The sequence below is a fragment of the Ignavibacteria bacterium genome, assembly GCA_017303675.1.
In the GTDB taxonomy this organism is placed as follows: domain Bacteria; phylum Bacteroidota; class Ignavibacteria; order Tepidaquicellales; family OLB5; genus OLB5.
In genome coordinates, this window is record JAFLBX010000001.1 from 1095760 (window position 1) to 1153430 (window position 57671).

The 57671-nt window shown below is 38.1% G+C and carries 45 protein-coding genes and 1 riboswitch (2 of these 46 only partly in view); of the genes, 31 read left to right on the top strand and 14 right to left on the bottom strand.

Going from position 1 to position 57671, the window contains the following annotated elements; translation table 11 throughout:
- The 7 genes from J0M37_05060 to J0M37_05090 form a co-directional block, all read left to right on the top strand.
- Window positions 1-1868: the 3' portion of a helix-hairpin-helix domain-containing protein gene (locus J0M37_05060; GenBank protein ID MBN8584444.1), read on the top strand. 259 nt of this gene lie to the left of the window's left edge; 1868 of the gene's 2127 nt are visible here — the last part of the coding sequence; its start codon lies off the left edge, out of view; its stop codon occupies window positions 1866-1868.
- 155 nt (window positions 1869-2023) lie between these two features.
- Window positions 2024-2737, top strand: a complete 714-nt coding sequence (locus tag J0M37_05065) for an endonuclease III (protein MBN8584445.1) — start codon at window positions 2024-2026, stop codon at window positions 2735-2737.
- 47 nt (window positions 2738-2784) lie between these two features.
- Complete coding sequence (locus J0M37_05070; protein ID MBN8584446.1) at window positions 2785-3846, top strand: glycosyltransferase family 9 protein; 1062 nt, start codon at window positions 2785-2787, stop codon at window positions 3844-3846.
- Between the two features lie 50 nt (window positions 3847-3896).
- Window positions 3897-4382 (top strand): thioredoxin family protein, encoded by a 486-nt coding sequence (locus tag J0M37_05075; GenBank protein MBN8584447.1) that lies wholly within the window; start codon window positions 3897-3899, stop codon window positions 4380-4382.
- A 248-nt stretch (window positions 4383-4630) separates the two neighbouring features.
- A complete protein-coding gene (locus tag J0M37_05080; protein ID MBN8584448.1) occupies window positions 4631-7414 on the top strand; it encodes a TonB-dependent receptor in 2784 nt (927 codons plus the stop codon).
- 205 nt (window positions 7415-7619) lie between these two features.
- Window positions 7620-9272, top strand: a complete 1653-nt coding sequence (locus J0M37_05085) for a T9SS type A sorting domain-containing protein (protein MBN8584449.1) — start codon at window positions 7620-7622, stop codon at window positions 9270-9272.
- Between the two features lie 153 nt (window positions 9273-9425).
- Window positions 9426-10283: a hypothetical protein gene (locus tag J0M37_05090; protein ID MBN8584450.1), complete on the top strand. Its 858-nt coding sequence runs from the start codon at window positions 9426-9428 to the stop codon at window positions 10281-10283.
- A gap of 22 nt (window positions 10284-10305) precedes the next feature.
- On the opposite strand, the gene J0M37_05095 is transcribed toward J0M37_05090, so the two are convergent.
- The 3 genes from J0M37_05095 to J0M37_05105 are packed head-to-tail and all read right to left on the bottom strand — an operon-like array spanning window position 10306 to window position 13141.
- On the bottom strand, window positions 10306-11550 hold the full coding sequence (locus tag J0M37_05095; protein MBN8584451.1) for an MFS transporter: 1245 nt from the start codon (window positions 11548-11550) through the stop codon (window positions 10306-10308).
- 34 nt (window positions 11551-11584) lie between these two features.
- Window positions 11585-12052, bottom strand: a complete 468-nt coding sequence (gene nusB / locus J0M37_05100; GenBank protein ID MBN8584452.1) for a transcription antitermination factor NusB — start codon at window positions 12050-12052, stop codon at window positions 11585-11587.
- 15 nt (window positions 12053-12067) lie between these two features.
- On the bottom strand, window positions 12068-13141 hold the full coding sequence (locus J0M37_05105) for a YdcF family protein (GenBank protein ID MBN8584453.1): 1074 nt from the start codon (window positions 13139-13141) through the stop codon (window positions 12068-12070).
- A gap of 275 nt (window positions 13142-13416) precedes the next feature.
- On the opposite strand from J0M37_05105, the gene J0M37_05110 reads away from it, so the two are divergent.
- Window positions 13417-14199, top strand: a complete 783-nt coding sequence (locus J0M37_05110; GenBank protein ID MBN8584454.1) for a hypothetical protein — start codon at window positions 13417-13419, stop codon at window positions 14197-14199.
- Window positions 14200-14208: 9 nt separating this feature from the next.
- Entirely contained in the window at window positions 14209-14556 is a 348-nt protein-coding gene (locus J0M37_05115; GenBank protein ID MBN8584455.1) for a hypothetical protein, read from the top strand.
- Window positions 14557-14559: 3 nt separating this feature from the next.
- On the opposite strand, the gene J0M37_05120 is transcribed toward J0M37_05115, so the two are convergent.
- Genes J0M37_05120 through J0M37_05130 form a run of 3 tightly spaced genes read right to left on the bottom strand, consistent with a single transcriptional unit; the run spans window position 14560 to window position 17637 of the window.
- Window positions 14560-15534 carry a deoxyhypusine synthase family protein gene (locus J0M37_05120; protein ID MBN8584456.1) on the bottom strand — a complete coding sequence of 325 codons (975 nt, stop codon included), beginning with the start codon at window positions 15532-15534 and terminating at the stop codon, window positions 14560-14562.
- 28 nt (window positions 15535-15562) lie between these two features.
- Window positions 15563-16300 (bottom strand): SDR family oxidoreductase, encoded by a 738-nt coding sequence (locus J0M37_05125; GenBank protein MBN8584457.1) that lies wholly within the window; start codon window positions 16298-16300, stop codon window positions 15563-15565.
- Window positions 16288-17637: an FAD-binding oxidoreductase gene (locus tag J0M37_05130; protein MBN8584458.1), complete on the bottom strand. Its 1350-nt coding sequence runs from the start codon at window positions 17635-17637 to the stop codon at window positions 16288-16290. Before J0M37_05130 ends, J0M37_05125 begins: the two co-directional genes overlap by 13 nt.
- Before the next feature lie 202 nt (window positions 17638-17839).
- A riboswitch (cobalamin riboswitch) is annotated at window positions 17840-18053 on the top strand.
- A 158-nt stretch (window positions 18054-18211) separates the two neighbouring features.
- Between J0M37_05130 and J0M37_05135 the strand changes: the two genes are divergently transcribed.
- The 9 genes from J0M37_05135 to J0M37_05175 all read left to right on the top strand — a co-directional run bounded on the left by J0M37_05135 (window position 18212) and on the right by J0M37_05175 (window position 28714).
- Window positions 18212-19291 carry a hypothetical protein gene (locus J0M37_05135; GenBank protein MBN8584459.1) on the top strand — a complete coding sequence of 360 codons (1080 nt, stop codon included), beginning with the start codon at window positions 18212-18214 and terminating at the stop codon, window positions 19289-19291.
- The gene (locus J0M37_05140) at window positions 19291-21279 is read left to right on the top strand and encodes a TonB-dependent receptor (GenBank protein MBN8584460.1); all 1989 of its coding nucleotides are present in this window, start codon (window positions 19291-19293) and stop codon (window positions 21277-21279) included. Before J0M37_05135 ends, J0M37_05140 begins: the two co-directional genes overlap by 1 nt.
- 16 nt (window positions 21280-21295) lie before the next feature.
- Window positions 21296-21853: a hypothetical protein gene (locus J0M37_05145; GenBank protein ID MBN8584461.1), complete on the top strand. Its 558-nt coding sequence runs from the start codon at window positions 21296-21298 to the stop codon at window positions 21851-21853.
- A gap of 10 nt (window positions 21854-21863) precedes the next feature.
- On the top strand, window positions 21864-25559 hold the full coding sequence (metH, locus tag J0M37_05150) for a methionine synthase (protein ID MBN8584462.1): 3696 nt from the start codon (window positions 21864-21866) through the stop codon (window positions 25557-25559).
- 47 nt (window positions 25560-25606) lie between these two features.
- On the top strand, window positions 25607-25756 hold the full coding sequence (locus J0M37_05155; protein ID MBN8584463.1) for a (2Fe-2S)-binding protein: 150 nt from the start codon (window positions 25607-25609) through the stop codon (window positions 25754-25756).
- 29 nt (window positions 25757-25785) lie between these two features.
- The gene (locus tag J0M37_05160) at window positions 25786-26319 is read left to right on the top strand and encodes an AAA family ATPase (GenBank protein ID MBN8584464.1); all 534 of its coding nucleotides are present in this window, start codon (window positions 25786-25788) and stop codon (window positions 26317-26319) included.
- Window positions 26320-26429: 110 nt separating this feature from the next.
- Window positions 26430-26918: a dCMP deaminase family protein gene (locus J0M37_05165; protein ID MBN8584465.1), complete on the top strand. Its 489-nt coding sequence runs from the start codon at window positions 26430-26432 to the stop codon at window positions 26916-26918.
- Window positions 26919-26928: 10 nt separating this feature from the next.
- Window positions 26929-27597, top strand: a complete 669-nt coding sequence (locus J0M37_05170; GenBank protein MBN8584466.1) for a cob(I)yrinic acid a,c-diamide adenosyltransferase — start codon at window positions 26929-26931, stop codon at window positions 27595-27597.
- Between the two features lie 64 nt (window positions 27598-27661).
- Complete coding sequence (locus J0M37_05175) at window positions 27662-28714, top strand: hypothetical protein (GenBank protein MBN8584467.1); 1053 nt, start codon at window positions 27662-27664, stop codon at window positions 28712-28714.
- Here J0M37_05175 and J0M37_05180 read toward each other — a convergent pair.
- The 3 genes from J0M37_05180 to tsaD all read right to left on the bottom strand — a co-directional run bounded on the left by J0M37_05180 (window position 28701) and on the right by tsaD (window position 32092).
- On the bottom strand, window positions 28701-29603 hold the full coding sequence (locus J0M37_05180; protein ID MBN8584468.1) for a phosphatase PAP2 family protein: 903 nt from the start codon (window positions 29601-29603) through the stop codon (window positions 28701-28703). The genes J0M37_05175 and J0M37_05180 overlap by 14 nt on opposite strands.
- A gap of 68 nt (window positions 29604-29671) precedes the next feature.
- A complete protein-coding gene (gene mgtE / locus J0M37_05185) occupies window positions 29672-31057 on the bottom strand; it encodes a magnesium transporter (protein MBN8584469.1) in 1386 nt (461 codons plus the stop codon).
- Between the two features lie 15 nt (window positions 31058-31072).
- Entirely contained in the window at window positions 31073-32092 is a 1020-nt protein-coding gene (gene tsaD / locus J0M37_05190) for a tRNA (adenosine(37)-N6)-threonylcarbamoyltransferase complex transferase subunit TsaD (protein ID MBN8584470.1), read from the bottom strand.
- A gap of 275 nt (window positions 32093-32367) precedes the next feature.
- On the opposite strand from tsaD, the gene J0M37_05195 reads away from it, so the two are divergent.
- From J0M37_05195 to J0M37_05220, 6 genes are all read left to right on the top strand, one after another.
- Window positions 32368-33345 (top strand): hypothetical protein, encoded by a 978-nt coding sequence (locus J0M37_05195; GenBank protein MBN8584471.1) that lies wholly within the window; start codon window positions 32368-32370, stop codon window positions 33343-33345.
- A 55-nt stretch (window positions 33346-33400) separates the two neighbouring features.
- Window positions 33401-34735: a phage adsorption protein NrfB gene (gene nrfB, locus J0M37_05200; GenBank protein MBN8584472.1), complete on the top strand. Its 1335-nt coding sequence runs from the start codon at window positions 33401-33403 to the stop codon at window positions 34733-34735.
- Between the two features lie 130 nt (window positions 34736-34865).
- Window positions 34866-36110 carry a T9SS type A sorting domain-containing protein gene (locus J0M37_05205; GenBank protein ID MBN8584473.1) on the top strand — a complete coding sequence of 415 codons (1245 nt, stop codon included), beginning with the start codon at window positions 34866-34868 and terminating at the stop codon, window positions 36108-36110.
- Window positions 36111-40159: 4049 nt separating this feature from the next.
- A complete protein-coding gene (locus J0M37_05210) occupies window positions 40160-40849 on the top strand; it encodes a T9SS type A sorting domain-containing protein (GenBank protein ID MBN8584474.1) in 690 nt (229 codons plus the stop codon).
- Window positions 40850-41028: 179 nt separating this feature from the next.
- The gene (gene wecB / locus J0M37_05215) at window positions 41029-42222 is read left to right on the top strand and encodes a UDP-N-acetylglucosamine 2-epimerase (non-hydrolyzing) (protein ID MBN8584475.1); all 1194 of its coding nucleotides are present in this window, start codon (window positions 41029-41031) and stop codon (window positions 42220-42222) included.
- A 172-nt stretch (window positions 42223-42394) separates the two neighbouring features.
- Window positions 42395-43030, top strand: a complete 636-nt coding sequence (locus J0M37_05220) for a hypothetical protein (GenBank protein ID MBN8584476.1) — start codon at window positions 42395-42397, stop codon at window positions 43028-43030.
- Window positions 43031-43091: 61 nt separating this feature from the next.
- Here the strand turns inward: J0M37_05220 and J0M37_05225 are convergent, their stop codons facing one another.
- Window positions 43092-45032, bottom strand: coding sequence for a T9SS type A sorting domain-containing protein (locus J0M37_05225; protein ID MBN8584477.1), 1941 nt, complete (start codon window positions 45030-45032; stop codon window positions 43092-43094).
- Between the two features lie 145 nt (window positions 45033-45177).
- Between J0M37_05225 and J0M37_05230 the strand changes: the two genes are divergently transcribed.
- From J0M37_05230 to J0M37_05240, 3 genes are read left to right on the top strand one after another with little or no spacing between them, the layout of a single operon-like run.
- Window positions 45178-46137, top strand: coding sequence for a N(4)-(beta-N-acetylglucosaminyl)-L-asparaginase (locus J0M37_05230; GenBank protein MBN8584478.1), 960 nt, complete (start codon window positions 45178-45180; stop codon window positions 46135-46137).
- Window positions 46134-47906 (top strand): hypothetical protein, encoded by a 1773-nt coding sequence (locus tag J0M37_05235; protein MBN8584479.1) that lies wholly within the window; start codon window positions 46134-46136, stop codon window positions 47904-47906. The genes J0M37_05230 and J0M37_05235 overlap by 4 nt, the downstream gene beginning before the upstream one ends.
- 32 nt (window positions 47907-47938) lie before the next feature.
- The gene (locus J0M37_05240) at window positions 47939-48331 is read left to right on the top strand and encodes a hypothetical protein (protein ID MBN8584480.1); all 393 of its coding nucleotides are present in this window, start codon (window positions 47939-47941) and stop codon (window positions 48329-48331) included.
- A gap of 1 nt (window position 48332) precedes the next feature.
- Here J0M37_05240 and J0M37_05245 read toward each other — a convergent pair whose 3' ends face one another.
- Both J0M37_05245 and J0M37_05250 read right to left on the bottom strand, forming a co-directional pair.
- The gene (locus tag J0M37_05245; protein MBN8584481.1) at window positions 48333-48626 is read right to left on the bottom strand and encodes a hypothetical protein; all 294 of its coding nucleotides are present in this window, start codon (window positions 48624-48626) and stop codon (window positions 48333-48335) included.
- Between the two features lie 2 nt (window positions 48627-48628).
- Window positions 48629-49984, bottom strand: coding sequence for an undecaprenyl-phosphate glucose phosphotransferase (locus tag J0M37_05250; GenBank protein ID MBN8584482.1), 1356 nt, complete (start codon window positions 49982-49984; stop codon window positions 48629-48631).
- Between the two features lie 320 nt (window positions 49985-50304).
- On the opposite strand from J0M37_05250, the gene J0M37_05255 reads away from it, so the two are divergent.
- On the top strand, window positions 50305-50709 hold the full coding sequence (locus J0M37_05255) for a hypothetical protein (GenBank protein MBN8584483.1): 405 nt from the start codon (window positions 50305-50307) through the stop codon (window positions 50707-50709).
- Window positions 50710-50765: 56 nt separating this feature from the next.
- Here J0M37_05255 and J0M37_05260 read toward each other — a convergent pair whose 3' ends face one another.
- Both J0M37_05260 and recG read right to left on the bottom strand, forming a co-directional pair.
- A complete protein-coding gene (locus tag J0M37_05260; GenBank protein ID MBN8584484.1) occupies window positions 50766-51398 on the bottom strand; it encodes a CPBP family intramembrane metalloprotease in 633 nt (210 codons plus the stop codon).
- A gap of 24 nt (window positions 51399-51422) precedes the next feature.
- Window positions 51423-53513 (bottom strand): ATP-dependent DNA helicase RecG, encoded by a 2091-nt coding sequence (recG, locus tag J0M37_05265; GenBank protein MBN8584485.1) that lies wholly within the window; start codon window positions 53511-53513, stop codon window positions 51423-51425.
- 151 nt (window positions 53514-53664) lie between these two features.
- Between recG and J0M37_05270 the strand changes: the two genes are divergently transcribed.
- The 3 genes from J0M37_05270 to J0M37_05280 all read left to right on the top strand — a co-directional run.
- Window positions 53665-54606, top strand: coding sequence for a Gfo/Idh/MocA family oxidoreductase (locus J0M37_05270; protein MBN8584486.1), 942 nt, complete (start codon window positions 53665-53667; stop codon window positions 54604-54606).
- Window positions 54607-54767: 161 nt separating this feature from the next.
- Window positions 54768-56609 carry a S9 family peptidase gene (locus tag J0M37_05275; protein MBN8584487.1) on the top strand — a complete coding sequence of 614 codons (1842 nt, stop codon included), beginning with the start codon at window positions 54768-54770 and terminating at the stop codon, window positions 56607-56609.
- A 72-nt stretch (window positions 56610-56681) separates the two neighbouring features.
- On the top strand, window positions 56682-57671 hold the 5' portion of the coding sequence (locus tag J0M37_05280) for a UvrD-helicase domain-containing protein (protein ID MBN8584488.1). The gene runs 2178 nt beyond the window's last position; only the first 990 of its 3168 coding nucleotides appear in the window; it begins with the start codon at window positions 56682-56684; its stop codon lies beyond the right edge, outside the window.

The following is a 57671-nucleotide window of genomic DNA, read 5'->3' on the forward strand; positions in this document are numbered from 1 at the left end:
ACCTGCAAAAAATACCTTATATTGACGCAATAATTGCTACTAAGATCCTGCAATACAGGATCAAGAACACCAAATTTTATACTATAGCTGAACTGAGATATGTAGAAGGAATAGATGATGATACTTATGAAAAAATAAAAAAATATGTTATTGTAAAAAGCTCACAGGTTGATTTTATTAAAGATGAATTCGGAATAGTTCAGAAGCTGAAGGATAATAAAAAAGGATTTTTCAGCCGTATAAATTTTGAAATGCGCACACGTTTCAGCAATGACCTTCAGCCAAGCAGGGGTTATCTTCCCCCGGCTAATTATTTAGGGCCAAGACCCAAATTCTACAACAGGCTTGTTGCAAGGTATGCAAACGCCGGCTACATTTTTACAGGAAGCATTCTTGCTGAAAAAGATCCGGGTGAGCTGAACTGGGCAGATCATGTAGGGGGATTCGCTGAAATGAAATCAGGCCTGATATTAAATCAATTACTTGTTGGTGACTACACTCTTGAGTTCGGGCAGGGTATTACTCTCTGGGGCTCATATTCATTTTCAAAAAGCAGCGATGCTGTTTCAGGCATGAAGAAAAAAGGCGATGATATCGATTCATATAATTCAGTCAATGAAGTCCAGTATTTCCGCGGTGTTGCAGGCAAGCTGAAGCTTCCGACATCACTGGGTGATATCAGCCTCTTCGGTTTTTATTCAAACAACAGCCTTGATGCATCGATCGATACTACACTTAACCAGTTATCAAGTGATTATATCGACGGGTATCACAGAACACAATCAGAAATTAACAGAAAAAATGCCGGTAAAGAAAAGCTTTACGGCGGCAGGCTGTTCTATGAATCAAAGATTTTCGGAACCACTAAAATAGGGTTAACTTACTACAACAGTAAATTTGATAAGCCGTTTGAATATAAGGGTCTCTATGAGTTTTCAGGCTCAAATTCAAATGCGCTGGGCGTTGATTTTGATATTGTACACAAAAATGTAAACGTTTTTGGGGAGTGGACAAGAAGCTATACTGATATTGTAGGCGGTGTAACCGGGGTTAAATTCCTTTTCTATAAGCTTGCTGATGTGGTCTTTATGATAAGAAATTATCCAAAGAATTTTATCAGCCTCCATTCATATGGCTTCGGTGAGCAAAGCGGTGTATCGCAAAATGAATTTGGTATTTATTCAGGCATCCGTTTCAAAATTGGCAAGCTTGCAATTATCAATGCTTATTATGACCAGTATAAGTTTCCGTATGCTACTTTCTTTAACCCCGTGCCTACCACCGGCAGGGATTTTATGACATATACCCAGTGGAATGTAAGCCGTAACCTTACTTTATATACCAAGTACAAAAATGAAATTAAAGAAGATGTAACCGATTTTATTACCCCGAACGGACTGGAAGAAGACAGGATATATGACCGCGCTCAAACTAACTACAGGCTGCAGTTTGATTACGATATATTCAAAACCTTCAGGGTACGCAGCCGGTTTGAATATGTTTTTGTTGATTACCAGGGATACAATCCCTCTGAAAAAGGGCTAATGTTCTTTTCTGATTTCCGTGTAGTGCCGGTAAAAGATATTGTTCTTGACGGAAGATTTATAATATTCCAGACGGATTCGTATGATTCCCGTATTTACGAATATGAAAATGAGCTTAACGGAGTTGTATCCAACCAGGGATTGTACGGAAAAGGCAGAAGGTGGTACCTGATGCTGAAATACCGTCCATATAAATTCCTGGAGCTTTCAGCAAAATACGCAGAAACAATTATCGATGGCGCTAAATCCACAGGTTCCGGCAACGATGAGATAATGGGCGACCTGAAAAACAGGTTCTCCCTTCAGCTTGATATTAAGTTCTGATTAATTTTACCGGTCTTAATACCTGACAGTTAAAGCCTATGTCGGTCTGAGCGGAGTCGAAGACCAAAAAGCAATGTCGGTCTGAGCAGTGAGTCGAAGACCAAATAACTATAAACAATTTTTTTATACCTTAACATTTTCAAATCACCTTCTTATTGGATAAAATTAACTCTATAATATCGCTGCTTCAGCAGGAGTTTCCGGGGCTTGAGCCAAAACCCTCCAAAGCTGATCCGCTGGATATACTTATAGCTACGATGCTTTCCCAAAATACCACAGATAAAACAAGTTATATAGCATTTAAAAATCTTAAAAATAATATTGGTAACTGGGATGATGTCCTTGAGGCACCGCTGATTAAGATAAAAAATGCAGTAAAGGTATGCGGGCTCACAAACCAGAAATCAGCCGCAATTAAAGGACTTCTTAAAGAGCTGAAAAAAAAACACGGTAAGCTTAGCCTTAATTACCTCAAAAAATTTTCGAATGAAGATATTTATGAAGATCTGCTGAAATATAAAGGCATTGGTATTAAAACCATCTCATGCGTACTTGCCTTCTCGCTCGGAAGAGATGTATTTCCTGTTGATACCCACGTTCACCGTGTTTTGAACCGGCTTGGGATTGTTAAAGCGTTAACACCTGTTAAAACTTTTGAGCAGGCAAACAGTAAGATACCTGAAGGTAAAAAATTCCTGCTTCACACACTGTTGATCAGGTTCGGCAGAAAGATATGCAGGGCTCAAAGGCCGCTTTGCGGCAAGTGCAGGCTTTACGATCTGTGTGAGTTCAGCGAAAAAGAAAAATATGCATTATTAAGCAACCCGGAACCTGCTGACAATAATTTCATTATTCTGGAACATGTATAAGCTGATTTTAAACTTAATTTTGCTGCAAACAGGCTAAAACAAAAAAATTGCATTTCGAAAAGCATAAAATAAATAAGATACTTATTATCAAGCAGGGCGCTATCGGTGATGTGCTTCTTTCAACACCGGTGATAGAAAACCTGCGTCATAACTTTCCCGATGCCGAAATTAATTATCTTACACAAAGCTATTGCCGTGAAGTCCTGATAGGTAATCCTTTTTTGAACAGGGTACTTACATACGATATCGGAAAAGGGGACAGTTCATACTGCCTGATAAGAAATATACATAAACAAAAGTATGACCTCATTATAGATCTGTTCGGAAATCCACGGACTGCGATAATTACTTTTAACAGCGATGCGAAGTACAGGGTCGGTTTCCGTTTCGGCTGGCGCTCACTTGCATATAATATAAAAGTAAAGCCGCGCGGGGGAGAAGTTCATAACGTTGAATTCAACATTGATGCCCTGCGGGCTTTAGGACTTGATATTATTACAAATACTCCGAAAATCTATCTTAATGGTGTGCATACTGAATTTGCTGATGATTTTTTCAAGGAAAACAATCTGGATGGTAAGCAGGTAATTGGTTTTAATCCAAGCGGCACATGGCCAACAAAAGTATGGTATCCTGAAAAGTGGGCAGAGCTTGGAAAAATGTTTTCTAAAGAAAGCCGCATACTGCTTTTCTGGGGTTACGGCGAAGAAAAAGAAACAGCACAAAAGATCAAAGATCAGATCGGTGAAAATGCGCTTTTGATCCCGGGTGTAAACCTTAAGTATATGGCGGCTTTAATAAAGAGGTGTGATCTGTTTGTAACAAACGATACAGGGCCGATGCATTTTTCATGGATAACCGGTACAAATACGGCTGCAATTTTTGGTCCAACAAATTCGCACCTGCAGGGTCCTTTAATTGAAAATTCAATTGTTCTTAAAAATGAAACTTTAAGCTGCCTTGGCTGTAATTTAACTCAGCTCTCAGAGTGCCCACATTCCCATAAATGCATGAAAGATCTTGATACAGAGTTTGTGTACAGCAAACTCATGGAATTTATGAAGATATATGGACCTATTGGAACCAAATCCAACAGTAACACCGTTTAATTATTGCATCGGTTTCATTATAAGTTGTTAAAATTAGAAGGAATAATAAATTGTATAAATTCAGGTTTTTTGCAGTTCTTTTGTTTTTAGTTCAAACCGCTGGTTTATTTGCACAAAATGATTTTGAAGATGCCCTGAAAAAAGCGGCAGCAGAAAATAAACGTGTTGTTGTTGATGTTTACACAGACTGGTGCGGCTGGTGCAAAAAAATGGATGCTGAGGCTTACAGTAACTCTGAAGTGAAAAAGCTGCTCGAAGATAACTTTGTCCTGGTTAAGCTAAACGCAGAAGGTAAAAATAAGCTTACATATAACGGCAAGCAGTATACAGAAGAAGAGCTATCATACTATTTTGAAGTGTTCAGCTTTCCTACCACAATTTTTCTTGAACCGGACGGAAAACTTATAACATTCAGCTATGACAGCTATCCAATGAAGAACGTTCCCGGTTATATAAAAACCGATGAGTTTAAAAAGCTGCTGATCTATTTCAGGGATGGTAAATACAAAGATGTTGATCTCAGCAAGATAATATAAAATCGTTTTTATTCCGCACCTTTAAAAAAAGTAAAGGCAGGTAATACCTGCCTTATGTTTTGTTAAGAAAGTTGCAGCAGGTTTATTAAGTTTAATTAAATTTTGTTAGCTTTAAGTTAGGCAAACCTTAAAATTGCGAAAATTTTCTGTTTTATCTTAATTTTATCCAAACATTACACTCATACAAGATTAATCCAATTTAACAATTTTTGTATAATTAAATTATTAAAAGGAATTATACAATTAAAATGAAGAGTAAATATATACTTTTATTCGCAGCAGTAATGATCTCGTTTTCATTGAATATTTTTGCTCAAAACGGAAAGATCACCGGCAAAGTCCTTGACGGAACGAACGGCAGCGTACTGCCTGATGCAGTAATTAAAATTGAAACAATAAATAAAGGGACTGCATCTGATCTTGACGGAAAATTTTCATTCGAAAATATTGCCTCAGGTGAGGTAAATGTTAAGGCTTCCTACGTAGGTTATGTATCGCAAAGTGTTAATGTAAAATTAAAAGAAGGTGAAGTGGTAAGCCTGGATTTTGTGCTTCAGCCTGAAGGTACTTTGACCGATACTGTTACTATAGAGGCAACCAGGATACAGAATAACGATGCTGCGCTGCTGCTGAAGCAGCAAAAAGCTGAAAATATCCAGGACGGTATATCAAGCCAGCAGATAAAAAGAACCGCTGATGCAACAAGCTCTGATGTATTAAAAAGAGTAGTAGGTGTATCGATTGTTGATAATAAATTCGTATTTGTAAGAGGTACTAATGAAAGGTACAGTTCAACTACGCTGAACGGCGTTATACTTCCCAGCACTGACCCGGATAAAAAAGCTTTTTCTTTTGATCTTTTTCCAAGCAACCTGCTTGATAATATTGTGATTTCAAAATCATATACACCTGATCTTGTAGGTAATTTTTCAGGCGGACTTGTACAGGTAACAACCAAAGATTTCCCTGACCAGCTTTCATTGAATTTTACAACTTCAAGCTCGTACAATACAATTTCTACAGGTGAAAACTTTTTAACATATAATGCCGGAGAAAAAAAGTTTTTATTCTTTAACTCAGGTATGGATAACGGCACAAGGCAGCTTCCCTCAATTTTCCCCGGGCAAACAGTACTTTCATCCAATTACAATGTACAGGAAGTTAAATCATTCAGCCGCGCTTTAACCAACAACTGGGCTCAGGAAAATTCAACAGCCCCGGTTAACGGCGGTTTTCAGCTTTCACTTGGCAATAACTTCCTAATAGGTAAATCAAATAACCTGGGAGTATTTGGAGCTTATACTTACAGCAATTCATTCAGTTCAAAAAGTATGGAAAGGCAAAGCTACCAGACCGATGGTTTGCTTGAGTCAAAATATACAGGCAGCCAGTCTGAGTACTCTGTTTTATGGGGCGGTTTATTCAATTTAAGCTTCAGGGCTGGAGAAAATAACAAGTTCAGCTTTAAAAACACCTATGTTTTCAACTCTGAAGATGAAACTGATTACCAGGAAGGTTTTAATAATCCCCAGACACAGGAAAGAAAGCTGTACTCCACCCGGTTTGTGGAAAGAAACATGCTTTCTTCCCAGCTTTCCGGCGAGCATTTTATCAGCAAGCTGGGCAAGCTCAGAATTTCATGGAAAGCAGCATATTCAGAAGCTGACAGGAATGAGCCTGATTACAAGACATTAAGGTACCAGAAGGAAATTGGTACAGAAGGCAGATTTTACGCTGCGCTTAGTACCGGCGAACCTAATTCCCTCGGCGGCGGAAGGTTCTTTTCATGGTTAAAAGATATTAACCGTTCTGCTGAATCGAATTTTGAGTTCAGCTTTAAACCCGCAAAAAAGATTGAAGTTAAAACAAAGCTCGGAGTTTTTTATAACAGAAGCTCAAGGGATTTTTCAGCGCGCCTGTTTGCGCCCAAGCTGATGGATGCGAATAATTTCGGGCTGTTTTATCTTTCACCTGATTCACTCTTCATGCCTGAAAATATAGATACAAACAAGATATTATATTATGAGCTGACAAGGAAGTCTGATGCGTACAATGCAACAGAGGATCTTGCAGCAGGATTTTTAATGTTTGATGTACCGGTTGGCAAGTTAAGAACGGTTATCGGCGCAAGGCTTGAATCAAATTTAAGCAGGCTTAATTCTTATGACCAGATCGGCGATCCGATCCAGAGGAATGTTAATAAGAATGATGTACTTCCTTCAATTAATTTAACATATGCGTTAAATTCTCAGATTAATTTGAGAGCAGGGTATTACCAGTCTATTTCAAGGCCTGAATTCAGGGAAATTGCACCCTTCAGCTTTTATGATTTTACCGAGCAGATCTTTACAATTGGTAACCCTGAGCTCGAAAGAAACCTAATAAGGAATTATGACCTCAGGTTTGAATATTTCCCGTATGCAGGAGAAATTATTTCTGTTAGTCTTTTCTATAAAAAATTCGATTCACCAATTGAAGAAGTTTTTGTTCCGAACTCCGGTGGTGATAACAGGATTAAAACCTACCAGAATGCAAAAGGCGGGGCTAACAATTACGGAATTGAGCTTGAAGCCAGAAAGAATTTAGGCTTTATTACCAAACACATGAAATATTTTTCACTTAATGCGAATATATCCGTTATTAATTCAAAAGTAGATCTTTCCGGTATTGGTTCAACAGTAACAAACCTCGAAAGAAGGCTTCAGGGACAGTCTCCTTATACAATTAACCTGGGTCTCTACTATGATAACGCTGATCTTGGAACAAGCGTGAATTTATCTTACAACAGGTTCGGCAAAAGAATATCTGAAGTGGGCCTGGAAGGTCTATCAGATATTGAAGAAAATGGCAGGGATGTTGTGGATATATCAGTGATTCAGAAATTATTCAAAAATTTTGAAATAAAGCTTTCTGTAAAAGATATATTAGCACAGGATTACCTGTTCACACAGCAGGTTAACGGTAAAGAAGAAATGTTTAAAAAATTCAATGCCGGGACCGGTTACTCACTTAGCCTTTCATTCAAGTATTAAGAAGACAATTTTTGATATGATTTGTTAAGAATAAATTAAGATGTATGCTGAAATCCCGCTAAATCAGCGGGATTTTTTATTTTCAGTTAAGATATATTCACGATACATTAACATTTTCTTATTGGCACCCTAACACTCAAATCTTAAATTTGTTATAAACAAAATCAAAATCAGAACTCAAGCAAACCCAGAGAAAGGATTAAAAATGCTTAGAAAATTTCTATTAGCTGCTATGTTTGTATTATTTACAGGGTCAGCTGTATTTGCCAGTAACTGGACAGATACTTTATCCGGCAGCATAACTTCAACTGTTACACTTCAAAGTTCAAAAAGGTACTTAATGCTTGGTACTGTGTTTGTGAAAGCCGGCGCAACACTTAACATTCCTGCCGGAACACAAATACTTGGCGATAAAAACTCCAAAGGAACCCTCGTTATTGAAAGAGGCGGAACTATAAATGCTACCGGTTCATCAACATCTCCAATTATATTCACAAGCGCTCAGCCGGTTGGCTCAAGATCAGCAGGTGACTGGGGCGGGATTGTAATATTAGGAAGAGCAAGAATAAACACCGCATCAGGTGCTGATACCGCTGCAATTGAAGGAATTTCACCTTCAGTTTATTACGGCGGTACAAATGATGCTGATAATTCAGGTACATTCAGATATGTGAGGATAGAGTATTCAGGTATTGCACTTTCCCCAAACAATGAGATCAATGGTTTAACAATGGGTGGTGTAGGCTCAGCGACTACAATTGAATATGTAATGGTGGCATATAATGGAGATGATTCGTTTGAATGGTTTGGCGGCACGGTGAATTGCAAATATTTAATATCATATTTCCCGGTAGATGATGAATTTGATACAGATTTCGGTTACCGGGGTAAGCTGCAGTTCCTGTTAAGCGTCAGAAAACCTTCTATTGCAGATGTAAGCGGCTCAACCTGCTTTGAATCAGATAATAATAACGGCCCGAATTATAACAATCCCAGAACCCAGCCGATTTTTTCAAATGTAACATCTATCGGCCCGAAACAGTATGATACATCTGTTGTTAACCCGAATTATACCAGGGCCGGGCATTTAAGAAGGAATTCACTGATAAGCGTTGTTAATTCAGTAATAATGGGATGGCCCACTGGAATGTATTATGACGGCTCAGGTACTACATGTGCTGTTCAAAATGATACATCCAGGGTAAAAGCAAATGTACTTGCAGGATTATACACACTCGCCGGCTCAACAAATGCAGGCTGTAGCTTTGATGCTTCAGGATATACCAATTCAAATAACACGGTATTTGCCGCTATCACAGGAGCTTTACTTTCAAGTCCGTATGCAGGTGTTGTAACAGGTAATTATTTACCAGGAAATTTCTTTCCTGCAGCAGGCTCACCTGCTTTAAATGGTGCGAACTTCACATTGCCGGGAATGAATGATCCGTTCTTCACAACAACAACATACCGCGGCGCATTTGACCAGAACAGCACATGGGCTAACGACTGGACAAACTTCAGACCTGATACAGTAAATTATAAAGGTCCTATCGGAATTTCACCGATAAGCAATGTTGTACCAAAATCATTCAACTTGCAGCAGAATTATCCTAACCCGTTCAACCCAACCACAAACATTAAGTTTGATGTTGCTTCTAACGGATTTGCAAAGCTGGTTGTATTTGATATACTTGGCAGAGAAGTAGCAACACTTGTAAGCGAAGAGCTTATAGCCGGCCAGTATGCAGTTAACTATAACGCAGCAAACTTACCTAGCGGTGTTTATCTTTATAGATTAACAGTTGATGGAAACAATTCAACATTTGTAGATACTAAAAAACTTGTTTTAGTTAAATAATACACAAATTTAGTATTTTATTCATAATATTTCCCCAAAACCCCGTGTAATCGGGGTTTTTTTATTTTTAAAATAAAAGTTTGTTTTTAAAATAAATTTCTGTTAAATTAGCATATTCAAAAGGGGAATCAAACAACAAAAAGGAGAAAAAAAATGAGATTAGCAAAATTTACTGTTTTGTTCTTGTTACTTTCATTTGTGGTAGTTAATACTGCAAATGCACAGGTGAAAACAAAATCCAAGAACTGGAAATCACCTACATTTACAATTGATATTGCTCCAAATTTTACATTACCACTTCAGGAATCAAAAGGAAACAATATTGGCGAATTCTTTTCATTTAAGAATTTCGGTACAAAAATCGGCTGGGGCGCTTCTTTTAATTTAAAATTCGGGTTAGGACCTCAGGGCCAGTACAGACCGTATGTATCTTTAGGGTTTACCCAGATGCAGGCTAAGGATGATAATACCGCTTATATTGGTAATAATTTAATTGAAGGCGGCTATCCATACAGAAATGATTCTATTCCAACATCTGCGCCGGGCAGCTCAAAGATGTATTTGAGGATCCCGTTCTTTGGCGCTGGTTTTGAATATGCTTTTACAAATGTCGATAAGAAAAAAAGAATGTGGTATCCCCACATCGGCGTTGAGTTTTTGATGAGCGTGATCACAGGTACATACAGACAGACCTCACCTAATGCACCTGCATCAAATACTCCGGGTGCTGAAACAGGATTCACAATAAAATCAGATGTAAGACTTGGATTTGGCGCAGGAGTTGGAGCTACGATAAGGTTTGGAAAATCTGCAGGTATAACATTTGGTGCTAAATATAAATTGTATAACCTGATAGGTAAGAAATCTGACTTTCTGAATGAACAGAATAAAATGAACCTGCTTGATAAAGCAGCTACCGATCTTAATTCAAATCTATCTAAAGACAGAAATATAGGCGCAATGGAATTTTATCTTGGAGCTACTATATTTTTAGGCAAAACCAAGAAATAAGTTAAAAATTAAATATATTTTTTTAAACCCCGCTTATTTCAGCGGGGTTTTCTTTTACCTTAAGGAATAATATCAATCCGGCAACGAAGAATATTATTATTGCTAGTACAGCAAATCTCTGGTTTCCTGTAAGCCATGATATAAGCCCGAAAGTTAACGGGCCGAGTATAGTTGAAGTTTTTTCAAACAGACTGTAAAAACCATACAGTTCTGTTTTCTTTTCATCAGGAATAAGCCTGCCGAAAAAGCTGCGCGAAAGCGCCTGAGATGAACCAAGAAATGTACCGGCAAACGCTCCGATAATCAGGAAAGTGGTTTTATCATTGGCAAAATAAACAGAAAGTGTCAATACAGCCCAGCTTATTATAATGAATATCAGTGTTTTTTTAGTGCCGGTTTTATCCGCTATCCAGCCAAATAAAAATGAACCCAGAAGGGCTGTTACCTGTACAATGATAAAAAATAAAATAAGATCGGCAATTGAAAAGTTAAGTGTTGTTTGCGCAAAATTTGCTGAAAAAAAGATAATGGTGTTCACACCATCAATGTAAAGGAAATAAGATAACAGGAATATCCTGATGTTTTTATAATTCTTAATATGTTTTAAAGTATCCAGTGTTCGTTTAAAGCCGATTTTCATAAAATTGGGATGCTCACCAATGATATCCTTCTTCTTTTCCTTAACAAAAAGAAAGATCGGCAGTGAAAAAATGAAAAACATTATTGCGCATGCAATAAATGTCAGTCTTGGGGTCTCCTGCAGAACTATTACGGCAGCCAGTGAAGCCAGTGAGCCTAAATAGCCAACAGCGTAGCCAAGTGAAGATACTTTGTTGTAATTTTTAAATTCTGAAATTTCTTTAATAAAGGCGTCATAGAATCCGAGTCCGGCCTGGAATCCGGTATTTGCCAGAATAAATAGTATCATACCCCAAAGTATCATACCTTCTGTTATGAAATACAGCAGCGCTGTTGAAATGATACAAAGGAAAGTGAAGAAAAAGAGGTATTTCTTTTTGCTGCTGTAATAGTCGCTTGCTGCCCCCAGAACCGGGCTTAAAACTGCAACAAGTATCATTGATATATTTATAGCAGTTGACCAATACAGATCTCCCACAGGCTGGTTAGAGGCAACTACCTTTTTGAAGTAAATTGCATAAACAAAGGCAACAATTATTGTTGCAAAAGTTGAATTGGCAAAATCGAAAAGGGACCAGTTAAAAACATCTTTGGTAAACCATTTTTTTGGGGATGAAGGTTCTGCCATTTATTAAAAGATTAAATTTTACGATTATTCTGCTTCAGCTGACAGGGTGTTTTTTACCGGTTATTAAACCTTTACCTTTTTTTGTGATTAGATTTTCTTTCTGAAGCTTATCAAGAATTGCGTCAAGAACACCATTAACAAACTTGCCCGAATTACGTGTGCTGAAATCCTTTGCTATATCGATCGATTCATTGATAGAAACTTTCGGCGGAATATCTTCAAAATGGAAAAATTCAGTAAGGCACATTTTTATAATAATAGAATCGATCAGGGCAATACGCTCCATATCCCAGTTATCAACTGTTTCTGTTATGATAGTTTCGTATTTTTCGTCGTTTTCAATTGTGTTCTTTATGAGTTCTTCACAGAACTTTCTGTCATCTTTTTTATCAAGCTCTTCCAGCTGCTGCTGTTTAACCTGGTCTATAGGGTCACCGGTAAGCTTGTAAGCATACAATACCTGCAGAGATTTTTCGCGTAAATGTCTTCTTGTTAATGCCATAAGTACAAAGATAATTTATCCTATACCAAATAACCAGAACAAAATTACTGCAAAACTTTCCTTAATACAGAAATTGAATGATGATTCTGTTGAAAGGGGAGTTTCTGAAGCGACTGTATAAGCGTTAATGCCGAAGAATTTACATATCTGTTTTGTACGCAGCAGGTGAAAGTTATCACTGATAATTACAATATCCTTCCAGTTGTTTTTTTTATACAGGTTATTGTTAAGGTACAGAATCTGCTCAAGGGTAGAGTTTGACTTATTTTCTATGAAAATATTTCTTTCAGGTACGCCTTTTTTAAGCAGCTCATTTTTTGAAACCTCAGCTTCTGTCATTTCTCCGGGCGCGCCGCCGCCTGTTAAAATAATATTTTTGATAGTACCTGCAGAATAAAGCTCATATCCCTTATTTATTCTTTCGCGTAATACTGGTGATGGCCTGTTGCCGCCCCAAACAGCTGCTCCCAGCACCGTTCCTGCATCAACTGTTTTTTTTGTGTTTTTCAGTGTTAAATAATCATCTGAATAGTTATAAGCGAACAGGAAAACTGTGCCGTAAGCTGTTGCCATAATTATCAAAGTAATCCATATACTTCTGAAAATATAAAATCTCATTAAAACCGAAAATGAGATCACACATGCGGATACTGCTATAAACAAATGTAATACCGCAAAGACCGATAATGAAATTGTCTGAATTCCTTTTTGCGACAGCGAAACAATATTTTCATAAAACGTTTCCCTGGGAATTCTGCCCTGAAAAAATGCAAATGCTATTAATGCAAGAGATATGAAAGAAAATACTGCGAGAGTCCTGAGCGCATTTTTGTTAACCTTTGCTGATTGCAGCGCAATATTGAATATTGCAATTATCGAGATAAGACAAATCGTTATCCAAAACAGATTCCCTGTATAAAGAATATTAAAGTTTGTGAAAAAATGTGAAATAAAGCTTCTTGAAGCCATAGTAGTGTAACCTGAATTCAGCCAGTATTTATAAGCTTCCATGAATGCCAAAATAAAGACCTCATAACATATCAGCCATATTATCAAAATTGTGTTGCCGGATCTTTTATTCTTTTCCAATCGTTTTTGTGAATTTTATCAAAATTATAATATAAATATACAAACTTAGCTTATAAATTACGTGTAATTTCCAATATATAAGACTAAATTAGTCTGAATTGAATATTTGATAATTTCAAGTCTTTTATATGTGAATTGATAAAAAAAATTAAAACAGCCAATATTGGACTAAATCAGTCTAATATTTAAAGGACAGGCTGATTTTTCGTCAAGTAGAAAACAAACCCAAAGGCATAGTGGTTTAATTCAGCCTGTCCAAAAAATTTAATTATTTTATGAAAAGAACAATACTAATTATCGTTTTATTTATTACTGCATTAAATATTTATTCAAATGAACGTAAGTTCGGATATATTTACCAAAGCGGCGTACTGGGCAAAGGCAACCGCGAGCTTGAAATATGGACAACAGCCAGGATAGGCAAAGATATCCCGTATTATGCAAGAACTGAACACCGTATGGAATTTGAATGGGGCATTACAAACAGGCTGCAAACAGCTTTTTATCTGAATTTCAGAAATACCAGCCAGGATAACGGTTCAGGTATGGTAAGTAAATTTGAATTTAAAGGAATTTCAAGCGAATGGAAATACCAGGTATCAAGTCCTTCTAAAGATGCAGTTGGATTTGCATTATACGGTGAGGTTGGACTGAACACAGATGAAGCAGAGCTTGAAGCAAAGCTTATATTTGATAAGAAGATAAAAAAGAATCTGTTTGCCCTTAATCTTGTTTTTGAAAATGAATGGGAGCTTGGCTCTCATACGCCGGAAACCGAAATGGTATTCGAAGGCGGACTTGGGTGGAGCTATGATATTTCAAGTTCATTTGCTGCAGGCATAGAAGTGCGCAGCCATAACCAGTTTGTAAAAGGTGAAATGGAGCACTCAGCACTGTTTGCCGGTCCGGTTATATCGTTTTCTCAGCCAGACTGGTGGTTAACCTTAACTGTACTTCCGCAGATAACAGCGCTTAAAGGAAAAACAGGTGAAACTAACCTTGTGCTCGGCGAACGCGAAAAGCTTGAAACCAGAATGCTGTTTTCCTTCAGACTGTAAATTATAATATTGAAGATATTTTATAAAATATTAACAGCATCATTGTTGTGCGGATTTTTTTATTTGCAGTATGACTTAAAAAGTGATACTGCAAACATCATTATTTCAGATTCATTGAAAACAACGGATTCAGTTAAGTTAACAGCGGATTCGCTTGAGCTTAAAAAAATAAAACTTGCCGAAGGCAGATCACTCTACGAAAAGAAATGCCAGAAATGCCATATGTTATATGAACCGAAGGATTACAAACTGAAGCAGTGGAAAGAGAATCTTGAAGAGATGAAAGAAAAAGCCGAGCTAAACAAAGATGAATACAGTTTAATACTCGGCTATTTATCAGCTAATTGTAAAAAATAAAACCTACCAGCCTAAGATCCATGCGAACATTAGCGGAGCGACAATTGTTGCATCGCTTTCCACAATGAATTTTGGAGTGTTTATATCAAGCTTGCCCCATGTAATTTTTTCATTTGGCACTGCGCCGGAATATGACCCGTAGCTTGTTGTTGAATCGGATATCTGGCAGAAATAGCTCCAGAACGGAACATCGTGCCATTCAAGATCCTGGTACATCATAGGTACAACGCATATCGGGAAATCACCCGCTATTCCTCCGCCTATCTGGAAGAAGCCAACACCCTTGCCGCCGGAATTTTTCCGGTACCACTCACTTAATGTTACCATGTATTCAATCCCTGATTTCATAGTTGAAGCCTTAAGCTCACCTTTAATGCAGTATGAAGCGAATATATTACCCATTGTGGAATCTTCCCAGCCGGGTACGATTATAGGCAGATTCTTTTCTGCTGCAGCTATCATCCATGAATTTTTAGGGTCAATTTCATAATACTGCTCAAGCACACCGCTTAATATCATTTTATACATATACTCATGCGGAAAGTAACGCTCACCTTTAGTATCGGCATCCTTCCATAATTCATAAATATGTTTCTGCAGCCTGCGGAACGCTTCTTCTTCGGGTATGCATGTATCAGTTACGCGGTTCAGGCCTTTTTCCAGCAGCTCCCATTCTTCCTTCGGTGTCAGGTCACGGTAGTTAGGCACGCGTTTGTAATGTGAATGTGCCACAAGGTTCATTAAGTCCTCTTCAAGGTTTGCGCCGGTGCATGAAATTATCTGTACTTTGTCATTTCTTATCATTTCTGCAAGAGATATGCCAAGCTCACCGGTGCTCATAGCGCCAGCAAGAGTTATCATCATCTTTCCGCCTTCTGCAAGATGAACTTCGTATGCTTTTGCAGCATCCATCATTGCAGCAGAATTGAAGTGAAGGTAATGCTTTTCCATGAATTGTGAAATAGGACCGCGTGTCATTTGTTTTTCCCCTTTGAAGATTATGATTTTATAGTTTTAATTTCTTAAATATGAATTCAGGAATTGAAGTTATGATCAGCATTATCCACCTCCAATAAAATGGAGTGTAGATCACACTTTTCCGCTTTATCATAGCCTTGTAAATATCCCTGCCTACTTTTTCAGGTGATGCTACAAGCGGTTTCGGCAGAGGCATTCCGTATGTCATCGGAGTGTTGACAAAACCCGGCTTAATAGTCAATACATTTACCCCGCTTTTAAATAAGCGGTTCCGTAGGCCTGAAAGATATACCGTTAACCCGCCTTTGGCTGAGCCGTACATATAATTGCTTTGCCTGCCTCTATCTCCGGCTACTGATGATATCACGGCGATATTGCCTTTTTTTACAGTTTCAAATTCCGCTGCCAGCAGCTCGCAAACAGAAACAACACCTGTGTAATTTGTATCAATTATCCTGTGCGCTTCGGTAAAATCTGATTGCGCTTTTTCCTGTGTGCCTAAATAACCGAATACAATTAAAACATATTCAAGATCCGGAGTTTTTGCAAGCACATCTTCTATGAATTTTTTATGAGAAGGATAATCAAGTGCGTCAATATATTCGGCGCGGCATTTTGTTTTATATCTTATACTGAAATCATTGGCGTATTTTTCAGGCTCATCCTGCTTTCTGCCTCCGAAAATTATTTCATGCCCTGCTTCAGCGAAATGAGATGCTGCAGCCTGCGCAATAAGTGAGTTAGCTCCAAGGACTAGGAGAGACATAAGCCTATTCTCCTTCCGAGGTTTGAAGTGAATTTGTTATCAGGATCATATTTCATTTTTATTTTCATCCATTTTTCCCAGTGGCCGCTGTACATTTGCTTAAAGGTTTTTTCATCAAGTATAGAATCCTTTGTCAGGTATGTTCTGCCGCCGTATTCCATCACTATCTTATCGAGCTGACTGCACATTTCAATTGTTCCTTTTTTTACAGGGAAATCCATGGAAAGAGTATAGCCTTCAAAGGGGAAGGATAAGATGCCTTCCTGGTTTCCCATTTTTTTTATTACTGCAAGAAATGAACCGCCGCCGTATGAAACTACGGTTTTGAGCACTTTATCAATTGCTTCCCTGCCTTTTTCAAGCGGTACATTCAGCTGGTACTGTATCAGTCCGTTTTTGCTGTAAATGTGGTTCCAGTCAAGAACAAAATCCAGCGGGTAAAAATATTTATCATAATGCTGGTAGTCTTCTGTATTGCGGGCAGTCATGTAGATACCTGCATTGAACAGGCTCACTGTCATTTTATTCAGCGCGTTGAAAGGAATTTCAAACGGCACTGCAATCTTTTTTTCTATATATTTTAAAAGAGATTTCTTTTTCAGCTTTTCAGGAAGCTCTTCCATTTCCGCGTTATTGCCAAGCAGCAGGATGCCCCTGCCGTAGCTGCTTCCTTTGGCAACTACATCTATCCATGCAACAGAATAATGGTAGTCATCACTGAATTCTTCGATCTTATCAAATAAAGCGTCCAGGTTACCGAGCTTTATTGCCTTATTAAAAATATACGGCGATGTAATTTTCTTAAGCTGAATTTCGCACTCAAGAATAAAGCCTGTTAAACCCATACCGCCAACTGTTGCCCAATACAGGTCGCTGTGCTCGCTTCGCGAGCATTCAAGTATTTCTCCTGAAGCAAGAAGTATTTTAAAGCTTAATACATAACTTGAAAATGAACCGACCTTATGGTGGTTCTTACCATGAACATCGCTTGCAATTGCTCCGCCCATTGTTACATATTTGGTTCCCGGTGTAACACCTGGAAACCAGCCTCTTATCACGAAAGTTTCAAGCAGGTCTTTATAAGTTACACCGGCTTCACATCTCAAAATGCCCTTATTTTCATCAAACGATATAAATCGGTTCATAAGGAGTGATTCTGAAACTACGCCTTTATCATTCAGCGAGGCATCGCCGTAGCTGCGGCCAAGGCCGCGGGGAATTACTGAATTATTTTTGAGCAGTTCGCTTAAATCAAATATCCCGGGAGGGCGCGTTACCCTGCATTTAGCCTTGGGGTACTTTCCGAAGCCCGAGAGCTCAATTTCTTCAAATTTCATAAGTTTCTGCGTATTGAAAGCAAAATCTCCTGTATATTAAGCTGTAAATATCGTAAAATATAAAATGATAAGAAATTTAGAAATTGGGTAGTATGATGACAAAAAGCAGCAGGACAGAAAAATTGAGAAATTTCATTAACTTTAATATTAAGACATATATCATTATTATTGTATAACAGTTCTTTGTAATACTCCGTTTTTAAAGACGGATATTGTTTTCGGTTCACTTATTTAAACAGTGAATAATAGGGAATCAGGTGAATTATACTATAGTTAATGAATAATCCTGAGCTGTCCCCGCAACTGTAATAAAGAAGACCGGTTATGTTTTTGTCACTGTCAAATAAAACTGACGGGAAGACTTTACCGGAAATTGCTTTTAAGCCAGGAGACCTGCCGGAAATACTTTTTAATGATCTTCGAGGGTAAAGATTACATGTTATTAAAATAAACGGGACTCCCTGTTTCTATATGACAATGTATATTTTTTATTCGTTTGGTCATTTAGGTACAGGGAGTTGTTATTTATAATCAACCAATTTTAATAACAAAACTTTTTTCATCGGGAGAAAATATGAAAAAGTTAACTTCTGCTTTACTTCTGTTTATCACTTCGTTTTTTATTTTAACATCACTCAACGGCTGCGGCGATGAGGATATTGTAAACAATAATCCTGTTACTTCAACAAAAGGCGTATTTGTTCTCTATGAAGGTGCATTCGGCCAGCCGCAATCCTATGATTATGCGTTTATTGATATTTCAAGTGATTCTGTATATTCTAATGTTTATCAAAATTCAAACGGGGGCTCAGCTTTAAATTCATTCCCGAACGGTATGGTTCTTTCAGGTAATGAATTATTTATCGCAGCTCAGGGTACTTTCGGCCAGCCGGGCTCTATGTACAAAATAAACTCTTCAAATAACCAGCTTATTACATCTGCGCCAAGTATAGGCAACAACCCCTATAATTTTGCTTTCGCAAACGGTAATATTTATATCACAAATACAGGAAGTGATTATGTTAAAGTAACTGATATGAACTTTGGCACAGTTATTGATTCACTCTCTGTAGGCTTTAATCCCGGGGATATACTGTTTGCAGGCGGAAATGTTTTTGTGGGCAAGCAATCTTTTACTTTTGAAAATTCACTAGCAGTAATCAATTCATCCAACCAGGTTAGCAAATTATTTTTTCAGGGACCGCCCGTATCTATAGCTTTAAATACAGGCAAAATATTCGTTTCGACTTTTGGATACAAAAAACTGTTTGTTGTTGATGCCGCTTCAGCACAGATTGTTGATTCAATCAGTATGCCTGTAACACAGGCAGGTATAGGCTACCTTGCATCAGGAAGCGCAAATACCATGTATGTACTTGGGACTGATACTGCATTTCAGTACATGGAAGGAAAAAGTATATATAAAGTTGATCTTGTGAATAAAACCATAGACCCCGGTTTTAATGTTTCAGTTACAGGCACAGATGTAATTTACGGTATAGATTATGATGCCGTTGAAAACAAGATTTACATTGCAATTTCAAAAGGCAATAATAACGGTGAAGTAAGAGTATATGATACTTCAGGCACATTATATAAATCATATCCTGATATAGGGGGCAAGTATCCAAGGAGATTTGCATTCAAGCATTAATGATTAAAAATATAGTAATACTATTTATATTAATCATCGTTATTCATGCCCGGGAGATAATTGCTTCGGGGCAGGATAGCGTTGTGACTGATGAAATTGTGGTTGAATCAAACCGCCTGAAGATGAAAAATTCAGAAGCGCCGAATAAGATACAGGTCATTGATAATGAATTACTTAAAAGGCTAAACGGCTCCCGCCTGCCCGATGCATTAAGCTTAAGTGATGCGGTGTTTATCAAGGATTACGGGTTTAATTCAGGTACTAAAACAATTTCACTCAACGCAACGCAAAGCGAGCATACTTTGGTGCTGATAGACGGCATCAGGCTTAACAGCCGGCAGAATGCGCAGTATGACCTTTCTTTGTTCGATCTTGAAGATATTGAACGCATTGAAATATCCAAGGGCGGTTCATCAGCTCTCTACGGCAGCGATGCAATTGGCGGTGTGATAAATATAATAACTTCCCGAGGTTCTAAAAAACCGTTCAGTTTGAATTTTAAAGGTCAGTTGGGTTCATACGGCTACAGGAAGTTTTATGTTAACATTACTCAAAGCTCTGATCTGGGTTCAGGGCAAAGACTTTCATATAATGCTTCTGTAACTGATGAAAGGGCTGCCAATGAGTTTAAGTTCAATTTTAAAAACGGACTCAACATTACTGAATATGAAAGAGAGAACTCTGATTTTAATTCACAATCAGTGAAATGCGATGTTAAGTATACTAATAGTGATAAAATGACTCTGAAGTATTTCGCGAAGTATTCATCGTTTGAGCGCGGAGTGCCCGGAGTGTTTTTGGGTTACTCAACCGGAACCGCAAGGCAGGAAGATAATATTGCTATGACAGGCTTTTTGTTTGATAGAAAAATATCAAAAAAAATATATTCCAAAAGCGGAATAAATTACCAGTACCAGCTGCAGAAGTATTATGATCCGGCAACATATAATCTAACTGCTGTAATTAACAGTTTTTACAAACTACACAGGCTGAGCTCGTTCAGCAATTTTAGCTTAGTGTTTAATCCAAAGCTCAGCCTGGAGTCCGGTATCGAGCTGAACCTTGATAATATGTCAAGCAATGAAACTGAAGAAGGAAAAGCCGCGCAGCTTGCAGTGTTTGCTGTATCAAAGTATGTTCTTAATTTATCAAACGGCGCAGTAATGACGATTTACCCCAGCCTGAGATATGATTATTATTCAAATATTTCTGATCATAATGTATTAACAGGTAAATTCGGTATTAATATTAAACTGTTCGGAGAAACTGAATTTCATATTAAATCTTCATTAGGAAATAATTTCAGTGCGCCTACTTTTAATGAGCTGTACTGGAAGGATGTTGGCAATAAAGAGCTTAGACCAGAAAGATCACTTAGTTTTGATGCCGGCTTGTATTATAAATTCAATTTTGCAGGTGTAAATGAGCTGGAAGTTTCATACTATAATATTTTAACAAAAGACAGAATAGTATGGACCCCGGTTTCAGGTACGATCTGGCGGCCTGTAAATATACAGAAAGTACTTTCCGAAGGGTTAGATGCAGGCATTAGAAGTGAATTTAAGCTTAACAAATTTTTGCTGGCAAACATAGGTTTCAATTACAGTTTTGGAAGAACCATTAAAAAAAGTGAGGATTTTCCGGGAGATCCAACATACGGCAAACAATTGATTTATCTGCCTAAAGAGATGGTAAAAGCATCTTTTATGATGAATTATTTGACTACAAGTAAATTATTAAAATATGTATCTTTTAGCCTGTTTTATAATTTTTCTACCAGAAGGTATACAAATTTTGAAAATACGCAGTTTATCCCAAGGTATGACGTTTTGGACGGAAATATAGGGGCTGGATTTAAATTTTCAGGGTTTGAAACAGGTGTAAGATTTATAGTAAATAATATTCTGAATGAAGATTATTCTGTGCTGCCGGGATACCCGATGCCGCTCAGGAATTATAAAATAGAAATAAATATAAAATATCAATAACAGGAGAAATTTTAAAATGAATAACTCTAAAATGACAAACTTTATTATTGCTGCAGTATTAATTCTCTTCGCGGCCTTTTCAAGGCTTATCCCGCATCCTATGAACTTTGCACCTGTTGCGGCTATTGCGCTTTTTGCCGCCGTATACATGGATAAAAAATACGCTTTCATATTACCAATAGCTGCAATGCTCTTAAGCGATATCTTCATCGGTTTTTATGCCGGTATTGAATGGGTTTACGGTGCATTTGCTTTAGTTGCCTTTATAGGACTTTGGCTTAAGAAAAGGGTTGAAACAAAACAGGGACTTTCAAAAGCGGGATACATTGCAGGTACAACGCTTGTATCTTCAATAGTGTTTTTTATTGTAACCAATTTCGGGGTATGGCTCAGCGGAATGTTCTATGAAATGAATTTAAAAGGTTTAATAGAGTGCTATACAATGGCAATTCCGTTCTTCCGCAATTCACTTGGCGGAGACCTTTTTTATGTAACAGCAATGTTCGGTATATATGAATTGGTGACAAGATTTGCCGGCACCGCGGAATTAAAAGAAGCAAAGATCAGGAAATAAATCTCAATATATGATATCGCGCTTATTTGAAGAATTAAAGAAACGAATAGTATTCCTTGACGGTCCACGCGGAACGATGATACAGAAACGTATGCTCAGCGAAGCTGATTTCAGGGGAGAAAGATTCAAAAACCATCCTTACGACCTGAAAGGAAACAACGATATTTTAAATATCACACAGCAGAAGGTAATTTCTGAAATTTACGAAGAATATCTTGATGCAGGTAGTGATATCGTCGGGACAAATACGTTCAATTCCACTTCAATATCACAGGGCGACTATCATACAGAAGATTATGTTTATGAAATAAATTTTGAATCAGCAAAGCTGGCAAGAATTGCCGCTGATAAATTTACAGCTAAAACACCGGATAAACCCCGCTTTGTTGCGGGCGCTATCGGTCCAATGAATAAAACCCTTTCACTCTCACCGGATGTAAACGATCCCGGCTTCAGAGCAGTAACGTTTGACCAGATCAGGGAATCATACCTTGAGCAGGTAAGAGGATTAATTGATGGCGGCGTAGATATTCTGCTGGTTGAAACAGTGTTTGATACCCTTAACTGCAAAGCGGCGCTGTTTGCAATAAATGAGTATTTCGATAAGATAGGCAGGAAACTGCCTGTTATGGTATCAGGTACCATTACAGATCTTAGCGGCAGAACACTTTCGGGTCAAACCGTTGAAGCGTTCTGGAATTCTATTAGTCATGCGGGCTTAATGAGTGTGGGCCTAAACTGCTCGCTTGGGGCAAAGGAAATGCGTCCTTATATAGAGGAGCTATCTGAGAAGGCAAATGTTTACTTAAGCGCATATCCCAATGCAGGATTGCCAAATGAATTTGGCGAGTACGATGAGCTTCCCAAAGAAACAGCGGAGCTTTTGCTGGATTTTGCGAAAAGCGGATTTTTGAATCTCGTTGGCGGCTGCTGCGGAACAACACCTGATCATATCAGACAAATCACCACTTTATTAAAAGATATTCCTCCCAGGAAAATTCCTGAGATACATCCATATTTAAGGCTTAGCGGACTTGAAGCGCTGAACGTTACACCGCAGACAAATTTTGTAAATATAGGTGAGCGTACCAACATAACAGGCTCGGCTAAATTCGCAAAGCTTATACGCGAAGAAAATTACGAGGAAGCTTTAAGTGTAGCCCTGCAGCAGGTTGAAAGCGGCGCGCAGGTCATAGATATCAACATGGATGAAGGTATGATAGACGGCGTAGCAGCAATGGAAAAATTCCTGAAGCTTGTTGCCGTGGAGCCTGATATAGCAAAAGTACCTGTAATGCTTGATTCATCCAAATGGGAGATCATCGAAGCAGGCTTAAAATGCCTGCAGGGCAAAGGTATAGTAAACTCGATAAGCTTAAAAGAAGGCGAAGCAAAGTTCATAGAGCATGCCCGTAAAGTAAAGCTCTACGGCGCTGCTGTAATAATAATGGCTTTTGATGAGAACGGGCAGGCAGATAGCTACGAAAGAAGAATTGCCATCTGCAAAAGATGTTATGATATATTGACCAAACAGGTTGGATTTCCGCCGCAGGATATTATTTTTGATCCAAACATACTCACTGTTGCAACGGGAATTGACGAGCATAATAATTACGCTGTTGATTACATCAACGCGACGCGATGGATAAAGGAAAACCTTCCTCTTGCGAAGGTTAGCGGGGGAGTAAGCAATATTTCGTTTTCATTCCGCGGCAACAATGTTGTAAGAGAAGCGATGCACTCGGCTTTTCTTTATCATGCTATTAAAGCGGGAATGGATATGGGAATTGTAAACGCCGGTATGATAGAAGTGTATGATGAAATTCCCAAAGACCTGCTTGAAAAAGTTGAAGATGTTCTGCTTAACCGAAAAGCAGATGCTACTGAAAGGCTTGTTGAATTTGCTGAATCAGTAAAGGCAAAAGGGAAAGTAATTGAACAGGATAACAATTGGCGGGAGCAGCCTGTTGAAGAACGGTTAAAACATGCGTTAATTAAAGGTATCACAGAATATATTGAAGCAGATACCGAAGAAGCGCGCCAAAAATACCCTGCACCTCTTGATGTTATTGAAGGTCCGCTGATGGATGGTATGAATGTTGTCGGCGATCTTTTCGGTTCGGGCAAGATGTTCCTTCCGCAGGTTGTTAAAAGCGCGAGGGTAATGAAAAAATCTGTGGCATACTTAACTCCGTATATCGAAGCGGCTAAAGCCGCAGGCGCATCAAGCATCAATGGCAGGATACTGCTTGCCACTGTAAAAGGCGATGTGCATGATATAGGTAAAAATATTGTAGGCGTTGTGCTTGGATGCAATAACTATGAAGTGATAGACCTGGGTGTGATGGTTCCCGCAGAAAAAATTCTGCAGACGGCAAAAGAAAAGAATGTTGATATTATAGGGCTGAGCGGATTAATTACGCCATCACTTGATGAAATGGTGCATGTTGCCAAAGAAATGGAGCGCCAGGGATTTTCAGTTCCGCTGTTGATTGGCGGCGCAACTACTTCCAAGATACACGCTGCTGTTAAGATAGCGCCCAATTATTCCAATCCAACCGTTCACGTGCTTGATGCATCAAGGAGTGTAACTGTAGCCGGAAGCCTGATGAACAAAGATAACCGCGATGGTTTTATAGGCTCAGTTAAGCAGGAATATGAGCGCATGAGGATGTCACACAAAGGCAGAAAAGATAATAAAAAATTCCTGAAAATTAATGAAGCCCGTGAAAAAGGATTAAAGATCAACTGGGCTGAAACAAAGATCACTAAGCCGGCATTTACAGGCAATAAAGTATTTGAAGATTTTCCATTGGATAAGATCCGCGAAAAAATTGACTGGACCCCGTTCTTTTTAACATGGGAGCTGAAAGGCAAATACCCTACAATTTTTGATGATAAAAATTACGGTAGTGAAGCGAAGAAAATCTATGATGATGCAAACAAGCTTCTTGATGATATCATAGCAAACAAATGGCTGAAAGCTAAAGCAGTGATAGGGCTATATCCCGCTAATTCAGTTGGGGATGATATTGAGCTTTATTTAAACGATAAGAGAAAAGAAATTGCGGCTACTCTGCACACCCTGAGACAGCAGGCGGAAAAAACGAATAACGATCCGTATTATGCTTTAAGTGACCTTGTAGCGCCTAAAGAATCCGGCGCAAATGATTACATTGGCTGCTTTGCGGTAACAACGGGCATTGGAATTGAAGCAGTGCTCGAAAAATTCGCGAAAGAGCACGATGATTACAACAGCATTATGACCAAGGCTATTGCCGACAGGCTAGCCGAAGCATTCGCTGAGCTGATGCATGAGCTGGTGCGAAAGGAATTCTGGGGTTATGCCAAGAATGAAAACCTGAGCATTGAAGATATTATTGCCGAAAAGTATCACGGCATCAGGCCTGCACCGGGTTACCCCGCACAGCCTGACCACACAGAAAAACAATTGATATTTGACCTGCTTGAAGCCGAAGAGAAAACGGGTATTAAACTCACCGAAAGCTTCGCTATGTATCCGGCATCATCAGTCAGCGGGTTGTATTTTTCGCATCCGGAGTCAAAATACTTTAATGTGGGCAAAATATCCCGTGACCAGATCGAAGAATACGCCCAAAGGAAAAATATGCCTGTAGAAGAAATTGAAAGATGGCTGGCTCCGATATTGGGGTATGAGAGAACTGAAAAAGAATCAGTTGGATAAGCTTTATGGTCACCAAATGTGTATGTTCCGATGTATTGTTTTCTGATATGAAAAAGACTGCAGATAAGTATGGTCTAAAGAGTATCAATGAACTTAAAGAATATATAGAATTCGGCAATAATTGCCAGTTTTGCCACCCCTACATTGAATTAATGTTTAAAACAGGTGAAACTGAGTTTGAACCTGTAATTGAATAAATTTTCCTTCCTTCAAAAGAGGTGATTAATTGAATAAAATTATTGCGGTTGTTGGTATGTGCGGCTCAGGCAAAAGCGAAGCGGTGAAATTCTTTGTTGATAGCGGCTACAAGCGTGTTTACTTTGGCGAAGTAGTTATGAATGAAATGAAAAGGCTGGGACTTGAAGTGAACGAAGCCAATGAACGCGCAACAAGGGAAAATCTGCGAAAGGAATTCGGAATGGGCGCAATGGCAGTGAAGTCACTGCCTGTAATTGAAGAGTTTATGAAGCACAGTAATGTTGTCATCGAAAGCCTTTATTCATGGGAAGAGTTTAAGATATTAAAAGATAAGTTCGGTGAAGCATTTAAGCTGATCACAATTTATACTACTAAGGATCTGCGTTATGAAAGGCTGCTTAAAAGACCCTTCAGACCGCTGACTTATGAGGAGTCAAAAAGCCGTGATATAAGTGAGATAGAGAAGCTTGATAAAGGCGGTCCGATTGCATACACTGATTACCTTATAATTAATGACGGCTCGCTGGAAGAGATGAATGAAGAATTGAAGAAATATGTTTGACTCAAGTTTAAAATTTCAATTAATAAAGATTCCTGCTTTCGCAGGAATGACAATGTAGAAGTATAGATTCCCGCTTTCTCCCAGAAGGGTGAACAGGGAATGACAGAAGAATGAAAAGAAAAGATTACATTTCGTGGGATGAGTATTTTATGGGAATTGCATTGCTTTCAGCAAAGCGGAGCAAGGATCCCAGCACACAGGTCGGCGCATGTATTGTGAACCAGTACAACAAAATTGTGGGTATCGGTTACAATGGGTTCCCCATAGGCTGTGATGATGACCAGCTACCATGGGGCAAAACTGCGGAAGATAACAATGAAACCAAATATCCATACGTTGTGCATGCCGAAGCCAATGCGATACTTAATTCTACCAAAGACCTGCATGGCTCAAGAGTTTATGTTGCGTTATTCCCATGCAATGAATGTACAAAACTTATAATTCAATCAGGCATAAAAGAAATTATATACCTTTCAGATAAATATAAAGATACCGATAGTGTAAAGGCATCAAAGAAAATGCTGGATATGGCTAAGGTTACATACAGGCAGTTAGACCTGGGTGACCATAAGATCGAAATTGATTTTAAGATAGGTTAGCATTCCGGTTATGGATAAGAAGAAAGTCACACTGGAAGAAGCAAAAAAGGCAGGGGGCAAAAGGTACCGCGAAAAGGTACAGAAAGTGCTTGCTGAATACGAACAATTACCCGACGAAGAAAAACACCAGTCGCATTTATATTACGGATACGGCAAAGGCAAAACCACGGCAGCTATGGGGCTCGCTTTCCGCGCCCTTGGCGCAGGTATGAGAGTTGCAATTGTTGAGTTCGATAAAGGCCACGACCAGGCCAAAGAGCATTACTTTGAGCGCAGGATATTCTTTAAGCTCAAAGAGCTGGGCTATCCCGTTGAGCTCCACTCAAGCGGCTGCGAAAGAATGAATGAGGACGGTACTTTCCGTTTTAAGAATGCCGAAGAGGATTTTGAGGAGGCAAAGAGGGCATTAGCCATTGTTCGTGACCTGATAGTAAACGGTAAACAAAATGTACTTGTGCTTGATGAGTTTGTAGCTGCGGCAAATTATCATTTAATAGAAGAAAAGGATGTATTTGATATACTTGAGCTGTATGATAAAAACCGAAGGTTTGAGCTTGTTATGACCGGGCACAAGTTATTTGAGGGGCTTGAAGAAAGGGTTGATCTTATCACAGAAAACAGGAAAGTAAAACATTATTTTGATAAAGGAATACAGGCGAGAAAAGGAATAGAATACTAAAAGCAGAAGGCAGAAATAAAAAGGCAAAAAAATAAATCAAGTGAATAACATAAATCTTATCATTATGAAAATACATAAATTCACACTCATTTTAACAATTTTAATCCTTTCGATAATATTTAATGCATGTAATGATTCAAACGGTCCTACTGTAAATAATAATGGAGGAAACTCCTTAGCAGGGGCGTATATACTTTATTACACTCCTGCCACAAGTACAGATTATGCATATTATGATGCCGTTAAGGATTCAGTAACGGATTTTGTGTTTACTTCAAATAATCCGGGAGTGAAGCTTAATGTAAATCCGGGTGAAATGAAGATGAATTCAGACAGGAAGCTTTATTTCACAACGCTTGGCATACCGGGAAACAACGGTACGATATATAAGATAGATCCATTCAGCAATAATATTGAAGATTCGTTAAGATTTGGTAATTCTCCTGATGGATTTGCTATCAATAACAACAGGATAGTCGTAGGTAATTCCGGAAGTACAAATGTTACTGTGCTTGATCTGGATTTTAATATTATAAAAGATACAATTGAAGTAGGCAGCAATCCCGCAAATGTTATATACGGCTTCAATAAATACATTGTTACCCGGAATACATTAAATAATGAAAGATCTGCAGCATTTGTAGATGAAATAAATTACTCAGTAACTAAATTATTCTATCCGGCAGTGCCTTCAAACGCAATATACAATGTAAACGGAATTTTCATTTCAACAAATAATAACAGGAATATTTACAGAGTAGATCCAGGTTCACTTACCACCACAGATTCTTTTCCTTTACCCACAATGTTTGCCGGAATCAGTGAACTTATATTAAAAACCCAAAACAGCTTTTATTCAATTGCCGATAACAGGGAAATTTGGCTTGTAAAGGCAGAATCAGGAACGCTGACTTTTACAAGGATCATGGAAGCGGTATCGGATCTATTTATCAGAACTGCCGCTTTTGAATCTGCTGCAAATGAGTTATATTTTACCAGTGAATCATTTACAGGAGGTAACACTCTTTATATTTTAAACGGAGAAAGCGGTATTGTAAAGCGGATAAAATCTTTCGCAGGCAATAACACCAAAAGTATTATCTTCAGGTATTTTTAGAGGTTAGTATATCCTTATTGCGGTATACGATCATTCCGGTGATTATTGTAATAACGCACATTATCAATCCGCCCGCTATATCTACCACATAATGATACCTTAAATATATTGTAGCCGCTACCATACATAAAAAATACGGCAGGTAGAAGTAAAATGACTTCGATTTAAATTTCCACGAAAGATACATTATAAGAAACGCCGTGATAGTATGCAGGCTTGGCATTGCATCACGCTGAACAAAATCCTGCGGATTCGGAACACCGGGTGGAATAGACTCTCCCATATTAAGAAATGCCCTTATTGGTTCAGTTAATAATATACCCGGCATTTCAGTACTTATGGCGTAAAAATCATGCAGATGAAATCTGGGACCGTTTGCCGGAAACAGCAAATAAAGTATATAGCTTGTAAAAAAACTGAAGAATAAAATAAATATTGTATACTTGAATTCCTTAAACCTGTTCCATAAGTATAGCTCAAGCCCGAATACAACTATCATTGGATAGTAGTAAACATAAACTATCTGAAGGAATTCGGTCAAATAGGGATTTTCAAATCGGTACGCCCACTGGGTTGGATTTACCCCAAATAGCGAGAAATCAAGCCTCATGAACACCGGGTCCCAATCCATTGGCTTAAGCGCATATCCAATAATATACACCTGCTTAAAAATGAAGAGAATTGCCGCGACACCGTACCAGTATCTTAACAGCTTTAATGGTGAAGAGTTGCTTAATCTGCTCTCACCGTATTTTTCTGCAAGGAGCTCATACTTTGTTACAATTTTGTAAATGCCCCAAACCAAAAATAAATTCACAGAAGCAAGAACCAGCCAGTAACCTATCTTAAAATTGAAATAAAAATAGATAAGGCTAAGCACTAACAGCATTGCCTGTGTTACTATATCAGCGGGTGAAAGATATTTTGTATATTTTTTAATAAGCTGTTACCGGTTAATTAAAGCAGCCATTTTAGTGAAAGTGTTGCAAGAGTAAGAAAGACTGTTATTCCCACAACATCCTGGAACGCGGTTTCAAATGGTCCCACAGTAATTGCCGGATCAAAACCCAGCCTTTTAGAAAGCAGGGGAGTAGTAGTGCCTACAAAGGCTGAGATATTTATGGATATACACATTGAAATACCCACAACAAGCCCGAAAATTACCTTGCCAAACCAGAATGCGCCGATCAATCCGATAATAACACCGCAAATTGTGCCTATAATTAAGCTTATCTGCAGCGAGCGTTTTACCGGTTCAGTCCACCGGGTGAGCGATATTCCGCCCGTAGAAAGCGCTCTTACTGTCATAGCCGAAGCCTGAAGTCCGGTATTGCCGGAAATAGCCGAAATAATAGGCATAAATGATGTGAGCAGCAAAACTTTAGCAAGTGTTTCATCATAATAATTTATTACAACACCTGCCAAAAACTGAATTCCCAGTGTAATAAGCACCCACGGAAGGCGGAGCCATGCTATCTGGAACGGTGATTTGCTGGCAAGCTCTTCAGCATCAGAACCTACGATCTTAGCAACATCTTCTGTGAATTCTTCTTCCATGATCTCGGCAATATCATCAAATGAAATTTTGCCGACTACTCTGTGAGATTTATCTATAACAGGAACTGATACAAGATCATATTTTCTCATTACAGCAGCTACTTCTTCCCTGTCGGTATCAACATCAACTGAGATCACTTCGTCAGACATTATATCAGCCATTATAACAGAAGGGGTGTTTAAAGCAACAATTATCTTTTTTAATGATACTATTCCCTGGAGCTTTCCGTCTGAATCAGTTACCCACACATGATACAGGTGTTCATTATCGGGCGCTTCTTCACGGATTATTTCAACAGCGCGGTTAATGGAATCAGCGGCATTAACAGTCACAAACTCCTTCTGCATAATACCGCCTGCGGTATGCTCATGGTAATTTAAGAGCTCTTTTACTTCGCTGGAATCTTCAGCTTCCATTTGACCCAGCACATCTTCGGCTTTTTCATCTTCAAGATCGCCGATAATATCTGTTGCGTCATCGGAATCCATCTCGCCGACAATTTCACTGATCTCTCCGCTGGAAAGATGCTCCAATATAAATTCCCTGATATGGTCGCCAAGCTCCAGTATAACTTCTGCCTGGATCTCATCACTTAAGAGCTTGAACAGCCTTAAGCCTTCATTTTCTTCCAGGTTATCAATTATCAGTGCAATATCTGCCGGATAAATATCTGCAAGAATATTCCTGAGCAGAACATCTGAGCCGCTTTCAATAAGCTCAGAAATATCACTTAGAAGCTGCTCGTCAACTTCTATTACTGCTCTGTGTTGTTTTTTATCAGGCATTTTTATGCTTAATTGTTAAAATTGGAATCTTGCGTATGCGCTTTCCAGGATCTGGTTTTCTGCGGATGAATACACACCTGAACGGAACTTCAGGTATGCATTATATCCTATCATTGCTGCATTATCAGTTGAATAAATCTTTTCAGGAAAGTATATACTGTAACCCTCAGCTTCATATTTTTCAAAGCCTTTTCTCAAGGCGCTGTTGGCTGATACACCGCCGGATACTGCAATAATCTTTACATTATGGTCCCTGGCAGCGCGGATGGTTTTTTCGATGAGTGAGCCTGTTACCGCTGCCTGGAAGGAAGCGGCAATATCATTCACATTCATTTCCAATGAAGCTTTCTGAGAGCCGAAATTATTTTTTAGATAATATAACACTGATGTTTTAATTCCGCTGAATGAAAAATCATACGGCCTGCCTTTAATGCTTGATCTTGGAAATTTATGGAAATCAGGGTTTCCTGTCTGTGCAAGGTTATCTATAACAGGTCCTCCGGGATATTCCAATCCAAGCATTTTTGCAACTTTATCAAATGCTTCGCCTGCGGCATCATCATGTGTGCTGCCAAGTATTTTGTAAGATGAATAATTTTCAACAAGAAATAATATTGTATGCCCACCTGAAACAACCAGAGCAATAAACGGAAATTCTATTTCTTCTTTTCCTATAAAACAGGAATAGAGGTGAGATTCAATATGATCAATTCCCATAAACGGGAGCTTTGCTGCAAGCGCAAAACCTTTTGCGTAATTATATCCAACCAGGATAGAACCTATCAAACCGGGACCCCGTGTGGCGGCAACCAATGAAATATCGGATCTTTTTAATCCTGATCTTTCAAAGCAGCAATTAACAATTTCATCTATATGCTCTACATGAGCTCTTGATGCAAGTTCCGGTACAATTCCACCGTATTCTTTATGGAAATATTGAGATGATATAATATTGGATATGACTTTGCCGTTGGTTAAAATGGCTGCTGATGTTTCATCACAAGAGGATTCTATGGCAAATGTTATTATATCCATTTACAAAAATAGGATTTTAATTGAATTTTAGCAATTCTTACTGAAAACACACGATAATAATTAACCTGTTTTCGGCATATATACCGTAAGTATGGTATTGAGAACACTAACCATATATCCTAATTTAGTATCCCCAAATGAAAATGTTGTTTGATTTTATGAAAAAATTGATTATTATTGTAACCGGGGGTATGCGCAAGTAATATTATGCATTAATGGCTTAGTTATAAAGTAACACTTTAAAGAAGCTATTTTTCAATCATTTAAAAAAATTTATGTTGAAGAGATTACTCCCAATTTTCTTGATTTTCGCTGTAAATTACTATGTTTTATACTCTCAGGAATTTGTTAACTCCGGCAGCTATGCGGATAGGACAAACTCAGTATCTGATATTGGAAATTTAGATTTTTCTTTAAAATTAAAGAATAACGGCGAAAATAAATATTCCACATCTTCTTCATCTTTCAGTGAAAGAAAGGCCGGTTTAAATCCCTTCAAAAAAACTTCAACCCAGGAGATCGGTTCATTCAAGTTAAAGGAAAAAGTTACCAAAGCCGGTAAAAAATACATAGATGTTTATTTCCATAACTTTTATGATTCTTACCAGGAAAATTACATAGCGAATTTTATAGGACACCTTCATTTTGGAGTGGGTCCCGGATTTTTTGTTGGACCGTATCTTGATGTTTATGCAGATTCAAGATCAAGCAAAGCTCTTATTTATAATGATAGGTTTGTTGAAATTGGGTTTTTCTTAAGATATTATTTCTTTAAGAATCTTTATTTTGAAGGCAGGATAGGCTATACAAGGCAGATAGACCTTGATTCAAACAAAATAAACTTTAAGCCTATGCTGGTTTATTTTTACAGGTTCGGAGAGCCGGTATTTAAACGCACAAAATCCAGCGATCCAAAGACAAGTCTTTACCTCGATATATATTACGCCGCAATGTATGATTACAAATACAAAAATGCGTTCTTACAGGGGATACTTACCCAGGCTTTGAGGTTCAGCATGAAGGGTTATTCATACTTCGAAAATTACCTGTTCCAGTCAGGGCAGTTTGACGGCAGGAAGGTTGATTACAATAACTATTTTGAAATTGGTACAGGCGTAAGGTTCAAGCCGAATATGCTTGTGGGTCCGGTAATTTTTGTTGAGCCCACATATAAAATATATTTCTTCGGTGATAAGAAAAATTCGTTCCAGCTAAAGGCAGGGTTTATACTGAACTTCTTCCTGGAAATGTAATTATACACAAATTTTATTTTTGAAAGAAAAAATTATAAAAGTTAATTAAAACTATATGCAAGAAGTTTTCACAGTATTACTCTGGATCTGTTCAATTCTGCTGATAATAAGCGGAATAGACGATGTGCTGGTTGACCTGCTTTACTGGTTCAACCGCTGGAAATATAACAGGAGCCTGCCTAATATGGATGATGTGCTGGCAGCCGGTGAGAACAATATTGCTCTTGTTATCTGCGCATGGCGCGAATATAAAGTTATAGGCAGAACGCTTACTTACGCGCTCAGCAAAATGAGGTATTCCAATTTTACTATTTTTGTGGGGATATACCCCAATGATACAAAAACCCTTGAAGTTGTTAAGCGTATCGCGCAGAAGAACAACAAAGTTGTTATCTGCGTGAACTCTCATGACGGGCCGACTACAAAAGCCGATAACCTTAACAATGTTTATGAATCAATTAAACGCTTCGAAAAGGATAACGGAAAGAACTTTGATGTTATTTCAATTCACGACAGCGAAGATTTTATACACCCGTTAACGCTTAAAATTGATAACTACCTTATAATGCACCAGGGCATTGATGCCGTGCAGATACCTGTTGTGCCTATTAAAGATGACAGGGGAAAGTTCATTCACAGAACTTACTGCGATGCTTTTGCGGAAGTACACTCAAAGGATCTTATTGTAAGACAGGCGCTAAAGGTATTTATACCTTTTGCGGGAACCGGGATGTCATTTCGCCGCGAAATTTTTATGAACTTAGACGCGCATTACCCGCAGGTGTTCAATGAAGCGAATTTAACAGAAGATTACGAGCTTGGCTTAAGGTTATTTAAGATGGGCTATAAAACAGCTTATATTAACCTTTTAATTGATAAAAACAATCCCAACAGCCGTGTTGCGACCGGTGAATACTTCCCGAATACTTTCTGGGCTGCTGTTAAGCAGCGCTCAAGATGGACAGCCGGCATTTGCTTCCAGAACTGGAAGATGCACAAGTGGGCAGGTAACCTGAAAACAAAATATTTCCTGATGCGTGACAGGAAAACCATCTTCAGCAACTTTATGGTGCTCTTAAGCAATCTGGTTTTCGCGCTCTTCCTTCTTTACCTGCTTGGCTTTGGATTGGGTATAAGAGTGTTTGAGTCAGCGGTTGAGCAGAACACAGCATTGTGGTTCTTCCTGTGGGCATGTTTTTTCTTTATGGTGTGGCGTCTGGTTCACAGGTTCATATTCACTTACAGCTGGTACGGCCTCAAGTACGCCTTCTTCAGCTTAATAAGGCTTAACTTTGATAACCTGATAAACTTCTTCGCGACCTTCAGGGCTATGAAGGTATTTATGAACATGAAGAACAAAGTTGTATGGGAATCAACTGATCATTATTGATCAAAAAGAAATTTTAAAATTACCATGGTACACTAAGGGGGCGGTCTGAACATAGGTCGCCCTTTTTATTTATCTTGAAAAACCCTTAAAGATACATTAGATTAGAATAATAAATTATAACCACACCGCAATGAAAAGACTTATACTTTTCGAGCTTATCGTACTATTTTTAGCCACAACCTTTGAAAGTGACTCTCCTCCCGGCTGGTTCCAGCAGACATTGCCCAGAACAGATATTACGGTGCAGGATATTTATTTTATTGATAGTTTAATGGGTTTTTGTGTTGTCAGAAAAAATACAAATGACAGTGCTTTCATTTATAAAACAAGTGATGGAGGGAACAACTGGGCTACAGCATTTGGTGAAAACATATATCTGACAACCATTCAATTTGTTGATAATAATACAGGCTATAGCGTTGGTTCAGGGGGTGGGGGAGGCATAGTCAAAAAAACAATAAATGGTGGTGTAAACTGGTATACTTCTGCTTTGGTTTCAGGTTTTCCGCTTTCAGATGTTTTTTTTGTAAACGAAAATACCGGTTGGACATGCAGTGAAGATATTTTTGGTGCAGGGTTACTAAAAACGACCAACGGCGGAGTAAACTGGCAGAGCCAGCTAGGCGCAAGCTTTAAGCCAACAAAACTTTTTTTCCTGAATGAAGATACAGGCTGGGTTAATTGCAATGGTGTTGTGAACAGCGGAACATACAGAACTACAGATGCTGGAGTAAGTTGGGTTAAAATGGATAATATTGGTTTTGGTGATATATATTTTTTTAATAAATTAGTAGGTATAAGAGCCAGCGGTGAATTTTATAAAACTACAAATGGTGGTATAAACTGGTTCGTAACTTCAAGTCTTGCCGGTGGCAAGCTTTCTTTTGTAACTGATTCAATTGGCTGGGCTGGGAATAATTTTAATAATATTACAAAAACCACCACAGGTGGTAATACATGGTTTTATCAGTCATCACCAATCTTCAATAATCTGAGTATCAGTGCTGTTGAAACATTAAAAGCATGGGCGGGTGGAAATGGCTTAGTACATACAACAGATGGTGGCGGACCGCCAGTAGGAATTGAACCAGTCGGAACAGAAATTCCATCAGAATATAAATTATTCCAGAATTACCCAAATCCTTTTAATCCGGTTACAAATATCGGATTTCGGATTGCCGGTTTCGGATTGGTTACACTCAAAATATTTGATATAACTGGAAAAGAAATTACCACTCTTATTAATGAAGAATTAAGGGCAGGAGAATATAAAACTGACTGGAATGCTTCAGGTTTTTCATCAGGGGTGTATTTTTATTCATTAACTGTTGAGGGACAAATTATAGATACCAAAAAAATGTTGATGATTAAGTAAGAATTACTTAATCAGAAATCCCTATTTATCGGGAATTCTTATCAAAAATATTATCTAAAAAAACGCTTTAAATAATTAACTGAAATTTTAAACCCTAAAAATTAAAAGTTATGAAAACTTTACTCAGGATCACAGTTACACTTGCATTACCGGTTATATACTTTATCATTGCTTCGGCATTTAAGCCCACTGAACCTTTAAAAGTAACAGATGCCTCAAAAGTGAACTTAATACAACCACCAACAGCCCAAATACCTAAGGACTTTACACATTTTATACTTAACTATGGTATTCAGGATGGAGATAACGAGTGGGATAATTTTACAGCGTTCTGGCCATATTATAAAGATACCCTGCATTATAACGGAATACAGTTATATGATTACGGGGCGGATACTACTGGACAGTTTGGAGTACCATTAAGAACAGACCAGATAGCTACTGTAAACTCGCTAATAACCGGAACGCAGAACCGTGGATTAAGAAGTAATTTTCAGCGTATAAATATATCCAAGCTTTGCCAGGATGGTCAAAGAATGGTATTTGAATCAGAAGGCGGCAATGAAGGATACTCATACAGTTCCAGAATGTCCGGCTCAGGGCCGGTTTCCGATAGCGGACGAAGTGTGATAAAGGGTTGCGCATCGTGTCCGCCAAGTATGCCGGCAGGTATGCTTTGTGAAAGCGTAACAGAAAATCTGCAATTTGCGCTATCATATACATATGACTGGGCGCCCCAGCAGAATTGGCATCTGAAGCCGGTTATGAGAATTAAACAAAGTGACTTCAGCGCAAATGATACAAGACCTGTGGTTGCAATTTATACAAGGAACTTTGATGGTGTTTACATTGATACTGTAATTCTGAGAGTAAGAAATTTTGCAAATGGAAGTGGTCAGTATTTTGGACAATATACGGACAAATACACTTTTCAGGGTTCAGATGATTCAATGTTAGTTAACGGCAGGAAAGATACAGCTACAGGCTTAATGTATGGCTATACACGCGAGAACGTTAACGCAAGCCAGATTGATTTTAAGATATACTGGTTCGGGCAGGTTGATGTATGGTTTGATAAACTGGTTGTGGATAATGATATTGCTAACAGACTTTTTCTAACAGATACACTGGCAAATTTTAACCAATATTTAAATGCTGAAGTTAATAACTTCGGGAATAATCTTGACATGTTTTTTGTAGATGAGTGTGTAACAACTAACCTGCCATGCATTAAATACGTAAACGATTATATCAAAAACTCAGGTTTACCTTCGCCGCCCTTAAGTTATGCGGTTTCATATAATATGAATTTCCACTATACAAGAAATGATGCAAACACTTTTAAGATGTATCTTGATACAGTTAAACCGGATATAATTCAGGTAGATGCCCACGCGTTGCAGTTTCATGACCAGGGTGAACCCGGCTGCATACCGATTAATTCATTTGACTCATTGCTTGTTGATCCTAAAGTCCCCGCAGACTGGAAAGTAAATAATCAAACTTATAATACATATCTGCAGGAGTGTTTAGGTCAAAAAGATAGCTATGTTTGGCCTATGGAAGGTTCGTTTATTTACCAGATACATAAGACCCGGGAAAATATTACGTCAGCTTCAAATAATACACGCATATCAATTCAGCCTCAGATACAGGGCTGGCTAATACACAACAACATTAACGGCAAATTCAGGTATGGCTGCCGCGAGCCGTTAAATGAAGAAATAAGCGCTCAGGCATGGATAGCACTTTCATACGGCGCAGATTACCTGAACTGGTTCTGGCTGCCAACAATGACACCGCTTACCGCCGATGTATCTCAGCGGAACGGTCCGATGGATATGAGTGTAGATCCTGGTGACGAGACATACACTTTTGGCGTGTTTGATACACCATCTCAACCCAGAAGACAAAACCTATATGGACAGAACAAATTTGATTACCTCTGTACCCTAAACTCAAAGATCCTGAATTTAAAACCAACCCTTGACGCAATTACCTGGAACTCAGCATACAGTGTGCACAGTGAAGGTGCGAATCATGGATACATACAAGATATTATGAGCATATTGCCCGGTATAAACGGGCAAAACCCATGTGTAGAAGATCATCCCAACGGACCTTACATGGATTGTACTGACGATAGATATTGGGAAATGGGATTTTATAACGATATTGGAACAGCAAAATATTTTGTTATGGTTAACCGCAGATGTATTCCTTCAGGCGGCGGATATGCAGGTGATAACAGGGTATTAAGGATAAAATTCAACTTGACCGGACCTGTTAATTGGCAAATAAGTGAAGTTGGAAGTTCTGTAAGACTAAAAGTATTTGACAGAACTAAATACGCTTCATTCGGTGAAAATCCCGGTGAAATGGGCTGGTTCAATCCCGGTGAAGGTAAGTTGTTTAAAATTGAACCGGCATTCCCTAAAGGTGGCATACTTGTAGCTGATGAAGTTATCTCCGGCGGTGAATTTACCTGCGAAGCACCCGTTTACAATAATGGCTATAACATAACGATCGGCGCAAACACAACTATACATTTTAATGATAGCTCTAAGTTCGTAATGGATGGTGGTGTGTTTACAGTGGGCGACCAGAACACATCCGCTCCGCAGAATATAACAAGCGATGCAGCAACAGGAACCTCCTGGAGTGGTCACAGATTCACTAATTGCGAAGTTAAAATTTACGGCGCAACATTTACCGGACTCGCAAACGATACAACTTATGCTGTAAATATAATAGATTGCCCCGTTGTTGATATACGGAACTGTACATTTAACATTAACAGTTCACTCAAAGGCGGAGTTAATGCTGTTTTCTTTAGTGACCCCAACAATGAAATAAGCTTAAGCAATATTTATATTGGAGCAAATACTTTTAATTCATCAGGTTCAACAATACCGACTGTTAATATTTCATCGTATGCAGGTGAAACAACTCCATTAATCATAGAAAACAATACATTCAATGAAGGAAACACAGCAATATTTCTAAGCGGCATAACTGGCGGAGCAATAAAAGGTAATTCTATCACAGATAATTTCATCGGTATAAACGCTTTAACATCTTCCATTGATATAAAATCAAATACAATATCATCTACTGTAAACAACGCACTAGGTATATTTGCCGCAGGCGGCAGTGAGCTTAAAATGAATAATGCCGGCAGTAAAACGCTCGGCGGTTTGAATGATATCTCTAATTCAGGCACAGCGGCAAACAATATTGTTGTTGATGGTTCTGTTTTCCTGCTCGATGGCGGTCAGAATATATTCAATATAACCGATGACCAGACTTCAAAGCATTTATACGGTTACTTCCCGCTGTTCACAGCAGTAAGTTATGATGAGACAAATAACTGCTTTAAACTGAACTCCTCGCCTGTTGACCCGCCGTATAATGTGGTAACATCAGGATTTCAGGGTTCACAAATAACATTTAACTTCACTCCATATCTATCAGGCTGTGAAGCAAATGAAGGCGGAGACGGCTTTGCAATAAACCTTGGTGATGGCATTTACGATACAATTTACAACGAAGGCTCCGGTTCAGGCGGAAGCAGTCATTCATCACGTCTCCTCCTTGCCAAGGGGGAGTACCCGCAGGGGGAGGGGGTCTATTATAAACAGGCTCAGATCCCGCCAAGGCGGGACTTCGAAATGACTTCGTCATTTCTTGAATACGATTCCATCAGCGTACTCATGCGTTACCGTAACTACACACAGGCAAAAACAAAATGCCTTGACCTAATCAACACATACCCTGATAGCATTCAGAGCTTGAATGCTGTATCAAAGCTGTTCTTATCCACTGTTGCCAGTGATACATCTTACAATGCAGTAAATGAGCTGAAGATATATTACGAAGATCTTATTCTTAATCACGGGTATAATACTTCTCTTGTAAAACGCGCAAATTATTACATTCTGAAGTGTAAAGTAAGAATGCGTGAATACACACAGGCTTTGGCAGGCTTCCAGCAGATAATTAATCAAAATCCATACAGCTACGAAGGACTTATAGCAAGGTGGGATTATATGGCAACTTCATTGCTTATTCAGGGACAAGGCGGCGCTTTCAGCAACTTAAATATAGAAGTATCAAGCAGCATTGACATAGTCAATGCACTCCAAAGAGAAGCCAATGATGACGACCGCTCACCGTTTACCAAGGAACAACGGCAGGATATCAGGAAATCGATTAATACAGCTATAGAAATATCAAAAGATGAAGATGACAGGAAAATAAAAACACTGGAAGTAAAGTCAGAGCAGGGTGATGTTAATGCTTCCAAAGAGCTTGAACAGATCAGATCATTAAAACAGGTAGTAAAAACTGAAAAGCCAAAAAGCATAATTGAACATGTACGGATAGTATCAGAAGATATAAGGAAAGTATTTGGCTCAAATACCAGCGGTAAAGGCAATGAACCGAAGAATATTCCAATGGTATTCAGGCTATCACAGAATTATCCAAACCCGTTTAATCCAGTAACCAAGATAAATTACGACTTGCCGAAAGATTCAAAGGTAAGGATCGTAATCTATGATATACTTGGCAGGGAAGTTAAACGGCTTGTGAACAGTGAACTCAAAACCGCAGGTTCATACATTGTTGACTTCAATGCATCAAACTATGCAAGCGGTGTTTACTTCTACCGCATAGAAGCCGAAGAGCCTAACGGCAATAAATTTGTGGATAGCAAGAAGATGGTGCTATTGAAGTAGGAATTTTTAGATTTGTCGATTAAGAAAAATCATTAAGTAATGTAATCGCAGAATTTTAGGAGCCTTAAGGGCTCCTTTTTTATCTTTATTTTTTACATTTTCTCACGGTAAAACGGTATAAATCTTCGTTTTATCTTAATTTACGGTTAGTTATCTTTGTTATCTGAAAAAGAAAAATTATGTCTGAAAATACAAATATTGGCGGTTTTAATGTAGGTTTAAATCCCGAAGAAATGAAAGGGAAGAAGGTAATTGTAATAATTTTCGGTACCAGGCCTGAAATTATTAAGCTCTTTGTTTTATACAGGATACTTAAGAAATCCGATGAATTTTACCCGCTGCTTTATAACACAGCGCAGCAGAAGATATCCGGGGATATTTTAACCAAAATCGGTATCCACCCTGATATTACCGCTGCTGAAAAACCAAACCGCTCAAGCGACTTAAATGAGCTTATTGCTCACCTGCTTACTGATTTTAACGAAAAGTTCGGTGAAAGATCACCGATAAAAAAATCAGACCTGCACGGCATCATTGTTCAGGGCGATACAGCTTCAGCCTTTACGGGCGCGCTGTGGGGCTTCCTGAACCAGATACCGGTATTCCACGCTGAAGCAGGACTGCGCACATACGATAAATTAAATCCCTTCCCTGAAGAGTTTATGCGCGAAGCGGTTGCAAGAATGACAACACTTCACTTTGCGCCAAAAGGAATCAACCGCGATAACCTGATAAGAGAAGGCATTAAGCCTGAAAATGTGTTTGTTATTGGAAATACAATCAATGATGCTATCTTCACACTTATAAAAGAAAAGAAGATAAAGGAACCGAAGGAAAAAAATTATATACTCAGTACATTTCACCGCAGAGAGAACTGGGGCTATGTTTCAGATTACGCAAGGATACTTAATTCAGTAATGAATGATGTATCAGGTTACAGCGAGATACTGCATTTAATGCATCCCAACCCGCTTATTCAGCGCAGCTTTGATGAGGTTATGAACGGTAATGCCCATGCAAAGCTTAAAATTATGAACCCCATTCACGACTATTTTGAAATGCTGGGGTATGTTAAAAATGCTGAATGTATTTTAACAGATTCAGGCGGCCTGCAGGAAGAATCACTGTTCTTTAACGTTCCCTGCGGAGTGTTAAGGAAAACCACAGAGCGCCCGGAAGTATTGAAAAAGAACGCAAAGCTGCTCCCCATTGAAAAGCCTGATATTACCAGCTTTTTAACGGAAGCTATCGATTACCGAAAGGTACACCAGTCAAAATATAACTATACATACGGCTTTGGTGACTCAAGCTACCTGATATACGAATTACTCAAGAAGTTTTACGGTATACAAACCGAATTTTCGTTCATATAAAATTTATCAAGATTCCTGCTTTCGCAGGAATGACAAAGTACTTTTGAGAAAGCCGGTTTTGACCGGCTTTTTTGTTTAATATATACGACTCACTAACAAATTAACCCTTGTTTTAAACATCCGTTTTTCTCATTTTATATAAATTCACTGAAGCATTTAACAGTATAACCAAATGACAAAACATGTTATTAAAATACTGTTGGTATCTTACTGTATATTGCCGCACACATTATCCCAGGATAAAGTTCAGGTATTGAATGAAAGTGATAATGTTAAACTGAACAGTACGAAAAGTATAATTAGTGTTGAGCCGTCCGTGAATGAATCCTTACACGAAACTCAAATTAAATCCAAAAGCGAAGAGCTTTACCGTTACTCATTTGATCTTCTTCAAAAAAGTAAAGTATTAAAGGAAGAACGTACTTTTAATATTGTATCATCATTCAGGCAGAATATCAGGTTCGGGGGATTCTGGGACCGCTACGCAATTGTTAACTTTACTCCTGATATGTATATCAAGCCGTTTGATTTCCTAAGTGTTTACGCAGTTCATAATTCAAGTTACTTCATACCTGTAAAGGCAATTAAAGAGCATTTCAGGCTTTTGGCAATTCAAAGCGCCGCAATCCTGGTTATTGATAATTCAGTTAAGCATCTTATGCCGGCGGGGAAAATGATAAGAACAATTACGGGCTTCCTGCTTAAGAATATTGTTATAAACACCCTGCTTGATGATATTTTAAGCCGGGGCAGTGACCGGATATTTGAACAGGGAAGTTACTATTGCGCTGTAAGTATCAGGTTTTAAGATGATATTAAAACAAAAAACCCGGCTCAAGACCGGGTTTTTAAATAAATTTATGATGTATTTATTTTACCAGAATCATTTTTTTTACTTCTGAAAAATCATTTGTTATCATTCTGTAAAAATATACCCCGGAGGCATAAGCACCACCATTAAAATCCGTTTCATAAGTACCGGGTGAAAAGTTCTCATCAACAAGTGTTGTTACCAGTTTACCTGTTACATCATACACCGCAATTTTTACGAAATTATTTTTACCGGTTGAAGGTACTGTAAACCTTATTTTTGTTACGGGATTGAAGGGGTTCGGGTAATTTTGCTTCAGGCTGAAATTCTGCGGAATTTCAGCTGAAAGCTGGTTAATGCCAATTACAAAATTCATCAGCGGAAGCTCGATATATGATCTTGAATTATTGCTGATATATACCTTGTTAGAGCCCGCTCTTAGCGAGGGCAGCATGAACGGATTAGTTCTTAAGAAAGTATCAGTGGTATCGCCGTTAAAATCATACAGAGGAACGTTATCAAGATTTGTTAATTTAACCCTTATTTTTTCTCCTGTTCTGAAGACATGTGAATATGACTGCCCGTTGACATATTTTTGTTTCACCTGGTTTGCAGTGTAGTCCCTGTCAGTCCAGTTTATGCGGGTTACAAGCTTTTCGTTGCCGTTTGGCCTTACAGCATATATCTGCATGTTATACTGGCAAATTTCATTTGCTGTTGATGAGTAATACAGGTATGCATATGGTGTTCCCGCCATAACAGCATCCTGAAGCAATGCCGGGGTATCAAAATAAATTTCATCCTTCTGGAATTTAGCTTCGAACAATGGCCCGCGGAACTCTGTATTCACAAGGTATTCCATGCTCACATTCGGATCAAGTACATCGTTTGTAAAGCTCACATTGGTTTGCGTACCGCCGTAACCGTAAACCTGAAGCTGGTTTGAGGGATGAAAATACAGCTTTACGTTTTCAACGCCTGCCGGCGGCCAAGTTGGCGAGTTATATCTGTTCCATGTCCACTGGCTTTCACTCGCAGGGAACCTGCTGGAAGCATAAGTAAACTTATTGTTAACATTCATGATATTGTTCTGTATTCCGTGCAGGTGGTAATCAATCCAGTCAAGCAGGACCTGGTCTTTATAGGTCTCTTCAGCTTCCACAAGATCACTGCCGTGACCATCCATTGCCCCGAAATACATTTTAATATTATTGTAGGGTAAAATATACGCGCTTTGAATCATACCAAGGGTATTAAAAAATTTATCCTGCCATGCATTTTGCACAAGTACAGGTATCTGGCAATTGCCCACTTGATTAATAAAATCCCTGTTGATCGGTAAGTAGTAATTAAGACTGTCCCATTTTTCTTTTGTGTTTGCATAGATCCACGGTTTAAACCTGCTTACCAGCGGATTGTAGCGCACAATGTTTGTAGGGTAACCGCTTGTCCACAGGAAGGTCATTTTAATACCTCCGTTCTCTATCCAGTTAGAGCCCGCTGTTGGTGATGCAAGATCGGTAATGATAGTTTTTACATTTAACCCTGTGCATACAGCCATGAATGGTATTATTCCGCCCTGTGAGCCGCCGTGAATAAATATCTTGTTATCGTTTGTGTTGGCGTCATTTTTTATATATTGAACTACTTCTTTCAGGTCATTGGCTTCTGTAGTACTGATAAAATTGGAAAGTCCTTCTGATACTCCCTGTCCGCGCATACTGTACACAAACGAATAATAATTATCGTTAGCAAATTCTTCTGCGCTTGGAAGCTCGATCAACTTTGAAAGTCCGTACCCGTGCGTAATAATTGCTACAGGCCAGCCTCCGGCCGGCGGTGTACCGTTTGGAATTAATTTTGTGCAATCAAGCTTAATCCCATCGGTTAGTGTCAGCATAAAATCAACACGTGTATAAGTTCCGCTGTTAGGGTTTGAATTTACCGAATTAACTGAAAATATGATGGAAAACAGGAAAAACAGTATTAAACTTTTCATTTAAATGGGGGATAATTAACGTAATATCGTTATAAATTTAGTATTTAAAAATGAATGTTGCAATAGGAGTTATTACATAAAATAAAAATATGTAATATTACTCAATTTCTTTATATATACGTCCCTTTTAATTATATTTGTAGCTATGGAACAACTCGTAATATCTACATGGAAACACGGCCTGGCGGCCAATGAAAAAGCCAATGAAGTCTTGAATTCCGGCGGTTCTTCGCTGGATGCTGTTGAACAGGGGGTCAGGGTTGCCGAAGATGACCCGAATGTGCTGAGTGTCGGTTACGGCGGTTTGCCTGATGCCGAAGGCAGGGTGACCCTTGATGCTGCTATTATGGACTGGAAAGCCAGGATTGGCTCGGTAATTTGTGTTGAACACATTAAAAATCCGGTATCAGTTGCTAGGCTTATACTTGAAAACACTGAACACGTCAGCCTTGCAGGGGAAGGCGCATATAATTTTGCAATTACTAACGGCTTTCAGCCGGATATCCTGCATACTGAAGGGTCGATTAAAAAGTATATTGAATGGAAAAACGGCCGCTACGGCAGGTCGCAGGAATTTCACACAGACGAATATAAAGTAAAAAAATCCAACGGACTTGGAATAAACGACGACGGCAATCACGATACGATCGGTATGGTTGCCATAGATAAGAATGGCTATATATCAGCATCTTGTACTACCAGCGGAACCGCATGGAAGCTGCACGGCAGGGTGGGTGATACCCCGATTATAGGCGCAGGTTTGTATGTAGATGGCGAAGTAGGCGGAGCAGCTTCAACAGGCAGAGGTGAAGAATGCGTGCGTGCCTGCGGAAGCTTTCTTGTTGTAGAAATGATGGGCAGGGGGATGACACCGCAGGAAGCTTGTGAATATGCTGCAAAAAGAGTGATAAAGCTTAACCTGCTTTCTCATAAGAACCGTGACCATGATTACCAGGTGGGTTTCATAGCAGTTAATGTTAAAGGTGAATACGGAGCTGCAAGCGTAAGAGAAGGCTTTGAATACGCATTGCATTCCGCAGGCAAAAATACCCTTAATAAAAGTAAATACATTATTGATGAAAAATTTGTAATTGAAGATCTTTGAAAATATTAAAAAATGCATACGTTCTTACGTTTAACCGTTCTGATGAATTTGGAAGGTATTCAATACTTTTAAACGGGAACAGGATCACCGATATGGCTGATGATACAGCCAAAGGGAAAGCCAAGCTTGATAAATGGATCGAGCAGTACAGCGCTTCTGCTGAGATCATTGATTGCTCAAGAAAACTGGTTATGCCGCCTCTTGTGAATTCATGTCTTCGCTCAGAAGGCGCATTGATACACTACCTGTTAAAACGAAGACATTATGAAAAAGCTGAAGATGATTTGTGTACTGACCTGATATTCAACTATCTTTATCAGGAATTACCCGGTGAAGGAATACAATCAGACCTATTGAATATTTATGAATATTCCTTCAGCCGTTCACTTAAATCAGGCGTAGGTTATTTAAATGAGTTTTCACTCAGAAAAGATACAAATCACTTAACCCCTCTTACAAATGCTATGAAAAAAACAGGTCAAAGCATTTCTGTATGCTATCCGATTAAACAGGATGCAAATACAATAAGAGACTATAAGTATTTAAACCCTTCATTTTATGTTACCCAGGAAAACCTTCTTACAGTATATGATATTTCCGGTATTACAGAGCTGAAAAACCATAATTTGAGCAGGCTGTTTCTTGAAGTAGCAGTAAATAAAGATGTAACTGAACAGTTCCGCCAAACATTTCACAAATCTGTAATTTCATTATTTGATGAGTACGGGCTTATTGATTCAAGGACATCATTGATAAATCCTTTGTACCTGGATTATAATGATATGAAAATCATTGAAGATAAAAAAGCCAACATAATAATATGCCCGCGCGATCTGAATTATTTCACTTCCAGGTATTTCCCGATCGATGACTTTATAGGGCATGGAATAAACTATTCAATAGCTACAGGATGGCTGGGTGAAGATATCCTGAAAGATCTGAGGTTGTTCAGGAATAAATACAGGGAGCTGAACCTTTCAAGTAAAGAATTGCTTGATTCTGTTACAAGGACTCCGCATTCTTTATATTTTGAAAGTGAGCCTGAAAGCGACCTGAGTTATATGATAGATATCAATAAACCCGCAACATTCGCATTCATAGATTTTGCTGATCTCCGCTTTCAGTTCTTCCCTGAAGAATTAAGTTTCAGCGGTGTTTGTGATTTTATTATTGATAACCTTACATCCAATAATTTTTCAGATATTATGATAGAGGGTGAGTTTAAAGTGAAAAACCATAAATTGATTAATGCTGATGAAGACGGTTTAATTGAACGAATTAACAATACAAGGGAGGTTTTATACAAAACCGGTAAATATGACGAGTTAAAAAAGAAACAAAAAGCCAGAGAAAGCTCAGAAAAGCTTGATATGACGGGAAGAACAGATGATGAGATCAAAATGTTTTCAGATAATTCTGAAAGCAGTGTTGTTACCGAAGAGAAAGATGAATTCCGGATAAAAACAAAGATCCCTGCTTTCAGACCTAAAAAGACCCCCGGGCAAAGAAGCTTATTTGAAGAGTTTGAGCATGTAAGCATTGTTCAGTCAGATGATGAGCAGGATACACCAATGCTAAATCTGTTGGTAACAGATCCTGATTCAAGCAAAAGCGTTGAAGATGAAATTGTCCAGGCAAAAATAGTTGATGAAACAATTATAAAAAGGCTTGGTAATGAAAAAAGGCCAGAGAATGTTAATAAGCCGGTAAATACTGAAAGTAAAATTGAACTTCCAAAGAATGTTAAGCTGAAATTCGGGGATGATTGATATCATAATGCGCAATTTCCGTGTAAAGAGTAATGTATAAAAAACTGGTATGGGTACTGGCAGTAATATTGTTAATACTTGTTGCTGACAGGCTGGTTTTTACCTCATCTGATATCAAGGTAAGCCAGGTACCCGGGGTGCTGAAAGCAAGCTTAAGCTCTGAAATGAAAATTGAGGTCTACAGGGTAAATATACTTGGCTTTAAAGTACCTTACAGTAAAATAGATGTTTATTTTGTGATTGAAGACGGCAGGAATTTAATTGAGCTTTCTGAAGCAAATGAAGAGGGCAGTGTTAAGATAAGATCAAAAGGTGTAGAAGGTGAAGCTGTATTGGGAATATATTCGGTGAAATCCGGAATGCAGATACGAAAAATTATGATAAGCGTACTTCCAAGGGATGTTGCTTATTTGAATCAGTATTAAACTATATTACCTGTTTCCTTACGGTACTTTTAGCAAAATAAAATTTATAAAAAATAATTTCCAGTAACGTAAGTAAAGCCAGTGAAAATGCGGCTTTAGTCAGGAACCTTGTCAAGCCGTCATCGGGAATAAAAAATCCTATCACAAACGCTGAAAAAGTCCACCCAACAGTAAAAATAATAATTAAAAAAATCGTACTTAAAAACGCGCTGACAGTATTTTGTTCAACATAATTTTTTGCAAATATATACACGAAAAAAACTGCGTGCGCGTAAAAAAGAATAACTTCTATCATAATTAAAAAGCCGCCTTGGAGAAAAACATCTCCTTTATGGTTTTAATGATTATTTTCATATCAAATACAATTGACCAGTGCTCAATGTAATAAATATCATATTCAATTCTTTTTTCAATTGATGTGTCACTTCCTCTTAAACCGTTAACCTGGGCCCATCCGGTAATTCCGCATTTTATGCGGTGTCTTTCAAGGTACTTGGGTATTTTTCCTTTAAACAGGTTGATAAAATATTCCCTTTCTGGCCGGGGACCTACAATGCTCATATCGCCTTTTAAAACATTTAAAAACTGGGGAAGTTCATCCAGGGAATATTTTCTCAGCATTTCGCCGATGGGAGTATATCTTGAATCTCCCTTTTTAACGTATACAGCCCCGGTGTTCTTTTCGGCATCAACAACCATTGAACGGAACTTGATCATTTCAAATTTCTTGCCTGTCATACTCAGACGTTCCTGTTTGTAAAATACCGGTCCTTTTGAGCTGAATTTTACAGCAAGCGCTAGAAATATAAACAGTGGTGAGGTAAGTATCATAACTCCCAATGCAAATGAAAAATCAAAAGCCCTTTTCAGGATCCTGTTCCAAACATTCATCGGAATACTCTTTATCTTAAGGAAGGGTATGCCGTCAATTTCCTGTACCCTAACTGAAGATGTTATTACTTCCAGGAAATCAGGTACCATAAGGAATTCAACATTTTCTCCTTCACTCGACTTCATCATTTCAAACAACTTTTCATGTTCTGTCGAAGGGATAGTAACAAGTACAGTTTCGATATTTAATTTTTGAACCAGGTCAGTAATATCATTATAAGTTCCTAATTTCATATTATCAGGAAGCATTCCGCCTGACTTCCCCTGAAATTCTTCAACGAAACCTATGATGTTAAATCCGGCATATTTATGCTTTGAAAACTTATGATAAATATCATAAGCTGTTTGATTGTTTCCGGCTAAGATAGTATCCTTTAAACCTTTGCCTTTATTGTATAATGTTTTCTCATATTTTAAAACCGCATATCTTCCAATGGTAATTAATATGATGGAAATTATCCAAACCAGAACGAATACTACCCTTGAATATGGAAATACCCTGTAGAAAAATATCAGACCGAAGGAAAATATTATGCCGAATGTGACAAGCCTGGAGATCAGGAAAAATTCATCAAATATGAATACAATCCTTTTGGGGCGGAACATTTTTCTTGATTGGAATATAAGCAGCCATACCGGCAATACTATAAGCGCCAGTATAATATATCCATTCAATGGTGGAATATCCCCGTTAAACGGAATAATATTTACAAATGGAGAAAAATAAAATCTGATATAGTAAGAAATAATAAAGGCGCCCACTATAGATAATGAATCGGATAAAATGTTTAATAAAGGTATTAAAAACTCTGTCCTTTGCGAATTTTTATTAAATTTTTGATCTATATAATTCATTTACTCCTCAAATATATATATTAGAAATTACAATTTATATGATTGAAATTTTCATTTTTTATGATTTCAGTATGTATAATGAAAACAGATATTTAGTATAAATTTAAGGTGGTCTTAAAACCAAAAGATTGAATTTTGCCAATTATAAGCATATTTCATTGAAACATTTTTTTTATTAAATTGTATAAATAATATTCAGATTTATTAATTTATTAGAAAGGGTCAAAATGACTAAATTTAAATTGTTTTTAGGGGTTTTTGCTTTAATGTTTGTTTTAGGGTTAACTTCTGAACTTAAAGCTCAGAACGGTCCCGTACTTTATTTCTGCGAAAAATACGGTTCAGGCGGCGAAGTATCCATCAGCGACAGGTTCTATACAGGTCCGGTTACTGTTATGGTAAAATGTGACTATGCTTTAGGCTTAAAAGATTGCTCTATCCAGTTTGATAAATACAATGGATACAGTTTTGATTACTATAAAAAAGTAGATTTCGACGTTTCAGCTGATATGAAATATATCTATTTTGAATCAAGTGATTTAAGAGTTGACTCTCCCGGTATCTACAGATGTTTCCTGCTTGACAGCAAGAAGAACACTGTTGCAAGCGCTCTTGTAGAATTCATACGATAACAGGCAGTTAATATTATATATAAAAAAGGGAGTTATTAACTCCCTTTTTTAATTTCTTATCTAACAGGTAACAGTACAAATATCGTCAGATCCCATAATGCATGAGATATCAAACCCGGCCAAACGGATTTATATTTTTTAAATACCCATCCCCAGAACAATCCGCAAATCAGCGCAGCCATAAAAAGCATAAAATTCATTGCTACAATATGTACTCCGCCATAAATCAACGAAGCTATAATCCATCCTTTATTCTCGCCGAATTTTTCAGCAAGTGTATCCTGTACAAAACCGCGCCAAAATATTTCTTCAGCCGGACCGATAATAAATAAAAGCAGCAGCCCTATTACAGCAGGATCAAGTAAAGATTTATTATTGTAAACGCCGATAACCTGTTTATCTGCAAACGGCAGTATAAGTTTAGATATTATATCACCTGTATAAAACACCAGGTAAAGAAGTGCTGCAGAAACAATACCTATTAATAAAAATTTTGGCTCAAAAAAATATAGCCTGTAATTAATTGCCTCACCGTTACGGTGGTTAATATATAAGCCCAGTCCTGCAAGCAGCGAAGCTGCAAACGTCATTTCAAGCCAGAAGTTGAAAGTCTTTAAAACAAACATTTCAAGCCAGAACACACAAGCCAGTAAAATCAGGAATACCAGTGGTTTAATACGTTGTGTCATTGTATAATTTAATTTTATATAATTTTAAGCAATTTTAATTAACTCCATTGATTCGCGGTAATTTGTAAGGAAGTGTTCCCTTATGGTTGAATTTTCAAAGCTCCTAAGCTGTGGGTCTTCTGAAATGATCTTAAATGCGGAATCCCGTGCTTTTTCTACCAAAGGCATATCTTTTACTAGATCTGCCGCTGTAAATTTGAGATCTCCGGATTGCCTTGTACCGAAAACCTCACCGGGTCCGCGAAGCCTCAGGTCAGTTTCAGATATCCTGAACCCGTCATTAGTTTCGGTCATTATTTTGAGCCTTTCACCGGAAATTTCTCCTGTTGTTTCAGCCATTAAAATGCAATATGATTGTTCTGCGCCCCTGCCTACCCTACCGCGAAGCTGGTGAAGCTGGGAAAGGCCGAAACGCTGAGCTTCTTCTATGAGCATAATAGTTGCATTTGGTATATCAATACCTACTTCAATAACTGTTGTTGATACCAGGATGTGCAGTTCCCTGTTTTTAAATGACTCTATAGTTTCATCAATATCCTGCCATTTCATTTTTCCGTGAACTAATCCTAATTTAAGTTCCGGAAAGATCTCCTTTTGGAGTATCCCGTAATGTTTAACAGCAGATTTCAGGTCAAGTTTTTCCGATTCTTCAATGATCGGATATACTATATAAGCCTGCCGTCCGTTATTTACCTCATCTTTGATGAACTTATATACTTTCAGCCTGTCTGTTTCACCCCGCAGCGCTGTTTTTATATCTTTCCGGTTTTTGGGCAGTTCATCAATAACTGATACATCAAGATCTCCGTAAACTGTTAATGAAAGCGTCCTTGGAATTGGCGTAGCGGTCATAACAAGCACATCAGGATTATTACCTTTTGCCTTCAGCTTTGCACGCTGCATTACCCCGAACTTATGCTGTTCATCAATTACAGTAAAGCCAAGTGATCTGAACTCAACTGAATTCTGAATCAATGCATGAGTACCAACAACAACCTGCGCTTTACCTGTTCTGATATCTTCAAGAACTTCATCACGTTGTTTCTTTTTTTGCCCGCCGGTAAGAAGAACGGCGTATAAACCGAGTTTTTCAAAATAGTTCTTTAAAGTTTTATAATGCTGTTCTGCCAGGATTTCAGTGGGGCACATAAAAGCAGATTGATACCCGTTTTCAGCAGCAACCAGAAAGCAAAAAACCGCGACTATAGTTTTTCCGCTGCCTACATCTCCCTGCAGCAATCTGTTCATTGATTTACCTGAACGCATATCTGAGAGAATTTCTTTAATTACCCTTTTTTGGGCTTCTGTCAGCTCAAAACCCAGGTGCTCCTTAAAAAGTTTTTCAAAATTACCGCCGATCTTTTCGAAATGGATTCCCTTTTCCGCGGTTTCTGCCGCTCTTTTTTTTAAAGCCATTGCAAGCTGAAGGTAAAACAATTCTTCAAAGGCAAGAGTTTGCCGGGTAAGCTCAATATCCTCTGCGGATCTGGGGTAGTGCATTCTGAGTATTGCTGAGCGGTGATCCAAAAGGTCATTGCCTATCCTTACCGGTTCACTCAATACTTCATTGATGCTCTCAGAAGAGTTTTTAAGTGCGTTAAAAATAATTTTTGTTAAAGTAAGAGGTTTTATCCAGGTTTTTTTAAGCTCTTCTGATAAAATATATACGGGAATTAAAGGATATTTCATCATTTCCTCATCACCTGCTTCAAATTTCTTGTGGTCACGCATATCAAATTTTACATTTCTTTCATATGCATTATAAACAATTTTTCCCCAGAATATATATTCATCTCCTATTTTAAATTGTTTTTCCCTGTAAAAGGTATTACCCCACATCAAGGATTCAATTTTTCCTGTATCATCTGATATTGTGATCCGTGTAGGATGGTTTGGCTTGAAGGGCAAACGTTTATCGATAATTGATCCTTTTATGATGACATTCTGATCATGCAGTTTTGCCAGGCCGCTGATATTTGTATTTATCAGGTACATTCTGGGATAAACTGATAGCAGGTCTGTTGAGTATTTCAGTCCCAGCTTTTCAAATGCTTCAGCTCGTTTAGGACCAACTCCTTTAATATAGGCTATTTCTGTCTTCTTTATCGCAGGCAAGTGTATATTATTTCTACAAATATAGCAAAATATACAAAATAATCATTCTCATTTTTTAGGTTTATGGTTATAAATTAAGATATAATTTAATTTATTTTACATATTTCTATTTCTATATTTTTGTTATTTTCGTGTTTACAATATTGAATATATGACAAAAAATAACTTTGCTTTAATTGGTGCCGGGGGATTTGTTGCTCCAAGGCATTTGCGTGCTATCAGGGATAATAATCAAAACCTGCTTGCAATTCTTGACCCAAATGATTCAGTTGGAATTATTGATTCATACTTTCCTGAAGCATCATTTTTTACTGAATTTGAGAGGTTTGACCGTCACTGTGAAAAATTAAGAAGAGACGGGGATAATAAACGTATTCATTATGTAAGTATCTGCTCTCCCAATTACCTTCATGATGCACATATAAGATTTGCTCTCAGGGCTGATGCGAATGCAATTTGCGAAAAACCGCTTGTTCTGAATCCATGGAATGCTGACGCATTAAGATCACTTGAAAAGGAAACCGGGAAGAATGTTTTTACTATTCTTCAGCTAAGGCTTCATCCTTCAATAATTGAGCTTAAGAAAAAAATTGAAGCAGCCGGCAATAAAAAGAAATATGATATAGTACTCACATATATCACACCGCGGGGTAAATGGTACCATTATTCCTGGAAAGGTGATATGCTTAAATCAGGCGGGATAGCGACTAATATTGGAATACATTTTTTTGATATGTTAACATGGATATTCGGTGACCCTAAGTCTAATATTCTTCATTATTATAAAGATGATAAAGCTGCGGGACTCCTGGAGCTTGAAAACGCAAATGTAAAGTGGTTCCTTTCGATCGATAAAAATGACCTTAAGGAAGGCGATAAAACTTTCAGATCAATTACAATGGATGGTGAAGAAATTGAATTTTCCGAAGGCTTCACGGACCTTCATACAAACAGCTATACTGAGATATTGAACGGGAATGGTTTCAGGATAGATGAAGCAATGCCATCTATTGAAGCGGTTTATGAGATCAGAACCTCTACACCAATAGGCATAAAAGGTGATTATCATCCGTTCCTGAATAAATTCAAATAGGCTGTTAAATTTAAATAGTATCCGGATATTGATTAAGTCTTTTACACAAGAAGGCTTTAAGTTGGTTTTTCAATTTTTCAAAACAGCTACAATCTCTTGATCTTTATATTCCGTTATTAGTTTTTTTCAAGATAAAAAAGGTTAAAATCTTAAAATTATATATGAATAATAAAGTAAATGAAACTGTAAAATCCCGCATTATCCCTTTGGAAGATTTTTTTAAAAATCCTGAAAATACAAACTACCTGATATCACCCAACGGAAAGTATATTTCTTATCTTGCACCTTATAACCAAAGATTAAACATTTATGTACAGGAAATAAGTACCGGTAATGTAAAAAGGCTGACCGGGGTAACTGAGCGCGATATCAGCGGGTATTTCTGGGGAAATGATAATGTGATCATTTATTTAAGGGATAATGCAGGTGATGAGAATTTTCATTTTTACTCTGTGAACATTCAAAACGGTACTAATATAGATCTTACTCCATTCGAAGGGGTGCGCGCTAATCTGATAGATGAACTTGAAGATATAGATTCTGAGATACTGATTGAAATGAATAAACGTAACCCTGAAATTTTTGATGTTTACAGACTGAATTTTGAAACAGGTGAGCTAATCATAGCAGCAGAAAACCCGGGTAATATTTCAGGCTGGGTAACCGATCATAATGGTAAAATAAGGGCTGCTATTACCACTGACGGCGTAAACACAAGCCTGCTGTACCGCGAAAATGAAAATGAATCGTGGCATACTGTCATTACCACAAATTTTAAGGAAAGCCTTACACCTTTGTTTTTCACGTTTGATAATAAATTCCTGTATGCATCCAGTAACATAGGAAGAGATAAGAATGCTGTTATAAGGTATGATATAAAAAATGCTGCAGAAGCGGAAGTCATTTACGAACATCCGGAAGTGGATGTATATACACTCACTTACAGCAGAAAAAGAAAAGTTATCACTTCTGTTATCTTCAATACCTGGAAGCGTGAAAGGGTTATTCTTGATAATGAAACCGAAAAAATGTTTAAAAGGCTGGAAAAGGATCTTGGCCAGTACGAGATATTAATTACGGATAACGATGACAATGAAGAGAAATTTATTATCCGCACATACAGTGACCGCTCACTTGGCGCTTATTATATTTTTGATAAAGCTGCTGATACTTTAACAAAAATTTCTGATGTAAGCCCATGGATTAATGAGAAAGAAATGGCTGAAATGAAGCCTGTTACATATCAAAGCAGGGATGGGTTATTGATTCACGGTTATTTATCTTTGCCCCTGGGCGCAGAACACAAAAATCTGCCTGTTGTGATCAATCCACACGGTGGACCCTGGGCGCGCGATTATTGGGGTTTTAACCCTGAAATTCAGTTTTTAGTTAACCGTGGTTACGCAGTGCTGCAGATGAACTTCAGGGGTTCAGTCGGTTTCGGCAGAAAGTTCTGGGAATGCTCATTTAAAGAGTGGGGCAAAACCATGCAGAATGATATATCTGACGGTGTTAACTGGATAGTTGAGCAGGGAATTGCAGACCCTGCGCGTATAGCAATATATGGCGGCAGTTACGGAGGATATGCAGTACTTGCCGGACTTGCTTTTACCCCTGATCTTTATGCGGCAGGAGTTGATTATGTAGGCGTGAGCAATCTTTTTACATTTATGAATTCAATCCCTGCATACTGGAAGCCATATCTTGAAATGCTGTATGTAATGGTAGGCCACCCTGAAAGAGACAAAAAATTAATGGAAGATGCCTCGCCTGTATTTCATGTGGATAAAATGAAAGCACCGCTGTTTATTGCGCAGGGAAAAATGGATCCCCGTGTAAACATTAATGAATCTGACCAGATGGTAAAAGCGTTAAAAGAACGCGGCATTGATGTACCTTACATGGTGAAGGAGAACGAAGGGCATGGCTTCCTGAACCAGGAAAACAAGTTTGATTTTTACAGGGAAATGGAAACATTTCTTGCCAAACATTTAAAAGCCTGATATAACAATTTTAAGGTTTTATTTTCTTTGCCCCTGTATCTGTAAACACATTTTAATATCTTTACTTTATAAATGGAAAATTTTCTTATATACAGGTCTTCAGCAGGCTCAGGCAAAACCTTTACACTTGTTAAGGAGTACCTTAAGCTTGTCTTAAATTCACCTGACTCTTTTAAAAATATACTTGCGGTAACCTTTACAAACAAATCAGCAGCAGAAATGAAGCAAAGGATAATATCCGCTTTGAAGGAGCTTTCCAAAGGGGAAGCTGCTTCATTGGAGAAATTACTTATATCAGAGGGTGTAAAAGGGGATATCAGGCACTCTGCTTCACGGGTCCTGCAGAACATACTTCATAAATATTCATATTTTTCGGTTTCAACTATCGATAGCTTTTTCCACCGTGTGATACGTTCATTTGCGCGTGAGCTAAGGCTGCAGCTTGGATATAATATAGAGCTTGACCAGCAGGCTGTGCTTGATAAGATAACAGATAAGCTTCTTGATGAAGCAGGTGAAAATAAAGAGCTGACAGGTTTTCTGGAAGATTTTATTTATTACAGCATAGATGATGAAAAAGGCTGGAAGATAGACTTAAAAATCAAAGAGCTTGCAAAGGAAATATTTTCTGAAAGATATTTCATTAAAACCGGCAGCCAGGGCAGCCTGTTTGAAGGTAAAGAAAAGCTGAATGAGTTTGTAAAGCTGCTTTTTGCAATTAAAAATGATTTTGAAGGCAGGATGAAAGAGATTTCTATTAAAGCCGGCGAAATAGTGGATATGTACAGCCTTACAATCGATGATTTCCCTTTTAAAAGATCCGGCTTTATGAATTTCCTTTTAAACCGTATCAATACCGGCGATGATTATGATCCTAAACAGCGGGCTAGAGACGCGGTTCAGGATATTAAAAAGTGGTATGGTAAAGGCTCAAAGCCTGCTGTTAAAGCAGCCGCTGAAGCGGGTTTATATGAGCTGCTGTGCGAAGCGGTTGCGCTTTATGATTCTGAAATAACAAAATATAATACTGCGGTACATTTAGTTAAAACTATATATGTTACG

What these genes read in the sequence shown, in the direction of transcription:
- J0M37_05080 (MBN8584448.1), top strand. Translation starts at nt 4,631, where the DNA reads ATGAAGAGTAAATATATACTTTTATTCGCAGCAGTAATGATCTCGTTT.
- J0M37_05085 (MBN8584449.1), top strand. Translation starts at nt 7,620, where the DNA reads ATGCTTAGAAAATTTCTATTAGCTGCTATGTTTGTATTATTTACAGGG.
- J0M37_05090 (MBN8584450.1), top strand. Translation starts at nt 9,426, where the DNA reads ATGAGATTAGCAAAATTTACTGTTTTGTTCTTGTTACTTTCATTTGTG.
- J0M37_05095 (MBN8584451.1), bottom strand. Translation starts at nt 11,550, where the DNA reads ATGGCAGAACCTTCATCCCCAAAAAAATGGTTTACCAAAGATGTTTTT.
- nusB (MBN8584452.1), bottom strand. Translation starts at nt 12,052, where the DNA reads ATGGCATTAACAAGAAGACATTTACGCGAAAAATCTCTGCAGGTATTG.
- J0M37_05110 (MBN8584454.1), top strand. Translation starts at nt 13,417, where the DNA reads ATGAAAAGAACAATACTAATTATCGTTTTATTTATTACTGCATTAAAT.
- J0M37_05120 (MBN8584456.1), bottom strand. Translation starts at nt 15,534, where the DNA reads ATGACACGCGGTCCTATTTCACAATTCATGGAAAAGCATTACCTTCAC.
- J0M37_05125 (MBN8584457.1), bottom strand. Translation starts at nt 16,300, where the DNA reads ATGTCTCTCCTAGTCCTTGGAGCTAACTCACTTATTGCGCAGGCTGCA.
- J0M37_05130 (MBN8584458.1), bottom strand. Translation starts at nt 17,637, where the DNA reads ATGAAATTTGAAGAAATTGAGCTCTCGGGCTTCGGAAAGTACCCCAAG.
- J0M37_05135 (MBN8584459.1), top strand. Translation starts at nt 18,212, where the DNA reads ATGAAAAAGTTAACTTCTGCTTTACTTCTGTTTATCACTTCGTTTTTT.
- J0M37_05140 (MBN8584460.1), top strand. Translation starts at nt 19,291, where the DNA reads ATGATTAAAAATATAGTAATACTATTTATATTAATCATCGTTATTCAT.
- J0M37_05145 (MBN8584461.1), top strand. Translation starts at nt 21,296, where the DNA reads ATGAATAACTCTAAAATGACAAACTTTATTATTGCTGCAGTATTAATT.
- metH (MBN8584462.1), top strand. Translation starts at nt 21,864, where the DNA reads ATGATATCGCGCTTATTTGAAGAATTAAAGAAACGAATAGTATTCCTT.
- J0M37_05155 (MBN8584463.1), top strand. Translation starts at nt 25,607, where the DNA reads ATGAAAAAGACTGCAGATAAGTATGGTCTAAAGAGTATCAATGAACTT.
- J0M37_05165 (MBN8584465.1), top strand. Translation starts at nt 26,430, where the DNA reads ATGAAAAGAAAAGATTACATTTCGTGGGATGAGTATTTTATGGGAATT.
- J0M37_05170 (MBN8584466.1), top strand. Translation starts at nt 26,929, where the DNA reads ATGGATAAGAAGAAAGTCACACTGGAAGAAGCAAAAAAGGCAGGGGGC.
- J0M37_05175 (MBN8584467.1), top strand. Translation starts at nt 27,662, where the DNA reads ATGAAAATACATAAATTCACACTCATTTTAACAATTTTAATCCTTTCG.
- J0M37_05180 (MBN8584468.1), bottom strand. Translation starts at nt 29,603, where the DNA reads ATGCTGTTAGTGCTTAGCCTTATCTATTTTTATTTCAATTTTAAGATA.
- mgtE (MBN8584469.1), bottom strand. Translation starts at nt 31,057, where the DNA reads ATGCCTGATAAAAAACAACACAGAGCAGTAATAGAAGTTGACGAGCAG.
- tsaD (MBN8584470.1), bottom strand. Translation starts at nt 32,092, where the DNA reads ATGGATATAATAACATTTGCCATAGAATCCTCTTGTGATGAAACATCA.
- J0M37_05195 (MBN8584471.1), top strand. Translation starts at nt 32,368, where the DNA reads ATGTTGAAGAGATTACTCCCAATTTTCTTGATTTTCGCTGTAAATTAC.
- nrfB (MBN8584472.1), top strand. Translation starts at nt 33,401, where the DNA reads ATGCAAGAAGTTTTCACAGTATTACTCTGGATCTGTTCAATTCTGCTG.
- J0M37_05205 (MBN8584473.1), top strand. Translation starts at nt 34,866, where the DNA reads ATGAAAAGACTTATACTTTTCGAGCTTATCGTACTATTTTTAGCCACA.
- J0M37_05210 (MBN8584474.1), top strand. Translation starts at nt 40,160, where the DNA reads ATGGCAACTTCATTGCTTATTCAGGGACAAGGCGGCGCTTTCAGCAAC.
- wecB (MBN8584475.1), top strand. Translation starts at nt 41,029, where the DNA reads ATGTCTGAAAATACAAATATTGGCGGTTTTAATGTAGGTTTAAATCCC.
- J0M37_05220 (MBN8584476.1), top strand. Translation starts at nt 42,395, where the DNA reads ATGACAAAACATGTTATTAAAATACTGTTGGTATCTTACTGTATATTG.
- J0M37_05225 (MBN8584477.1), bottom strand. Translation starts at nt 45,032, where the DNA reads ATGAAAAGTTTAATACTGTTTTTCCTGTTTTCCATCATATTTTCAGTT.
- J0M37_05230 (MBN8584478.1), top strand. Translation starts at nt 45,178, where the DNA reads ATGGAACAACTCGTAATATCTACATGGAAACACGGCCTGGCGGCCAAT.
- J0M37_05240 (MBN8584480.1), top strand. Translation starts at nt 47,939, where the DNA reads ATGTATAAAAAACTGGTATGGGTACTGGCAGTAATATTGTTAATACTT.
- J0M37_05245 (MBN8584481.1), bottom strand. Translation starts at nt 48,626, where the DNA reads ATGATAGAAGTTATTCTTTTTTACGCGCACGCAGTTTTTTTCGTGTAT.
- J0M37_05255 (MBN8584483.1), top strand. Translation starts at nt 50,305, where the DNA reads ATGACTAAATTTAAATTGTTTTTAGGGGTTTTTGCTTTAATGTTTGTT.
- J0M37_05260 (MBN8584484.1), bottom strand. Translation starts at nt 51,398, where the DNA reads ATGACACAACGTATTAAACCACTGGTATTCCTGATTTTACTGGCTTGT.
- J0M37_05270 (MBN8584486.1), top strand. Translation starts at nt 53,665, where the DNA reads ATGACAAAAAATAACTTTGCTTTAATTGGTGCCGGGGGATTTGTTGCT.
- J0M37_05275 (MBN8584487.1), top strand. Translation starts at nt 54,768, where the DNA reads ATGAATAATAAAGTAAATGAAACTGTAAAATCCCGCATTATCCCTTTG.